Source organism: Pseudoalteromonas sp. 10-33 (assembly GCF_001469195.1).
GTDB lineage: Bacteria > Pseudomonadota > Gammaproteobacteria > Enterobacterales > Alteromonadaceae > Pseudoalteromonas.
Map to the genome: position 1 here is coordinate 1 of NZ_LOFI01000028.1, position 57,671 is coordinate 57,671.

Annotated in this window: 44 protein-coding genes and 2 tRNA genes (1 of these 46 running past the window's edge); 30 read left to right on the plus strand and 16 right to left on the minus strand. The window is 38.2% G+C overall.

Features of this window, described 5'->3' with window-relative positions:
* Positions 1-223: IS3 family transposase (locus tag ATS76_RS17435; protein ID WP_058551672.1), on the minus strand; the 223-nt coding region annotated here is incomplete at its 3' end.
* 704 nt (positions 224-927) lie between these two features.
* On the opposite strand from ATS76_RS17435, the gene ATS76_RS17445 reads away from it, so the two are divergent.
* The 3 genes from ATS76_RS17445 to ATS76_RS17455 are packed head-to-tail and all read left to right on the plus strand — an operon-like array spanning position 928 to position 4,546.
* A complete protein-coding gene (locus ATS76_RS17445) occupies positions 928-3,123 on the plus strand; it encodes an LruC domain-containing protein (RefSeq protein ID WP_058553104.1) in 2,196 nt (731 codons plus the stop codon).
* Positions 3,123-3,578, plus strand: a complete 456-nt coding sequence (locus ATS76_RS17450; protein ID WP_058553105.1) for a hypothetical protein — start codon at positions 3,123-3,125, stop codon at positions 3,576-3,578. Before ATS76_RS17445 ends, ATS76_RS17450 begins: the two co-directional genes overlap by 1 nt.
* A 20-nt stretch (positions 3,579-3,598) precedes the next feature.
* Positions 3,599-4,546, plus strand: coding sequence for an endonuclease/exonuclease/phosphatase family protein (locus ATS76_RS17455; RefSeq protein WP_058553106.1), 948 nt, complete (start codon positions 3,599-3,601; stop codon positions 4,544-4,546).
* Between the two features lie 66 nt (positions 4,547-4,612).
* On the opposite strand, the gene ATS76_RS17460 is transcribed toward ATS76_RS17455, so the two are convergent.
* Entirely contained in the window at positions 4,613-5,527 is a 915-nt protein-coding gene (locus ATS76_RS17460) for a glycosyltransferase family 2 protein (protein WP_058553107.1), read from the minus strand.
* Positions 5,528-5,733: 206 nt separating this feature from the next.
* Here ATS76_RS17460 and ATS76_RS17465 point away from each other — a divergent pair, with 206 nt between their 5' ends.
* From ATS76_RS17465 to ATS76_RS17530, 14 genes are all read left to right on the plus strand, one after another.
* Positions 5,734-6,885, plus strand: coding sequence for a glycosyltransferase (locus ATS76_RS17465; protein WP_058553108.1), 1,152 nt, complete (start codon positions 5,734-5,736; stop codon positions 6,883-6,885).
* An 8-nt stretch (positions 6,886-6,893) separates the two neighbouring features.
* Positions 6,894-8,306, plus strand: coding sequence for a lipopolysaccharide biosynthesis protein (locus ATS76_RS17470; protein ID WP_058553109.1), 1,413 nt, complete (start codon positions 6,894-6,896; stop codon positions 8,304-8,306).
* Positions 8,299-9,651 (plus strand): O-antigen ligase family protein, encoded by a 1,353-nt coding sequence (locus tag ATS76_RS17475; protein ID WP_058553110.1) that lies wholly within the window; start codon positions 8,299-8,301, stop codon positions 9,649-9,651. Before ATS76_RS17470 ends, ATS76_RS17475 begins: the two co-directional genes overlap by 8 nt.
* Positions 9,652-9,655: 4 nt before the next feature.
* On the plus strand, positions 9,656-10,363 hold the full coding sequence (locus ATS76_RS17480) for an acyltransferase (RefSeq protein WP_058553111.1): 708 nt from the start codon (positions 9,656-9,658) through the stop codon (positions 10,361-10,363).
* 1 nt (position 10,364) lies between these two features.
* Entirely contained in the window at positions 10,365-11,498 is a 1,134-nt protein-coding gene (locus ATS76_RS17485; RefSeq protein ID WP_058553112.1) for a glycosyltransferase, read from the plus strand.
* Positions 11,499-11,947: 449 nt separating this feature from the next.
* Entirely contained in the window at positions 11,948-13,441 is a 1,494-nt protein-coding gene (locus tag ATS76_RS17490) for a GumC family protein (RefSeq protein WP_058553113.1), read from the plus strand.
* Between the two features lies 1 nt (position 13,442).
* Entirely contained in the window at positions 13,443-14,519 is a 1,077-nt protein-coding gene (locus tag ATS76_RS17495) for a glycosyltransferase (protein ID WP_058553114.1), read from the plus strand.
* 10 nt (positions 14,520-14,529) lie between these two features.
* Positions 14,530-16,335 carry a sugar transferase gene (locus ATS76_RS17500; RefSeq protein WP_058553115.1) on the plus strand — a complete coding sequence of 602 codons (1,806 nt, stop codon included), beginning with the start codon at positions 14,530-14,532 and terminating at the stop codon, positions 16,333-16,335.
* Positions 16,336-16,503: 168 nt separating this feature from the next.
* Positions 16,504-16,812, plus strand: a complete 309-nt coding sequence (locus ATS76_RS17505; protein ID WP_006792900.1) for an STAS domain-containing protein — start codon at positions 16,504-16,506, stop codon at positions 16,810-16,812.
* 18 nt (positions 16,813-16,830) lie between these two features.
* Positions 16,831-17,685, plus strand: a complete 855-nt coding sequence (locus tag ATS76_RS17510; protein ID WP_058553116.1) for an OmpA family protein — start codon at positions 16,831-16,833, stop codon at positions 17,683-17,685.
* A gap of 3 nt (positions 17,686-17,688) precedes the next feature.
* Complete coding sequence (locus tag ATS76_RS17515; protein WP_058553117.1) at positions 17,689-19,767, plus strand: SLBB domain-containing protein; 2,079 nt, start codon at positions 17,689-17,691, stop codon at positions 19,765-19,767.
* Positions 19,764-20,468: an AAA family ATPase gene (locus ATS76_RS17520; RefSeq protein ID WP_008131314.1), complete on the plus strand. Its 705-nt coding sequence runs from the start codon at positions 19,764-19,766 to the stop codon at positions 20,466-20,468. The genes ATS76_RS17515 and ATS76_RS17520 overlap by 4 nt, the downstream gene beginning before the upstream one ends.
* 7 nt (positions 20,469-20,475) lie before the next feature.
* Positions 20,476-21,936, plus strand: a complete 1,461-nt coding sequence (locus ATS76_RS17525; protein ID WP_058553118.1) for a SpoIIE family protein phosphatase — start codon at positions 20,476-20,478, stop codon at positions 21,934-21,936.
* A gap of 89 nt (positions 21,937-22,025) precedes the next feature.
* Positions 22,026-23,429, plus strand: coding sequence for a sigma-54-dependent transcriptional regulator (locus tag ATS76_RS17530; RefSeq protein WP_058553119.1), 1,404 nt, complete (start codon positions 22,026-22,028; stop codon positions 23,427-23,429).
* A gap of 2 nt (positions 23,430-23,431) precedes the next feature.
* Here the strand turns inward: ATS76_RS17530 and ATS76_RS17535 are convergent, their stop codons facing one another.
* Positions 23,432-24,445, minus strand: a complete 1,014-nt coding sequence (locus ATS76_RS17535; RefSeq protein ID WP_058553120.1) for a glycosyltransferase family 4 protein — start codon at positions 24,443-24,445, stop codon at positions 23,432-23,434.
* A 21-nt stretch (positions 24,446-24,466) separates the two neighbouring features.
* Between ATS76_RS17535 and ATS76_RS17540 the strand changes: the two genes are divergently transcribed.
* Positions 24,467-24,799, plus strand: coding sequence for an Hpt domain-containing protein (locus ATS76_RS17540; RefSeq protein ID WP_058553121.1), 333 nt, complete (start codon positions 24,467-24,469; stop codon positions 24,797-24,799).
* Here the strand turns inward: ATS76_RS17540 and ATS76_RS17545 are convergent.
* The gene (locus tag ATS76_RS17545; protein WP_058553122.1) at positions 24,796-25,668 is read right to left on the minus strand and encodes a gluconeogenesis factor YvcK family protein; all 873 of its coding nucleotides are present in this window, start codon (positions 25,666-25,668) and stop codon (positions 24,796-24,798) included. The genes ATS76_RS17540 and ATS76_RS17545 overlap by 4 nt on opposite strands.
* Positions 25,669-25,844: 176 nt before the next feature.
* Here ATS76_RS17545 and ATS76_RS17550 point away from each other — a divergent pair, with 176 nt between their 5' ends.
* Together ATS76_RS17550 and ATS76_RS17555 are read left to right on the plus strand one after the other, a co-directional pair.
* The gene (locus tag ATS76_RS17550; protein ID WP_235590949.1) at positions 25,845-27,860 is read left to right on the plus strand and encodes a response regulator; all 2,016 of its coding nucleotides are present in this window, start codon (positions 25,845-25,847) and stop codon (positions 27,858-27,860) included.
* Between the two features lie 153 nt (positions 27,861-28,013).
* Positions 28,014-28,826 carry a ThuA domain-containing protein gene (locus ATS76_RS17555; protein ID WP_058553124.1) on the plus strand — a complete coding sequence of 271 codons (813 nt, stop codon included), beginning with the start codon at positions 28,014-28,016 and terminating at the stop codon, positions 28,824-28,826.
* Positions 28,827-29,251: 425 nt separating this feature from the next.
* Here the strand turns inward: ATS76_RS17555 and xylA are convergent, their stop codons facing one another.
* Entirely contained in the window at positions 29,252-30,571 is a 1,320-nt protein-coding gene (gene xylA, locus ATS76_RS17560; protein ID WP_058553125.1) for a xylose isomerase, read from the minus strand.
* Positions 30,572-30,601: 30 nt separating this feature from the next.
* Entirely contained in the window at positions 30,602-32,059 is a 1,458-nt protein-coding gene (gene xylB / locus ATS76_RS17565) for a xylulokinase (protein WP_058553126.1), read from the minus strand.
* A 455-nt stretch (positions 32,060-32,514) separates the two neighbouring features.
* Between xylB and ATS76_RS17570 the strand changes: the two genes are divergently transcribed.
* Complete coding sequence (locus tag ATS76_RS17570; protein ID WP_058553127.1) at positions 32,515-33,561, plus strand: LacI family DNA-binding transcriptional regulator; 1,047 nt, start codon at positions 32,515-32,517, stop codon at positions 33,559-33,561.
* A gap of 165 nt (positions 33,562-33,726) precedes the next feature.
* Here ATS76_RS17570 and ATS76_RS17575 read toward each other — a convergent pair whose 3' ends face one another.
* Together ATS76_RS17575 and ATS76_RS17580 are read right to left on the minus strand one after the other, a co-directional pair.
* A complete protein-coding gene (locus ATS76_RS17575) occupies positions 33,727-35,169 on the minus strand; it encodes a sugar porter family MFS transporter (RefSeq protein WP_058553128.1) in 1,443 nt (480 codons plus the stop codon).
* 26 nt (positions 35,170-35,195) lie between these two features.
* Positions 35,196-37,808 carry a glycoside hydrolase family 3 C-terminal domain-containing protein gene (locus ATS76_RS17580; protein WP_058553129.1) on the minus strand — a complete coding sequence of 871 codons (2,613 nt, stop codon included), beginning with the start codon at positions 37,806-37,808 and terminating at the stop codon, positions 35,196-35,198.
* 412 nt (positions 37,809-38,220) lie between these two features.
* On the opposite strand from ATS76_RS17580, the gene ATS76_RS17585 reads away from it, so the two are divergent.
* On the plus strand, positions 38,221-41,226 hold the full coding sequence (locus ATS76_RS17585; RefSeq protein WP_082664374.1) for a TonB-dependent receptor: 3,006 nt from the start codon (positions 38,221-38,223) through the stop codon (positions 41,224-41,226).
* A 63-nt stretch (positions 41,227-41,289) separates the two neighbouring features.
* Complete coding sequence (locus ATS76_RS17590) at positions 41,290-42,807, plus strand: tryptophan halogenase family protein (RefSeq protein WP_058553130.1); 1,518 nt, start codon at positions 41,290-41,292, stop codon at positions 42,805-42,807.
* Here the strand turns inward: ATS76_RS17590 and ATS76_RS17595 are convergent.
* Complete coding sequence (locus tag ATS76_RS17595) at positions 42,804-43,988, minus strand: helix-turn-helix domain-containing protein (protein ID WP_058553131.1); 1,185 nt, start codon at positions 43,986-43,988, stop codon at positions 42,804-42,806. The two genes, ATS76_RS17590 and ATS76_RS17595, sit on opposite strands and share 4 nt — an antisense overlap.
* A gap of 217 nt (positions 43,989-44,205) precedes the next feature.
* On the opposite strand from ATS76_RS17595, the gene ATS76_RS17600 reads away from it, so the two are divergent.
* The gene (locus tag ATS76_RS17600; RefSeq protein WP_058553132.1) at positions 44,206-46,719 is read left to right on the plus strand and encodes a glycoside hydrolase family 3 protein; all 2,514 of its coding nucleotides are present in this window, start codon (positions 44,206-44,208) and stop codon (positions 46,717-46,719) included.
* 81 nt (positions 46,720-46,800) lie between these two features.
* Positions 46,801-48,525 (plus strand): glycoside hydrolase family 9 protein, encoded by a 1,725-nt coding sequence (locus ATS76_RS17605; protein ID WP_058553133.1) that lies wholly within the window; start codon positions 46,801-46,803, stop codon positions 48,523-48,525.
* A gap of 31 nt (positions 48,526-48,556) precedes the next feature.
* On the opposite strand, the gene ATS76_RS17610 is transcribed toward ATS76_RS17605, so the two are convergent.
* From ATS76_RS17610 to ATS76_RS17625, 4 genes are all read right to left on the minus strand, one after another.
* Positions 48,557-48,633: transfer RNA gene (locus ATS76_RS17610), tRNA-Val, on the minus strand.
* 214 nt (positions 48,634-48,847) lie between these two features.
* Positions 48,848-48,924 (minus strand) — tRNA-Val (locus ATS76_RS17615).
* A gap of 114 nt (positions 48,925-49,038) precedes the next feature.
* The gene (locus ATS76_RS17620; protein ID WP_058553134.1) at positions 49,039-50,100 is read right to left on the minus strand and encodes a DUF3080 family protein; all 1,062 of its coding nucleotides are present in this window, start codon (positions 50,098-50,100) and stop codon (positions 49,039-49,041) included.
* Positions 50,081-51,433, minus strand: coding sequence for an MATE family efflux transporter (locus ATS76_RS17625; RefSeq protein WP_058553135.1), 1,353 nt, complete (start codon positions 51,431-51,433; stop codon positions 50,081-50,083). The genes ATS76_RS17620 and ATS76_RS17625 overlap by 20 nt, the downstream gene beginning before the upstream one ends.
* Before the next feature lie 128 nt (positions 51,434-51,561).
* Here ATS76_RS17625 and ATS76_RS17630 point away from each other — a divergent pair, with 128 nt between their 5' ends.
* Positions 51,562-52,188 (plus strand): riboflavin synthase, encoded by a 627-nt coding sequence (locus ATS76_RS17630; protein ID WP_058553136.1) that lies wholly within the window; start codon positions 51,562-51,564, stop codon positions 52,186-52,188.
* On the opposite strand, the gene ATS76_RS17635 is transcribed toward ATS76_RS17630, so the two are convergent.
* Both ATS76_RS17635 and ATS76_RS17640 read right to left on the minus strand, forming a co-directional pair.
* Positions 52,185-52,388 (minus strand): CPXCG motif-containing cysteine-rich protein, encoded by a 204-nt coding sequence (locus ATS76_RS17635; RefSeq protein WP_058553137.1) that lies wholly within the window; start codon positions 52,386-52,388, stop codon positions 52,185-52,187. The two genes, ATS76_RS17630 and ATS76_RS17635, sit on opposite strands and share 4 nt — an antisense overlap.
* Positions 52,389-52,524: 136 nt before the next feature.
* Entirely contained in the window at positions 52,525-53,385 is an 861-nt protein-coding gene (locus ATS76_RS17640) for a fructosamine kinase family protein (RefSeq protein WP_058553138.1), read from the minus strand.
* Between the two features lie 124 nt (positions 53,386-53,509).
* Here ATS76_RS17640 and ATS76_RS17645 point away from each other — a divergent pair, with 124 nt between their 5' ends.
* Positions 53,510-54,202, plus strand: coding sequence for a hypothetical protein (locus ATS76_RS17645; RefSeq protein ID WP_058553139.1), 693 nt, complete (start codon positions 53,510-53,512; stop codon positions 54,200-54,202).
* A gap of 68 nt (positions 54,203-54,270) precedes the next feature.
* Here the strand turns inward: ATS76_RS17645 and ATS76_RS17650 are convergent, their stop codons facing one another.
* Positions 54,271-54,633 (minus strand): DUF3718 domain-containing protein, encoded by a 363-nt coding sequence (locus ATS76_RS17650; RefSeq protein ID WP_058553140.1) that lies wholly within the window; start codon positions 54,631-54,633, stop codon positions 54,271-54,273.
* 250 nt (positions 54,634-54,883) lie between these two features.
* On the opposite strand from ATS76_RS17650, the gene ATS76_RS17655 reads away from it, so the two are divergent.
* The 3 genes from ATS76_RS17655 to ATS76_RS17665 form a co-directional block, all read left to right on the plus strand.
* Positions 54,884-55,669, plus strand: a complete 786-nt coding sequence (locus tag ATS76_RS17655) for a hypothetical protein (RefSeq protein WP_058405492.1) — start codon at positions 54,884-54,886, stop codon at positions 55,667-55,669.
* Between the two features lie 100 nt (positions 55,670-55,769).
* The gene (locus ATS76_RS17660) at positions 55,770-57,152 is read left to right on the plus strand and encodes an amidohydrolase (protein ID WP_058553141.1); all 1,383 of its coding nucleotides are present in this window, start codon (positions 55,770-55,772) and stop codon (positions 57,150-57,152) included.
* Positions 57,153-57,164: 12 nt separating this feature from the next.
* Positions 57,165-57,671, plus strand: the 5' end (the start) of a protein-coding gene (locus ATS76_RS17665) for an amidohydrolase family protein (protein WP_058553142.1). 735 nt of this gene lie beyond the right edge of the window; 507 of the gene's 1,242 nt are visible here — the first part of the coding sequence; its start codon is at positions 57,165-57,167; the stop codon falls past the right edge of the window.

The window sequence follows — 57,671 nt, forward strand, 5'->3', positions numbered from 1 at the left end:
TAGCTTCAAGCTCCTGAATTTTAAGCTGTTCAGGAGTAAGAGCTTTAGAGTTTGGTGTTGTGCCACCACGCTCATCTTGTAATTGTTTAACCCAGCGACGAAGAGCTGTTTCACCGACTTCTAGTGAGCGAGCAGCTTCAGGGAATGAGTATCCTTCATCAAGGACTAATTTTGCTGAATCAAGTTTAAACTCTTGAGAAAAAGAGCGACGTTGTTTTGTCATAGAACACCTCAGTTTGAGTGGTAATAATACCACCTAAATTGGTGTCCGGTTTCATTGAATCACAACAAGCACACATTACATGAGTGATAAGAACCCAAATTAGGGCTAGTGATTACAGATTTTATCAGTAAGTTATTGATTATTTATATAGACAAAAAGAGTAATCAAAGCTAAATGAAAACTAACGCCCAGAATAATAATTGGTATGACTTTATTTGACTTACCTTTTTTAAAACTAGCAAAATCCTTAAATTGCATTTTATAACTACCAAAAGTGACTCCCTTTAGCACGAGGCAGCCGGTTGAATAAAATAAAAAACCAAAGGCCGTATCAATTATTAGCCATAAAAACATATCGAACATAATGCTCATATTAATTCCTTATATCACGTTGAGTTTTAGATTAAATCGCAAAGACCAACACACCCCAGTTAGTTGTTTTAGTCTTAAAAATAGTTGTCACTGCTTTCAATATAATCATTTTATTAAAGCATATTCATTAAACAAAGCCAGAGCATGAAGTATAAGTAAACATAAAAACCTCTCTTCTACACGCGCTTGTGTATTTTGCAAAATGCAACTGAATCTATTGCAAGATGCATGAATCTTAAGTTGTTTATATTTTACATATTGATTTTCAATAGCTTAAGTCTTGGAACGGACCCTGCAATGGTTTAAACACTAAATTCATTAGGGGCTAAATTATGAAACTAAACAAATTTGCAACCGCGTGCTTACTTGCATTTCCGTGCGCTGTGCTTAGTCAACCATTCGAATCGTGTCCTAGCCAAGCATTTTTAATGCAAGACTCAAACGCGCAACTTTACGGAATAGATTTAGTTTCAGCTAAACCTACCGTTTTAGCATCGCAGCTAACATTTACTGATGAGTTAAATACTAACAGTGTTAATGCGGTTGGTTTTAATTATAAAGATCAATACATGTACGGTTTCAGTAAGCAAACGCTGGGTAGCGTAGTGCAGCTTGGCAGCAACTATGAAATGAAGCGGTTAAACGTAATAGGTTTGCCAGTCACAAATTTTTATGTCGGTGATATACAAGTTACGGGTGAAGGTAACGATCAACGGGCTACTTATTATGTTTACCATCCCACCTTTGGTGTATTTGGTATTAATTTAGACGGTGACCTAGATGCACCTATAACGGCAAGTTTATTACCTAATACAAATACATGGAAATTGTCTATCTATGATTTTGCTTTTCACCCTGATAGCAACCTTTTGTACGCTGTAGAACCAAACGGAAATTTATATGAAATAGATATTGCAGCAAATACCCATACGTTAATTACTCAGGTTGATGTAGGCGATGATACTGGTGCATTTGGGGCGGCGTATTTTGATGTGAAGGGCCAGTTTTATTTTAGTAACAACAAAAGCGGTAAAATCCACAAAATAGATTTAAGTGTTAGCCCAGTTGTAGGTTATACGCCCGTTGCCAATGTGTTTACATCGGGGCCTAAATCAAGCCAAAACGACGGTGCGCGCTGCGCCATTGCCGAGGTAAAAGTAACTGACAGCTCAATTGATTTTGGCGACGCGCCAGCTCCTTACAACACAAGCCTTGAGCAAAGTGGCGCAAGGCATTTATTTGATCCTGATAGTACAGGAGCCGATTTAATTTATTTAGGAAGCTCGGTTGATGGCGAAAACATTAATATCGACGCTGATTTACTCTTGTCTCCTGTTGATGAGTCAGACGATGGGGTGAGCTTTGTAACGGCTATTTCGGCAGGGCAAGATTCCCAAATTATTGTAAACGCGTCTACCTCTAGCTTTTTATATGCGTGGTTTGATTGGGATCAAAATGGCCGTTTTACTGAAGACGAAAGAATGGTGACTAAGCTAGCTATTAACGAAGGTGACAACAGTATTTTAATTACGGTGCCAAGCAACACTAAATCGGGCCAAACATGGGCTCGATTTAGAGTCACTGATGGCACAGAAGCGTCGCTCATTACCGCAACAGGGGGCGTATTAGGTGGCGAAGTAGAAGATTACGAAATTACCACTTATGCGAGCACCGTATACCCAGGTGAAAACGATTGGGTAACACTTGCTTATGAAGATAGGTGGCCGTTTTCAGGTGATTACGACTTTAATGATTTAGTACTTAATTACAGAACTACACAGCTTATGGAAGGCAGTAATGTGGTTGGCTATAAAATAGATGGCCAATTAATTGGGATTGGAGCCACATACCATAATGGCTTTGCGGTGAGATTAAAGGAAACCGTTAATAGCAGCACACGCACAATCATGCGAAACGAAGTCGATGAAGATGCGATTAGCTTTATTATTGACGGGCAACTGCAAACAGGCAGTTTTCTTGAAGCAGATAGAAACGAAGCCATTCTTATTTTTATGCAAGACACTTGGGGGCATGTTTCAAAAGAGTCGGGCTGTAGCTACTTTAGAACAGAAGATAATTGCGATGAAAACGTAAAAGTTACCTTCAGTATGAGCATTCCCCTAAAAGAGCCAAAGGCCAAAAGTGCGTCACCTGGTACGCTACTTGACCCGTTTATTTTTGCAACAGATGGTTTTTATCACGGTGATTTTTTAGTCGGTAAAAACGCGCGTGGCTGGGAAGTGCATATTAAAAACCAAGCACCGACAGAAGCGTTTGATACTTCACTTTACAGCGTTACAAACGCAGACGATGCCAGTGTGCAAGGCAATGGTTTGTATTTTCTTAACGAAAATGGCTTACCTTGGGCAATGGAGGTCGGTATGCAATGGCTTCATCCACTCGAAGGTATAGATATAACCGATGCCTACGGCAGCTTTGCTGAATTTGCTCAATCATCGGGCAAACAAAAGCCAACGTGGTTTAACGATTACAGTATCAGTAATGTTGTTGTGAAAGGGGAACAGTAATGAAAAAGTCACTATTAATTTTATCACTTTCAATAGGGTTAACAGCTTGTGGCGGCGGTGGTTCAGAAGAGACAAAAGCACCGGCCGTCGCTACGGTATCTACGACCTCTACACCAGCAAGTAATCCAACAGGAATTAACGCAATCACTGTTGATAACGAATTTAATTTATCTACTAAGTATTCACTTGATGTTGATGTAAACCTAGGCATGGGCGATATAAGAGCCTACTTAAATGTGTGCCAAAAAAAGGAGGGAGCTCAACGAGCAGATTACAATAACTGTATTTATAGAGGTCCTCTTAGTAATACCGCACTCGATACGCAGTTAGTGTTAAGCAATCAAGATATTGAATTAATTGCTGAAATTTGGTTTTACGATGAGTCGACTGAACCGCTTTTATTCACTTGGCAGTACGAATCTGATAAAGCACAGCAGCAGTTTGTTATTCGATAAAGCGTATTCTAGGAAAATATATGTTTAAAGCCTCTGCAAATAATAACCCGCAAAATTCATTTTTGCGGGTTATTTTTATATGTGTAGCAACCGTGTGCATTGCACTTGCGTTTAACCCATTTACTCACTTTTATGCCGATGTATTAGCCTCTTTAAAAATACAAATTTTATGTATTGCTGTTGGGTGCGGGTGTGTTCTTTTACTACTGAAGCTCTACAAACTAGGGGCCGCGACGATTATTATATGCGCATTAGGATTGGGTCCTGTTTTAATTACCTTACCTATAACCGATTCGGTGCAAGCGCGTGTTTTGTCTATTAAGCAAATAAACGTAAATTACAGTAATAAGTATCTTACTGCCCATTTATCAAGGTTACGTGACGAAAAGTGGGATGTGCTAATTTTACAAGAATTCAGCGATAAAAATCGCGACCTATTAAGTCAGTTTGTAACTTCAACCGATATGTTTGGGTATGAAGAGGTGGAGGGAATACCTTACGGTATGGTTGTTTTATCGCGTATACCCATGGTGTATAAGCAACAAGTTAAATTAGATGGCGATAAGTTAGGGTATTTAAAACTAAAATTTATATACGGCGATAGGCTATTAACTGCATTTGTTGCGCATCCACCTTCACCACGCACACAGTTAAATTGGCAAAATAGAAACGCTTTGCTCGCAGCTTTAAACAAAGCAACACAGCAAGAACAGGGTTTATGGATAGTGGCTGGCGATTTAAATATAGTCCCGTGGTCGTCATATTTTGAGTGGGAGCAAAAACAAACATGCTTTGGGCACTCCCGTTATACGAGTTTTATGCCTTTTGAAAAAGGGCGTTTTATTTTAATGGGTTTACCTATCGATCATTGTGTTATGAGCGAGCAAGTTTTATTGCAAAGCCTTGCGGTTACCGATTTTAAAGGCAGCGATCATAAAATGTTAAGTTATAAAATAAGTATAAAATAAGTATAAAATAAAAGGCGCTTAATAAAATAGGCGCCTTTTAATGATGTATTTAGATGCACTTTAAACTTACTTAATAGTCTGTTTAATATCGTGCATTAAGTGTTGAAGATTTCGCCTATGAGGAAACAATATAAAGGCGGCAGTGGCCAAGCAAAAAGCTTTAAATTTGAAACCTATTTCTCGGTAGTATTCGCTATAACATTCGAGCATTCTGGCTTTTGCTTTAAAGCGAGATACCACGCCAATATCGTTTTTACAGCGATCTATAATTGTTTGCATCGCATTTAAGCGGTTTTGTCTGTTAGCAGTGATAGAGCCTGTTCTCATTAAATAACCCATCGATACCTGATTCGAAAAAGCCACATTACCAATACGCGCTAACTTAAGCCAACAATCCCAATCGCTTGCACTTTTGAGTGATTGATCAAACTTACCTATATAACAAATGGCTGATTTTTTCACCACAACAGACGAGGTACCTATAACGTTTGCAAACAGCAGTAAATCCATTGGTGATTTAAGGTTTTGATAGCCTTCAACATTCCAATTTATAAATTTTGCGAACTCAGGCCAATAGGAAAAACAGTCAACAATGGGTTCGTACTGTTCATTAACATGCATGTAATTAGTGAAGCTCAGTACACAATCACGATTATTTTGCATGTAGGTAACTTGATTAAATAATTTATCATCAGTCCAGTAGTCATCAGCATCTAAAAAAGCAATGTAGTCGCCTTTAGCGAGTTCAATGGCTTTGTTTCTGGCACTGACAACCCCGCTGTTTTGCTGTTTTATAACACGCAAGTCAGGAAGTGATTGTTGTAACTTATTTAACCATTCAACGCTGCCATCCGTTGACCCATCATCAATAACGAGTATTTCACACTCAATATTATGCTGCCTAACAACACTTGATATAGCCTTAGCTAAATACTGCTTACAGTTGAAGTTAGGAATAATAACGCTTACCTGAATACTCATAGTACTCACCTTTTGTGTATTTCATTAACCTTAACTACGCAAGATAAGCGCCAACCATTTATGGGCTTTTCAAGGGTGTTTTTTGTTTATTGATTTGCAAATTGCGATAAACCTTCGCAAATTGACTTTTTATAGGGGCTTTTTAAGGTTTTAAGCCGGGCATGGTTTTTGCGATGTAACGAGTAAGTTTATTCGGAGTTTTAACTATGAAACATATTGGCATTGTTGTCCCTAGCTTCCACATACCTTCAGAAACGTTTGTTGTAACTGAAATTAACGCGTTGGTAAATGCAGGTCATAGAGTGACCGTACTGACATTCGAGAATTTAAATTACTGCGTGCATTTAAACAAAAATGTGCAAGTGATTGTTATTAAAAAATCAACGCCATCGGCAGTTAGCACATTACTTAAAAACCCACTAACGGCATTAAAAGGCGGTGTTATTGCAAGTCGCTTTAAGTCTATTTCGGTAATGTCTTTAATGGGCTATGGATTAAATATTGCTGAAATTATTCGTGCAAAAAAAATCTCTCATATCCATTGCCATTTTATGCATGCACCACTGGCTTACTCCATTATTGCTAGCAAAATATCTGGCGTGAGTGTGTCATCTATTGGCCACGGTCACGATGTTTATGTGAATGATGATGATTTAAAGCTTAAATTATCGTTGTGCGATTTTTCGGTTGCCGTATGTAAAGATATGGCTGTAAAGCTCAGTAAATACAGTGCAGGAAAAATACAGCTACTGCATTGTGGGATTGATTTGAGTTTATTTAATAATAAACCAAGTCGGTTAACTGAATCGGTTAATCTTATTTTTGTTGGTCGGTTAATTGAAAAAAAGGGATTACAGTTTTTACTCCCAGCCATTAAAAAAATCAGCAAAAAGCACGCAATCACACTAGATATAGTTGGCGATGGGCCTTTACTAAATGACCTAAAATATTTTTGTGAGCAGCTGGGTATAACAAATGAAGTTAATTTTTTAGGCTCAAAAAGTCCACAGTGGTTAGCAATAAACACTAGCAATTACTCGGCTTTAATTGCGCCATTTTGTGTATCTAAAAATGGCGATCGCGACACGGGCCCAGTTGTACTTAAAGAGGCAATGGCCAGCGGTATCCCTGTTTTAACTACTGAGCTAATGGGTGCAAAAGAAATTGTAAATGATGAGGTTGGTGCTAAATGTGCGCCTTCGAGCATTGCTGGCATTGAGCAAATGCTTGTTGATTTTTGTGAACTAACGCCTTACCAGCGCTACGAAAAAGGGTTAAATGCAAAAAGGTTAGCGACAAAAAGGTTTAATGCAAATTCGCAAGCTAAAAAGTTATCTCATTGGGTTCAAGGGATATAGGTGCTGCTATGAATGGGATTAAGCAAATTGCATACTTTGGTATATCTACTTTATTTCTTAAAGTGTTAGGGTTTGCTTTATTACCTATTACTACGCGTATTTTAAGCCAAGCAGAATTTGGTGAGCTAAATTTTTTGGTGTCTATTTCAGCGGTTGTGTCGTTGTTATTATGCTTAGGCTTACCCGATTTACTGTTTAAACAACAGATGACAAATCCCCAGCATAAACGTGCCTTATTCAGAGATGCATTAGTAGTGTGTGCCATTGTTAGCAGTGTGTTTGTGTGCGTGGTTTTTTATTGTATTGAATATCTAAGCGCATTATTACCTGTATCGTTAAATATCCTGGATATTAAACTGTTAGCTATTAATTTAGCGCTCTCGTCTCTACTTTCAATTTTATTTTGTTACTTTCGATATTACGAAAAGGCTAAAGAATTTTGTATTTTGGCTGTACTTCAAGGCATGGGGCAAACAGTTCTCACCGTTGTTTTACTTTATTTTGGCCATGGTGTTACTGGAGTAATGGCATCGGGTGTGGCATCGAGCGCATTGGTGTTATGTATTGCTTTAACTAGGGTAATGAAGCCGTTGGGGATCAGTTTTAAACGTATAACATGGAGAATAAGTTACAAAAACGGACTGTTTTTAATCAGTATAGTTATCTCGTCTTTATTTGTGTATGCGAATAATGGTGCCGAAAATTGGTTTATAGTCGCTAGTGAAGGCAAAGAAAAGCTTGCGCAATACTATGTCGCCTTGCAGTTTGCTGTTATGACCTCGTTCACTTTTGAACCCATTAGAATGTGGTGGTTTTCACGTCGTTTTGATGAATTGGCTAAAAACCGTGAGCGTTATATAGACTTGTGTTCACTGTGTTTAGATTCGGCCATTTTACTCTGCGCGTTAATGCTTATTATAACCCCGTCTATTTTTAGTTTAGTGTTACCACAAAATTACCAATTACATACGTGGTTGTTGCCAAGTCTTATTTTTATTGTGGTTATTAAGCATCATAGTGATTTACTCAATGTAGGGTGTTACATCCATTACAATGGTGCGTTTGTTACTGTGGTTAATGCAGTTAGCGCGTTAGCTGTGCTGGCTTTATTAGCTGTTTTGGTCCCTCGTTATAACGTATACGGCGTGGTTGTTTCACTATGCATTGCGCAGTTAATTAAAACCTGTTTACTTATTATTATTAGCCAGAAATTAGAGAACTTAACGTTTAGTGTTAAGCGTTTGCTGCCAAGCTGGGCATGCTTTTTAGTGATCTACCTTTTAAGCATTACCCAAACTACCTATTTTGAGCTTGTTCAATGCATTGTTTTTATCTGCTTTTTAATTGCTTTGTTTTATAAATACAAACCCGAAATTTTAACACTGACTCAGCAAACGACGCGGGGTAAGGTGTATGATTAGTTGGTATAAAAAATATTGTTTAATGATCAACGGTTTATTTGTAATGACATTAATTTTAATGCTTTACATGCGCTTTGGTCCTATTGCGGCTTTTGCATTGTTACTGCTGCCTTTTGCGGGGTTTTTAGCGGTAAAAATAAGCACGGTATTTATTATTCTTTTTATTCTGTTTAGTTACTTTAGGCTACATGAAGTCTTTATTGTATTAATGCCCCTTAAAATTCCTAAAATGTTGGCCTTAGCATCGTTACTGGCTATTGCATGGCATTTATTCATTTCAAAATCGTTAAAGCCTCATTGGAGCTCAACACACTTGGTGTTTGTAATATGGTTTGTGTGGCTTACCGTTTGTGTATTTAGTGCCTCAAATAAAGGCATGGCCATAGAGTATTGGACTGGTGTGCTCGTGAAGGTTTTCATTATGGTATTTGCCATTAGCTGGTGGTTAACCCGATTTTCGCATTTTAGTTTAGTGCGAATGGGCATAATGATTTCGGGTATTTTGGTTGCTGTGGTTGCGTTAAGTAACAAAGTGAATGGCATTGGTTTGGTTGAGGGTACACGTGTCACTATTTCTCGTGAGTATCGCTCGCAATTAGGAGACCCTAACGATCTATCGTTAGTGTTGATGTTTCCGGTGTCTTTTTTGGCAGCAGAACTGTTTGATAAAGGTGCGAATAAATATCGTCGTATATTTGCAGCCGTGGGATTGTTGTTAGCTATTTCTGGTGTGATAGCCACACAGAGCCGAGGCGGCTTACTGGGTATTGCCGCTATTTTAAGTTTCTTTTTATATCAAAAGGTAAAAAACCCAATCGTAGTAGGACTATGTGCAGCCGTTGCTATGCTCGCAATGATGATTTTTGCGGGTATTGGTGATAGGCAAAGTGGCGGCGCAGCCGAAGATGGAGTTGATGCATCTGCAATGGGTCGAATTTACGCATGGCAAGCTGCCATTAACATGGCGCTTTCTAACCCGCTTACCGGTGTAGGAGTCGATAACTTTTACGTAAATTATTATTTTTACAGTCCGCATTGGGATGGCAAGAATCATGCAGTACACAGTACATGGTTTCAAGTGTTAGGCGAAACAGGCTTTGTAGGAATTGGTATTTTTGTATTATTAATTGCCAGTATTTATCGCAGCCTATCACGTGTTTATTGCATTAATGCACTTAACCATAACGACCAAGTTGCTGTTAATGCAAATGCCTTAAAAGCAGGTTTAATAGGCTTTATGGTTGCAGGCACTTTTCTAACGCAAGCATTTACATGGCCGCTTTATATTATTTTAGCGCTGACAATCGCGCTCGAAAAAATCACTGTTGAGAGCAATAAGGAATAAAACTATGATCGTACATGTTAAACATTGGCTTAAATGTAGCCCTCATCCTTTTGCAAAATCACTTTTTCAATTTGCAAAAACTATTCGCAATCCACAAATGATTGTGATCCCGTTTTTTCATTCATCGCTTTATTTTGTTCATCAATTTTTAAAACAATTTATACACGAATTTTTACGTATCACTTATTTTACGCCCCTTTTCAAAAGCCAAATAAAAGGCAGTAAAAAACAGCTTTTTTTATATTCGGGTATGCCGCAGGTATTGGGTCAACTTAATATTATGTGTAAAGACAACGTGAGAATGTCGGGCGTTTCTACCTTTTGCGGGCGCGTGGGGGGAAAAACAACACCGACCTTAAATATTGGCAGTAATGTTGATATTGGTTGGCAAAATGCCTTTTCGGTAGGGCGTAATATAACGCTTGAAGACGACGTGCGTTTAGCTGGTCGGGTTTTTTTAGCCGGTTTTCCTGGGCATCCGGTTGATTGTGAGCGAAGAGCGCAAGGGCAAAGTGATGACGAAAACCAAATTGGCGATATTATTATCAAACGCGGAGCATGGCTTGGCACCGGAGTGACTGTGCTTGGGGGCGTTACTATAGGTGAAGGGGCGATTGTTGGGGCGGGCAGTGTTGTGACTAAAAACATACCCGCCTTTAGTATTGCAGCAGGTAATCCCGCAAAAGTAGTGAAGTACATAAAGGAATCTTAATATGAAATTTATTGTTTTTGCAGAGGACTGGGCAAGCCACCCTAGCAGCACACAGCATCTATTTACTGAACTGGCTAAAAATCATGAAATACACTGGGTTAATTCAATTGGTATGCGAAAGCCAAGTTTAAAAATAAACGATTTAAAACGTGTAGTGAGTAAATTCAAACAGTTGTTTAGTAAATCAAGTCATGCCGCAATTAACACACCAAAAGCATTGCGTGTATATAAACTACCGGTATTGCCTTGGCACGATAATGCATTAATAAAGCGCTTTAATAAGTGGGTGTATTCTCAATACTTTAAAAATATTTCTGATGAGCCTGTTATGTATTGGTTGAGTGTGCCAACAGCCGAGTATTTAATTACAAAACAAAAACGCGATAAGTTGATTTATTACTGCGGTGACGATTTTAGTGCATTGGCGGGCGTTGATGCGACACTTGTTGCGCCTTTTGAAAAAAACTTGATACAAAGAGCCGATTTAATCTACGTCATCAGCGCGTTTTTAATGAATAAAATGCCTAGCCAAAAAACGCAAATGTTGAGCCATGGGGTAAGCTACGATTTGTTTACTTCACAATGTGAAATAGCACCAGAGATAAGTCACTTAAATGGACCCATTATTGGTTTTTATGGCAGTATTAATGCCTGGTTAGATATTGCATTACTTACTGCATTAGTAGCGCAGCGGCCAAGTTATCAGTTAGTACTTGTTGGTGATATTGTGGGGCCTACTGCACAATTGCTGCAATTTAAAAATGTAACGCATATTCCTGCCGTAGAACATGCTCGGTTAGCGAGTTTTTCAGCGCATTGGAATGTGTCTGTTTTGCCATTTGTAAATAACGAACAAATTAGAGCGTGTGATCCATTAAAGCTCAAAGAATATTTAGCGGTTGGCACGCCTATTGTTGCAACCGATTTTCCGGCAGTAAAACAATATCAAACAGACATTCTTATTGGCAAAACGCATGAACAATTTATTAATAAAATTGATGAAGCCGTTTGTTTAAACAACATTCAACGTAACTCCCTTAAATTAACGCAACAACAATTAGCCAAAGATCACAGTTGGGGATCCAAAGCGCTAACAGTGCAACAAGACTTATTTATTTTAAATCACGCTGTGTAGCGTAATTTTTATACCAAAACCTCCTAAGGCCTGTTTAGTTTTACGGATTAAAATTTGTTCAAGCTAGGGGCTATTTAATTGCGTCGCGATGTTTGTAACCTAGTGGGATCGATAACTGCTCCTGCTTAGTAATGTTTCGCCATCGTCCACTTATGGGAAGTGACCACACAGTATAGGCTCTGCCTTGCCAAAATACCAAGCAGGCTGCTGTAAATTTAACCTTGAAAAGTCAACAAGCCATAACATTTCATACATTTAATTTGGCCTTGAGAGCTGAGTTCTGAAAAAGTAATACCCCTTAATAACCTGCTTATTTTTATTTAATTCACACCAGTTGGCGCACCCTGTGCAATACCCTATATATAGCGCGTTATTTGCAGCTTAAATTATTAATTTGCAAACAAACGCCACATTTCGCATAGCAATATGCAAATAAATAGGTAGGGATTATGTTAGTTAGAGAGCAAATAAAACGATTACTTTATTTAACCTTGTACGCTGTATATACACGTGCAAAGTTATTTGTGATCCCACTTTTAGTGGTGCCTTTTGTCATTATATTGCTCACGGTGACGGCGCAAAAAAAATATATTAACCATGCCACAATTTTAATTGAGGAATCAGCGTTACTTAACCCGTATCTTGACGATTTATCTTTCTCGTTTGATTTATCTAATCGGATGGCAGCACTTCGTACACTGGTTATAAGTAGGAAGGTACTTATTGCGGTTGCAAAAGAAACGCAACTAGTGCCAGAAAATGCGACACCTGCGCAAATAGAAAAAATTCACCAAGAGCTATCTCAGGCATTGTCTTTGTCGTTAGTAGGAGATGAGCTGGTGCGGGTTAATTTTATATGGCATGAGCAAAGTAAAATGAAACTCGTGCTAGAGAAAGTCGTCGAGAAGTTTATAGAGCGTTTATTAGCGCCTACTCGGGCTTCGCTTGATAGTTCGGAGCAATTTTTTTACCAGCAATTGAATAGTATTCGTGATGAGCTTGAGTTATCTGAAGAGTCACTCGCGGCCTTCAAATCATCAAACAGCAATACACTGCCAGCTGTGTTGCACAGTAACCGTCAAACATTTGATAAGTTATTGAGCGATCAACAACAAAAAACAATTGTCTTATCGGGTGCACAAGCAAAGTTAAAAGCACTGGCTACTAAAATGGGTCAAGCGAACCCAATTTTAGGGCGCATTGAAGAAAAAATTATTGTTGCGGAGTCAGAGTTAAGTTTTTTAAAAACTCGGTATACCGAAAAACACAGCAAGGTTATTTCAAAAAAGCGAGAGCTTCAAAGTATACGTAATCGCCAGCAGTCATTATTAGAAAGTGCAGAAGACTTAGATCCCACCAACATTGAACAGCTATGGCAAATGGCAAACACACTGCCCAGTGGCAAAGACAATGAAAGTAGTGTGCTGGTTTCGCAAATTCTAAAATTAGAAGAAGCAAAAAATGAAGTTGCTCAACACCAACAAGAGTACGACATGCTAGAGCAGCAAGTAAAACTGGTTGGTGAAAGGCTGCTAGTAACCAGTGATGTTGAAAAGCAGTTAAGAAAACTAGAGCGAGATTACGATGTGAAACAATCGCTTTATAAAGACATGTTAAGTCGTTACGAAATGGCAAAAGTGACAGGCAAATTGGTTAAGTATGAAGGGCCAGATAAAGTAAAAACCATAGAGCGCGCTTACAGCCCTACGCAACCAATTAATACGTCGTTAGTTGCATCCATTATTGTGGGTCTTGTTTTAGGTGTGTTTACAAGTAGCACAATTGTGTTTGTGGCCACCTTATTTGATAGCCATTTAAAAGATATTCAAACCATAGAAAAACTATCTGCGTTAGAGGTAGTTGCCATATTACCTATTGTAAAAAATACACCTGTAGATTTGGTGTTTAGCTCTGCAAGTAACTCTATTGAACAGGGGAAATAACATGAACGTATTACATTTAGTTCAGCACTTTAAAATAGGTGGCCTTGAAAAAATGGCCGTCACGCTAATGCAAAAAAGCCAATTTGCTAATTCAAGTGTGGTTGTATCACTTGAAGGGACTCTAAGTGAGGCTGTTGAAGGTTGGCCGCAATTAGCCTCGTTTGAAGGGCGGTTAATTTGTTTAAATAAGCCTGCAAAGTTTAATATGAACACGGTAAGTAAACTGACTGAAGTTATTAAACAATTTAATATTGATGTGATACACAGCCATCACATAGGGCCAATGCTCTACGCTAGTATGGCGTGCCTACGAAATCGGCACGTGAAGCATGTATCGACTATTCATGATGCGTGGTATTTAAAAAGTTTTAAGCAGCGTTTAATTACTAAAGTGCTTAATAAATTGACAAAAATAAATTGGGTTGCTGACGCGCAGGTAGTCGCTAACGATTTTTATAATGAAACAGCCATTCAAACCGATAAAACAATACTTAATGGTATTGATTTTAACAAGTTTGTTTGTGGGGATGAATCAAACGCACGTAAGGAACTGCACTTACCACAAGATATCAACTTAATTGGCTGCTCGGCTCGCTTAGAGCCAGGTAAAGGGCATTTTGCGTTATTAAGAATTCTCAATTCATTACCCATTTATACCGAGCTTGTATTTGCTGGTAGCGGTAGCTTACACACAGAATTAGTGAATTATGCCACAAAGCTTGGCATTAAAGAGCGCGTTCATTTTTTGGGAAATGTGCAAAATATGCCGTTATTTTATTCAGCAATTAATGTGATGTGTCTTTATTCACAGCGCGAAGGGTTACCGCTATCTATTTTGGAGTCAATGGCGTGCGGAAAAAGCATTGTTGCTACCGATGTTGGCGGGATTAAAGAGGTTCTAACCAGCGAGCAAGGCGTGCTCGTAAAACCCGGTGATGAGGTTGGATTAAAAAAAGCGCTGATAGAAGCTATTTATATTAAACATGGCCACTGTATTCGTGAACATGCTTTATCAATCGCCAGTGCATCAAAAATGAGCGCAGAGTACGACCATTTTTACAACGGTATTACATCGTGAGGAAAATATAATGACTTATTTATTAATAGTGTTAGCGGTGTTAATTTCGCTTGTTGTTTACCACCATGTAGGCTATTTAGCAATTTTAAGGGTGTTTAGCAAAGGTAAAAATAAGCCGGTAGTATTTAAACAAAACCCTAAAGCAACCAACCATTTTGGTATTTTGATTTGTGCTTACAATGAACAAGATCACATTAAAGAGAAACTACATAATTTAGGTGCCATGCTTTACGACACCGACAAGTTTGCGATTCATGTTTATTTAGATGGTTGTACAGATAATACATACAATGAGGCTATGCTTGCTCAGTCGCATTTAGCCAAACAAAATGTCGAATGCCATTTGCATTTTAATAAAATCAACCGTGGTAAAGCGCATGGTATCAATGAGTTAATTAAGCTAACTAAAACAACGTACGACGTTTTACTGTTTACCGATGTAAGTGCGCTATTAAGTATAGATGTACTTGGCAATATAGATGCTGATTTTAAAGATCAAAACATTAATGTGATTACCGGAGTTTATGTTTTGGACGAACAAGCCACACAGGAGCAAAAACACTATTGGCAGTATCAAAATAACGTTAAAAGTATGGAATCGTCTTTAGGAGCAGTGATTGGTGTGCCAGGTGCGATGTTTGCAATTCGCTCACAGTACACAGATTTACTGGATGAAGGTGCCATTAACGATGATTTTATTCTATCAATGAATGCATTAAAAAATGGCGGTAAAGCAATTGTAGATAAAAATATTAATATTGTTGAAAGAGAGTGTGATGAACAAAGCCACGATTATGCAAGACGCATAAGGTTGGGAGCAGGAAACTGGCAGCAAATAAAAGTACTGTTAACGCTATTTAACCCCAAGTTAGGCTGGGTGAGTTTTAACTTTATTTCGCACAAAGTACTACGGGGTATTATGCCGTTGTTGCTCGCTTTGATTTATGTTTTAATTTTTTCAATAGCGCTATTTTCAAATGTTTTTTTAGCAAAATTGGGCTGTGGGGCTATTGCGTTATTTCATGGTATTGAACTGACTAAAAAGGTATTTAATATCACCACTAAAATACCTGTTATAGATAAGGTTAACTATATTTTAAATGCCTATTTTTTAGCGTTATGGGGCATTATTAAATATGAAAAAGGCGATTACAAAAGCCACTGGCAGCGAGTTCATACAACCAATAGCGAGCAAAACGGTACAATTAAGTGTATTAAACGCGGTATTGATATAATTGGTTCTGCATTGGGTTTAATTGTGTTGTCTCCTGTTATGTTATTGGTTGCATTAACAATAAAGCTAACTTCACGTGGGCCGGTGTTATTCAATCAGCTAAGAGTAGGCGAAAGTAGTGACAGCTTTGTTGCATTGTTTAATGTGCTTAAATTTCGCTCTATGGTTGTCGATGCTGAAGTAAAAAGCGGTGCGGTATGGGCTTCTAAAGACGATCCTAGAATAACACCAGTGGGAAGGTTTATTCGTAAAACACGGTTAGATGAATTACCGCAACTGTGGAATGTGTTAGTAGGTGATATGTCATTGATTGGGCCGCGTCCAGAACGCCCCGTATTTTACTCAAAACTTGAAAAGCATATTCCTTACTTTTCACAGCGTACTTATGGCATAAAACCAGGTATTTCAGGGCTTGCTCAAGTGATGAATGGTTACGATGAAAGCATTGATGATGCAAGAAACAAAATAGGCTGGGACTATGCCTACATGTTAAGTACTTCATCACCACGCAGCTGGTGCTACATGGAACTGACTATATTGGTCAAAACGCTGGTTGTTATATTTACAGGTAAAGGCCAATAACCATGCATTGCATAATGCAATAAGGCGCCCCAGTCTTAATTGCATTATGCTTTAAACCCCTCCTTAAGTTGAACTTCATAATTTATAACTCTTAAATATCAACAGCTTAAAGTTGGTTCGTTTCTTGTATTAGTAATAGAGAACTTTACTATTTAATAGGTAACTACCATGACTAATTTAGCCAACTCACAAGAACAAACCGTAATTTCGCTTCCTGCTGATTTTTCAGGCTTTACCGTAGACGGATTTAAAGATGAATTTGAAGGGTTAGTGGGGACAGACACTAATTTTATTATTTTAGATTTTTCAAAAACAGAGTTTATAGATTCATCTGGTATTGGTGCAATTGTGTTTTTATACAAACGCATTGAAAAGAAAAATCATCAACTTTCTTTACTTAATGTAACCGGTCAGCCTTTCAAATTAATGAATTTGTTAAGAGTAGATAAAACAATTCCATTTATTGATTCAATCTAACAGCGTAAGGAGAGGGATATGAAAGCACACATTTTTATTATTATTACTTTATTTTTAAGTGGGTGTGCTTCTTGGCCTGATGAAGGACAAGGAGGTTGGGCAGAAAAGTACCAAAACTACCCATTAGATGATGAGCAACAAGATTTAAATTACACACAGCCTGAAGAAGTGGTTCGCAGTGAGTTTGAGCATTTAGTGCTAAAACTTGAGTTATTAAAGTCTCAAGATATTAAAGCGTGTATGCCTGCTCAGTTATTAAAGGCTCAAATATACGAAAACCGTATTCGTAGGCTTATTGCGGCTCAAATGTGGGAAGATGCAGAGCATGATTTACTTATTCATTATCATGGGCTTAATCAATTAACGCAGCATTTTGATACTGTTCAACAGTTAACCCAATGCGCGGTGGTTAAAGAGAAGAAACCGGCTTTATTTAGCGTTAAAAAGCAAATTACCGATTTACTCAATAGTGATAACCAATTTGCGTTTAAGGCGTTTGAGATCACACCTAAATATGCAGTAAGGCTTGCTCAAGCCGCTGACTTGGTAAAGGAGCTAGAAAGCATTTCTATATTGCTAGTAGGTCATACTGACTCAATGGGAGAGATGGCCAGCAATTATGAACTTGCTTTAAAACGCGCTGAAACGGTTAAGCATTGGTTAGTGGTTTATGGTGTGCCAGTACAAAGCATTACAACACTTACGCAAGGCAGTTTAAAACCTTATAGCGACCAACCACAAACAGACACAGTACGCCATTCAGACCGCCGCGTAGAGGCTATTGTACTTGACGCAAACACTAATAATTTACAGGACAATAAAGCTAAATCGTTAGTCAGTTGGACCAAAATTATTAAAAGTAAGCAGGAGTAAGTTATGAGATATTTATTAACAATCGCATTATTACTTTTCACGTTTAATGCTTACTCAGTCACTAAAGTTGATGAAACGGTACAAGTTGGCAACAAACTTTTTTTGTATATTCCTGGTGAAGTCGATTTTGATAAGGCCTTTGAAGTTGACAACAAAGGGCAAATTAATTTACCCGAGGTTGGGCAGTTTGTAGTAGCAGACAAAACACTCTCGCAAATTGAGCAAGAACTTGCACCGGTATTGGGTGGTTTATTTGTTGCCATGGATGATTTTTATATAGAAATACACAGCAGAGATATTTTTATCAATGTTATGGGGTATGTTAATACGCCCTCTCAAGTGAGTATTCCAGATAATGGGAATATTCAAATGGTTATTTCAAAAGCAGACGGTTTAAAACCAGGCGCTCAGTTAGACAGGTTACAAATAAGACGTGGTGAAGAGGTTATTGAGTTTGATTACAAAGCCTATTTAGACTCTGGCAATATTAGCTTATTACCTGCACTTAAAAGCAAAGATACGGTATTTGTGCCGGTTTCACCTTTGTTGGGTAATGTACAAATAGACTTTGATGCCCAAACACTCAGTGCAACGGGTGATGCGAATGACGGTAATGCAGTCACTATTTTAGGCGAGGTACATAACCCGGGAAGCTTTTCATACAAAGAAGAAATGACCATTTTGGATGCGCTTATGCGCGCTGAAGGGGTCACGCGTTATGCCGATGTGACTAAAATTAGAGTTATTGTAGATAAATCGCCGGTTATTTTTGATTTAAAGGCTTATTTAGATAAACCATCAAGTAGCACTATGCAGTTATTGCAGCCGGGTTCGACAGTGTATGTGCCTATTATGGTTGATGATGTAAACACGACCTCTCGTACTGTTTATATTATGGGTGAGGTTCAAAAGCCAGGAGCTTATGAAGCGGCAGACAGTACTAACTTTTTGGATATTTTAGCGAATGCGGGTGGCCCAACTCGATTTGCTGAAACCCGCCATATAAAAATACTTACCCCAGAGGGTGAAAGCATTTTATTTGACTTACAAGGCTACAGTGAAGGCACGGTAACCACAAAAGTACCTGACTTAAACCCAGGCGATGTTATTTTTGTTCCAGAAAAAACAGACGTAAATGAAAAAAGCTGGCTTAAAATTCCGACCAAACGCGCCATTAAAATAATTGGTGCCATTACTTCTCCGGGTAGGTATGAGTGGAGTGATGAAATGGACTTTACCGATTTACTTGCACACGCTGGTGGGCCTACCAAAGGCGCTAATATTAACGATATAAAAATACTTAGAAACGGCGATGTAACCCAGCGTTTCGACCTTGAAAAATACACCATTACAGACGGTGAAACACCGTTACCAAATTTAGTCGCTGGAGACACCGTCATTGTAGAGGAGCTCCCCGTTGATCCTGCTGATAATAAGTCGCAGTGGATACGTCAAGAGTCAAGTAAGTCTATTTATATTATGGGGCAGGTTGGTTCACCAGGGCGCTATTCGTTCAATGAAAACATGCACTTTATCGATATTTTAGCGGCCGCTGATGGCCCAACGGGCACAGCCGATATTCGTAATATTAGAGTGACTCACAGAAACGGTAATCGAGCTAAAGTGAGTAAGTTAGATTTAGCAATGTACTTTGAAACCGGTGACGAAACATTATTTCCTAATGTTTTACCAGGAGACACTATTTTTGTCCCAGAAAAAAATAAAGACTGGCTACGCACACCCAAAGAACGCGTAGTACGCATTATGGGCGCGGTGCAAAAGCCTGGTAGATATAACTTTGACGACACAATGAGCATTTTAGATGTGTTAGCTGAGGCAGGCGGCCCTTCAAACTCAGCACTTATTGATAAAATAGTCGTGGTTAATCATTCGTGTTGTAAAGAGCAATCGAGAGTGTTTGATTTAGAGGCTTTTATTAAATCGCCAAACTCAGCAAATATCCCCGTACTAAGAGCAGGAGATACCTTGTATGTTCCTGATAAAGGGCAAGATTTATTAAGTCAGTTTAAAGATAATTTCCTGGATGTAATTACCATACTTGCGTTAGTGGTGGGCTTATGAAATTAATACCAAGTCAATATCACGAGTTAGAAGTGATATGTAATACCATGATTGATAATGATGCACGGTGCGTTACGTTTATATCGCTTTGTGGCTCAGAGGGGGCATCTACCGCGTGTGTGAGTGTTGCAAAGCGTTTACAAAGCCAAAATAAGTCGGTGCTTATAATTGATTTAAACCCAATTAATACATTTAATTCAGATGATAAGTTACCCGATACCTGCAGCCCATGGCGTTTTGATGATATTTCGTGCCAGTTAGGAGTGACAAATTATCAAGAGGTAAACTTACTCACTATTAAACACTTAACAGCCATTGAGCCTGCTAAAAACAAACATGTGTTAAATGACGCGATTGCTCGCTTAAAACAAGAGTATGACTATATTTTAATAGATATGTCGCCGGCATTAAAACTAAACAGAAACAATGTACCGCTTCATTCACTCAGTTTGTGCAGCGAATTAACCTTTGTCGCTGTGGCGCTTGGTGTTAATGATGAAGAGTCGTTATGTAAAGGCATAAAAGAGCTAAAGCAAGCTGGTCATAGTAATATTAAGTTACTAATAAGCCAGCATAATTTTGCTCCGCTGGGTGAACGTATAATTAGTGTTTTAAATAAACATAAAAACAAATGGCCTAAATTGTGTAATAACCTTAAGTCAAAAATTAATAAACAAAGGTGGTTGTTTGAACACCACTGAGGGCAATATGGATATTTTATTTGAAAGACGTTTTGAATTACTTTGGCCAACGCTCAGCGAAATTCGATTGGTACTTAAACATGTTTTAAGAGCACTTAATGTAAAAAAAGATGAAGTAGATGCCGCTGGTTTAGTGGCAACCGAATATTTAACTAATTTGATAAGGCACAACGAAGGATCAGAACAGCATATATTTTTACGGATCAGCCAAGCTGATAACGATGGTTATACCCTCACATTTATAGATGAGCTTACGCCTTACAATTTATTTGAAAAAAATAACTCTCAATGGAAACTCGGTTCAGGGACTTTGGTTGAAGGGGGTATGGGGGTTGAGCTTATTCGCCACTATTTTAAGACCGCACAGTATGTTTCAGAAGATGGTAAAAACTATTTTACTTTCCCACTGGAGCACTTAGATAAACGACCCACGGTTATATACGTTGACGATGATATTACTCAACTCGCTTTAATGAGTGCCTATTTAAAAGATCACTTTCAAGTAGTGCCTTGTGAAAGTATTGAGGCCGGTTGGCAAGCAATTTTAACCGCCGATGCACGAATATTGCTGCTTGACCATAAGCTAAAAAACGGTACATGCGAGCCACTTTTAGAAAAACTCAACCAATCTAATTTAAAGTCGCAGTTATCGGTTGTTATGCTAACAGGTGACGATAGCGAAGAAGTGATAAGTAAAATTAATCGGTTAGGTGTAGACGACTATTTAATTAAACCCGTTAAAAAAAATAAACTGCTACAGAGTATTGAACGAGTAACACACCGTTTTGCCTACTTATCCTATCAAACAACATTCGAATCTACGCCTTCTAAAATTCATTTACAAAATAATAAAAGTGCGCATCTTTTTGGCTCTATTAGCTTGGGGAATGGGGGGGACTTTTTTATGCCCATTAACGATGAGTGCAGTGCATTTGTACTTGGCGATATGATGGGACATGGTTTACAAGCGCTTAAAGAAAGCTTTGCAATTAAAGGTTTTATAAGTGGTTTTTTGGCCACAGGCTTACCTTATCAAAATATGTTAGCGGCGCTTAATAATGCGCTTTACAAGCAACAGCTTTGTAAGTCTAGCTTAGTCACGCTTGTTATTTGTTTTATACAACACAATAAATTATTTTGGTTAAATGCCGGCCATCCTCCGCCAGTTGTAATACTCAATAATGGCAAAGTACGCCAATTGACAGGGACTGGTCCATTGTTGGGGCTTTCAAAGGAGCATAATTACGCAATATACGAAGCAGGGCTTGACGATGTTGAACATATTTTGTTTTACACCGATGGCTGGACTGAAAACCGCTTCACCGATAAAGATGAGATAGGTGAACTCACTAAAATTATTCCTCAAGGTTGTCAAACGTCTGAGGAATTTGCACATTGTTTATGGAAAAACTCACAAGTTACCCTTTCTAAAGAAATTGATGACGCCTCATTAATTATAATTAACTGAATTTGCATTACGTGACACTTTATAGCTATATTATAGGCATACATTCTATCTGATTGAATTAACGGCTACTTGCCAACTGAGACGTCTTTATGCCACCCACAGTTTTAATCGTTGAAGATACGCAGTCTTTAGCAATGATGTACCAATCTTATTTACTACCAACCGGTGTTAACACCCTTGTGGCAAGTGACGGCAAAACGGCCATAGACATAATAAATAAAGTGCACCCAGACCTTATAGTGCTGGATGTTATGCTGCCAGATATGAATGGGCTTGATATTTTAGCGACGTTAGAACCCGATAATTCGCCTCAAGTTGTTGTATTAACTGGGCATGCAACAAAAGAAATGGCCATTCAGGCAATAAAACTAGGCGCGAGCGACTTTTTAGAAAAACCAATAGAAGCAGACCGCTTTAGAATAACGGTTAACAACGCACTAAAAATTAAAAACTTAAAGCAAACCGTTACACAATATAAAAACAAATACGAAAACGGGAAATACTTTGATTTGATTGGCAGCTCAAAGCAAATGCAGTCTGTTTATCAAATTATAAGCTCGGCGTCTGCCAGCAAGGCCACTGTTTTCATAACAGGTGAAAGTGGTACGGGTAAAGAGTTGTGTGCACGGGCTGTTCACCAAGCGTCTAATCGAGCTAATCAACCCTTTGTCGCCTTAAACTGTGCCGCAATACCAAAGGATTTAATTGAAAGTGAAATTTTTGGGCATCTAAAGGGAGCGTTTACTGGCGCAATAGCCAATAGAATGGGTGCTGCAGGGCAGGCCAATGGGGGAACGCTGTTTTTAGATGAACTGTGTGAGATGGATATTAATCTGCAAAGTAAACTTCTTCGATTTATACAAACAGGGAGCTACCAGCAAGTTGGCAGTGAAAAAGAAGTCAAAGTTGACGTTAGATTTGTTTGTGCAACTAATAAAGATCCGCTTATTGAAGTAGAAAACGGCCGTTTTAGAGAAGATTTATACTACCGACTTCATGTTATTCCTATAGAGCTGCCACCACTTAGAGAACGCGGAGCCGATATTATCGAGATTGCCGAAGCCTTGTTTGTAAAACTCGCATTGGAAGAAAATCATCCTTATAAGAGTATTTCAGAGGGGGTAAAGCAGCTGCTTATGCAGTACAGTTGGCCAGGTAATGTAAGGCAGCTCGAAAATGTGATCCGTAATGTATTGGTACTCCACCCTGAGCAATATATTAATACTGATATGATACCCGCATTACCGGTTAGCTCAAAAAGTCAGACGCAACAAACGCCAATCACCAACGCGCAATCGGTAAATACTGAAACAGCAGCGTTTGATATGGCAACATCTCAAAGCGAAGTTAAGCCGCTATGGCTTGCAGAAAAAGAATATATTGAGCACGTTATAAAAATATGTGTATCTAATGTGCCTAAAGCGGCATCACTGCTCGATGTGAGCCCTTCAACATTGTACAGAAAAATTAAAAGCTGGGATGAACTCGAATAAACTTATGTCCCAGTATACGCTTGCTTGAGTAGTTTAAATTGCTGTTTACCTGAAAAACGTTTCTCCAGCGTGCTGTACGCGTTATTGATAATAGTATTGGTGTGATCTTCGGATTGTGCGAGCAGTTTTTCTACCTGTTGCTCAAAGTGTTGTGCATTTGTTTCTTGTATTAAAAACCCTGTAATTCCGTGTTTTATAATGCTGGGGATAGCACCTACTGCGCTGCTAATTATAAACTTTTTTTCTGATATGGCTTCTAGTAGTGCCATTGGTAGCCCTTCTTCTCTTGAGCAAATAAGTAATACATCAATTTTTTTCCATATGGTATTACGCTCAACTAATCCGTGGTATTCAAGGTTATGTAAGTTTGGTAGTTCGCCTTTTAAGGGGCCATCACCAAAAATGTGAAACTTAACGTTTAAATGTTGCTGCATATTTCCAGCTAACCTACAAAATATATCAGGTCCTTTTTCAAATGATAACCGACCAACAAAACCAATGTTAATGCCTGTTTTAAATTTGTTACTATTACTTTGGGATTTATTAATAGCGATAAAGTTTTCGAGTAACTGTGCATTTTTAATTGAATGCTTTATTTGTTTAGAGACGGCGAAGTTTATTGATAAAGGGGAAAGTAGTTTATCTAACGTGTTGTAAAGTTTTAGTTTACCTGTACCCGCTTCGCCAGCATGGTAGGTGCTAATACAGCGATGCCTAGTTATTTTACATACTAAACGGCCTAATATTCCGGCCTTATAACCATGAGTATGAATAACGGTGTTTGAATCGAAGCTTTTTAATTGTTTAAGTAGGCTACTTAGGTTTCCTTTTAAAAATTCATACCTTATATTTTCTTGGTTAAGCAAATTATAAAATGCTTGATTTTTGTGATCCTGGTAAAACATAATGTAGCTGCTAATGTGGTTGTTAGTGAGTAGCTTTGACAGTTCAACTAGGTGTGTTTCTATTCCACCAAGCATCGAAGAGTCTACAAATAAAACAACGTTGAATTTCATAACTAACCCCAAAAGATATTTATGATTAATTGCTCAACAATTGAACAGCTTAAAAATGATGTTGGTAACGAGCTAGCAGTAGAGCTGCTAAAAACGTTTATTAACGAGTCAAAAAAAACAGTTGAAATCTTGGTTAATACACAAGATGTCAGTGAAATAGAAATAAGCGCACATAGCCTTAAAAGCAGTGCCTATAGCTTTGGTGCTATCAGCTTGGGAGATACCTGTAACTCAATAGAGTCACTCTTAAAATTTGAACATACTCCACAACAGCTCGATTTATTATTAACAACAGCAGAACAACAAAGCACAGAAACCTTTAAAGAACTAGAAGCTGTTATCCAAAACATTTAAAAATGATTACTTAATTGTATGGGCATTTTAAGCAACCCAGAAAACACATTGTTTAGCTCATCTATGTCGTGTAAATGGGCTCTGTTTTTTAGGATAGTTTTACTACCCTGTAATATTTCTTCAATTGCAGAGGGTGGAATACTTAAATCATATAATTTAAAACCTAGTTGTTCTGTAAGCCAATCAACACCCGGTGTTGAGGTGTTTTTCATGACGCTTTTTTCTATTTTTGAGTTTTCGATAAAAATACGACATGCCGATGTTTTTTGAATAGCAGCCGCTATTTCATCCACTAAAAACGCAGGTAAAATACTCGTAATAATACTCCCTGGGCCAATAATGATTAAATCGGCTTCTAAAATGGCGTTTACACAGCCCGGGCCTGCAGGGACATTTTTAGATAGTGATACACTTTTAGGCAAAGAGGTTAGTGAATCAATTTCACATTCGCCAATTACTTTTTCATTATTGTTTAGTTCAGCGACAAGGTCGGTGGGTACTTCTGTCATGGGTAAAACGGTTTCTGAATTACCGAGCAGAATATTAAAATGCGCAATCGCTTTTGTTGCAGAGCCGGTCAATTCCATTAAACCAAGCAGTGTTAAATTACCTAAACAATGTTCAGCAAGTTGTCCTTGTGTGAATCTGTGCTCGTAAATTGCGTTAAACGTAGATTTTTTACCAGCAAGTTGCAGACAGCAACGACGTATGTCTCCAAGCGCAATAGTTTCTTGTGAAGATCTAATTTTACCTGTGCTACCACCATTGTCTGTGGTTGCGACAATAGCGGTTATGTGACTACTCATCGGCTTAATAGCGCTTAAAACCTGTGCTAATCCGTGTCCGCCTCCAATACACACTATTTTCATTTTTGAGCCTTTGTGTTTTTGTTTATTTCACATGTGATTTGCATTTATTATTCCAAAAGTTTTATAACAATTAACATGATGATTTATATTGTTTTTTAATCTATATTTAATTGAGCAAGGCCAGTTTTAAAATTACTTTTTGCAAAACGCGATGCATATTGATGAGGAAAATGAGTGTGAAAAAAACAGAACATCTGTGTGTATCTGATTTACAAAAACATTTAATAGATTTAGCTAATTGTGAACACGGTGCTGCTTTGTTGGATTTGCTTAGAACGGTATTTGAGTCACGGCTTAAATATACTGACTGTATTATCATCAATAGGTATAAATATAGATATTACGAGACGATAGCGACGACTAATGATCAATTTAGTGACAAAATGTGGTCCGAGTGTTCTTTGTTTACACAAACCGCTGAACAAGGTTATGCCATATGCCAATACCCTCAACAAATTGAAGAACTCGAATTTTCGATTACATATTCAATTCAAACCTTAAAACTAAAAAACTCTTTATTATTTAGTGTGAACACACACTTTGATAAAGGTATATTTATTTTTACAAATGTAGATGCACAGCAATGTGAGCAATTTATTAGTTCAGACACTATTAAAATATTGTTACAGCAGGCGTTTTGTACATTAATTAATCACGTTAAGTTAGCCAAACAAACTAACAAAGCTTTATCGCTGACACATAGATTTACGACACTCTCTAGCCTATTTAAAGAGTATGGGTCAGAGTGGTTTTGGCGATTAAACCCGCTAATGGTATTTGAAAGTATTAATAATATTGAAACTATAGGGAATGTTTACGATCAGCTTTTTATTGGTCATAAAATTGAACACATCATCACAGATAATGAAAAGCAAAATACAGAAAAATGGCAGCAATTTAACCAGCTAATTGATGACCGTAACGATTTTCATAATTTTGAATTTGAGGTTGAAGCCGACAAAAATTTTTGGGTCATTTTAAGTGGTAAACCTCTTTATAATAAGTTAGGACACTTTTTGGGTTACATGGGGCTTGCTAAAAATATTACGACGTCTAAACAGCGAGAGTTTGCTCTTCAGGCACAAACATTGAGGGCTGAAGAGGCAAGCCAAACAAAATCAAAATTTTTGAGTGTGATGTCTCATGAAATTAGAACGCCTATTCATGCCGTTATGGGTATGATTGAGTTACTACTTGATACAGAGCTCACCCCCGAGCAACAGCAACTTGTTAAATATGCTAACTCAAGCACTGAGATTTTATACGGTTTAATAACCGATGTGCTCGATTTTTCAAAAATTGAGTCAGGCACGGTTTCATGTATAAAAAAACCATTTGATATAAAGCTGTTAACTGAAAATATAGTAGGGCAGTTAAATATTGTTGAAAAGTCAGATGACATTCTTTTTACCACCCACATCGATAAACAAATTCCCCAATATGTTGTTGGTGACGAATACAGATTAGGCCAAGTATTATTTAATGTAATTAGTAACGCGTTTAAGTACACAACAAATGGTCAAATAAATTTAAACGTAGTAATACAAAATGAACAACTTGTTTTTGAGGTAAAAGACTCGGGTATTGGTATAGCTAAAAAGCATTTAGATTTAATCTTTAAGCCATTTAGTCAGGTAAATGACAGTATAAACCGTAAAAGTGAAGGGGTTGGATTAGGATTAAGTATTTCAAAAAACTTATTAGGCATAATGGGAGGAGACATAACAGTAGATACCCAACTGGGTTTAGGCAGTACGTTTACCATTTCAATACCATTTGAAGAGGCCCATGTTACTGATATTATTGATAATGTAATACATAAACAATCGGCGCTAACAATTTTGGTGGCCGAGGATAACAAAACGAATCAAGTACTGATCAAGGCATATTTAGAAAAGCTGAATCATAAAGTCACTTTGGCTAATCATGGGCACGAGGCTATTGACTTATTTTCGCGTAAAAAGTTTGATTTAGTATTAATGGATATCATGATGCCTGAAATGGATGGTTTAACTGCTGCAGAATATATAAGAGATGAATTAGTCAGCGATGTACCAATTTACGCATTAACCGCTAATGCAGAAAAAGACAATAAAGCATCGTGCTTTAAGGTGGGTATGAACAAAGTACTCACAAAGCCGATTAAATTTCAAGAACTCGAAGCCGCCTTGAAAGGGCTATTCCCACATTGAAATAACATAACAATCATTTAGGAACTTTAAAAATAAAGCATAGGATAAATTAAATTTTACAGATAAAAATAAATTGTATGGTTAGCTAAAGTGCAGCACACTATTTAATCGATTCTTAACTTGCTGTTTACCACTAAATGTATAAGGAATATTATGTTTTATGTCTTTTATAGGGTTTTGACTTTAAGTTTTTTTATATTAGGTATTTTCATATTAACTGTAACCAAAAGCTATGGGACAGGGTTTGAAACGCTTCCTAAAAAACAATTCAATGTGCTTTTATTTACAAAAAATGAAGGGTGGCATCATAAGTCTAAAACTAACGCTGTTAAAGCAATCGAAGATTTAGCTAACAAACATTTTTTTAATTTAGTTTGGCACGAAGAAAGCCATTATTTTAATGACAAGTATTTAGCTGATGTTGATGTCGTTGTGTTTTTACTCACCACGGGAGATATTCTAAATGTTGAAGAGCAAAAAGCTTTTGAGCGATTTATAAAAGCAGGAAAGGGCTTTGTAGGAGTGCATAGCGCATCAGATACCGAGTATGATTGGCCTTGGTATCAAAAGCTAGTAGGGCGCACGTTTAGTATTCATCCAGTAATTCAAACTGCGATTTTAAGTAAGGTGGACAATACTCGTTTTATTGGTATAAATCATATGCCACAGCAAATGCTATGGACTGACGAATGGTATGAATTTGGTCCAGAGCTTAGTAACTTAAACTATTTATTAACGGTGGATGAGCAAAGTTATAACCCACATGTTGACTGGGGGAATAACAGAAAAGGCAACGGTATGGGAGCGTTTCACCCCATTTCGTGGTACCAAAACTATGACGGTGGCCGCTCATTCTATACAGCTCTTGGTCACACTAGTGCAGTTTATAACAGTGAGTTTTTAACCGAGCATATATATGGCGGTATTTACTGGGCTGCAACGGGGAATGGATTAGAAAAGAAGTAGTCAACTCGCATGTTAAAGGATAAAAATCCTTGTCTCTCGTATATTCTCATAACAGCGTGGTGGATTTGCATGTTTGGGGCGTTTAATGTGTATACGGTTTTTGAAATACTAGCGTATTATCATGAAACGATCGTTTACGTTTTCACCTTATGTTTTGCCGTTGTATGAAAGCGCGCTTAGAAGTCTTAGGGCTATTTTTAGTATTTTTTAACTCAAGCTCATTGTTTGAATTTACAGCAAGATTATTACAAACGGCTTCAACGTCATTATCTGCTTTTTTGGTTTTCAATTGAGTATTAATAATAAACTAATTAGCCAGTTACGGGCTTTATCCGCCCTAAATTCCTAGTTTTGGAAGCTATTGTGAATAATTTGGGTTTGTTAATAGTGATGTTCGCCTCGGCTTAAAAACCGAGGCGATGTCTTTACACGTAGCGGTTAACAATATTTTCAAGCAGTTCTTGGCGACCAGAAACTTGCTTAGGGTCAATGTTGTTTTCGTGCACTAGCTCAGCCAAACTTTCAAGTGATTGCTCACCATTTATAATGCTTTGGCCTAAGTCTTCTTTCCAACCAGCGTAACGTTTTTCAACAAAGTCAGACAGCTCGCCGCCTTCAACCATGGCTGCTGCATTGAGTAATGCTTTAGCCATTGTATCCATACCACCAATGTGACCGATGAATAAGTCATCGCGTTCACACGATTGACGACGAAGCTTAGTATCAAAGTTAAAGCCACCTGTTTTAAAACCGCCATTTTTTAAAATTTCGTACATAACGAGTGTGCATTCGGCGACATCGTTAGGGAATTGGTCTGTATCCCACCCGTTTTGCATGTCACCACGGTTAGCATCAATACTGCCCATAATGCCTTCTGCGCAAGCAACCGCAATTTCGTGATGAAAGCTGTGACCTGCAAGTGTTGCGTGGTTTGCTTCAATGTTTACTTTAATTTCGTCTTGCAGGCCGTGTTTGTGTAAAAAGCCTGCAACAGTTGCTGTATCATAATCGTATTGGTGCTTAGTTGGCTCTTGAGGTTTTGGCTCAATAAGTAACGTACCTTTAAAGCCAATTTTTTTCTTGTGCTCGACAACCATTTTTAAAAAACGTGCATACTGTTCGCTTTCTTGCGCAAGGTCTGTATTTAGTAGCGTATCGTAACCTTCACGTCCCCCCCAAAGCACGTAGTTCTCGCCGCCTAAACGATGCGTTATTTCCATTGCATGTTTAACTTGTGCTGCTGCGTATGCATACGTGTTTGGATTAGGGTTTGTTGCACCACCGGCGCAAAAACGTTTGTTTGAGAATAAGTTAGCAGTACCCCACAGTAGCTTTACACCTGTGCGCTGCATTTCTTTTTCGATAATGTTTGCTATGTGCTTTACGTTATCATGGCTTTCTTGTAGTGTTTTACCTTCAGGGGCAATATCAACATCATGAAAACAAAAGTAGGGTACGCCTAATTTTTCAAAAAACTCAAAGGCAACTTTTACTTTTTGTTCTGCAAGTTCTAATTGGTTGCCGACAGGTTGGATCCACGGACGGTCAAATGTGCCTTCACCAAAAATATCAAATCCTGTAGAACAAAAGTTATGCCAGTAGCAGGCTGCAAAACGAAGGTGTTCTTTCATTGTTTTACCAAGTACGATTTGGTTTTCGTCGTAATAACGAAATGCAAATGGGTTTTTAGAGTTTTCACCCTCAAATTTAATTTTTTCAACGTTTGTAAAAAATTGCTCGCTCATTATGTGCTCCATGAAAATTATAATAGTGTATTAAAAATATGTTTTTAGGCTTTGATAAAGTGCTTTGTACGCTTTGTATTGCTGTGCGTAAAAGTTTTGCATAGTTGGGTTTGGCTCAATGGAATGTGTGACTGTGCCGTTAACACACACTTGTTGTGCAGAAAGTTCTTCTACTCCTATTCGGGCAAGCCTTGCGGCGCCAAATGCAGGGCCAACTTCTGAGCCTTCTCGGTATATAAGGGGGCGGTTAAGTACACTTGCAAGGATTTCTCCCCACAATGGGCTTTTAGCGCCACCACCAATAACGGTGACATCGTCAATTTGTGCGCCAGCATCAAGGAGAACTTGTTGGCCATCGGCAAAAGCAAAGGCAACGCCTTCGAGGACTGCACGGCCAAGAATTGCTGCGTCGGTGGCGCTGTCTAAACCAAAAAATACGCCTTTGGCATCGGGGTTATTATGCGGCGTACGCTCGCCAGTTAAATAAGGTAAAAATATCACTGAGCTTGGTTTGCTAAAATCGCATTTCTTAACTTGTTCAAGCAGCGCACCTTCGTTTTCAAAACCGGTTAATTGAGTCACCCAGGTTAAACAGCTTGCTGCGCTTAACACCACTGACATTTGGTGCCAGGTGTTTTCAATGCAATGACAAAAGGTATGGACTGCACCTTCAGGGTTTGGCAGGTATTTTTCGTTGGCAACAAAGTAAACGCCCGAAGTGCCTAACGATAAAAAGGCTTGTTTTGGTTTTACTACACCTACACCGGCAGCGCCCGCTGCGTTATCGCCACCGCCAGCAACAACGGGGACTTGATTCATTCCCCATTTAGCAGCCACTTCAGCGGTTAATTTTCCTGTGATTTGTGTGCCTTCATAAAGAGTAGGCATGTGGCTAGTAGTCAAGTCGCAGGCGGCCAACATTCCTTGTGACCATACTCTTTTTTCTACGTCCAGCCATAATGTGCCTGCAGAGTCGGACATGTCTGATGCAAAATCGCCAGTCATTAAAAAACGTAAGTAGTCTTTTGGTAACAATACTTTGGCTACTTTTGCAAAGTTTTCAGGTTCGTGCTGCTTAACCCACACTAATTTAGGTGCAGTAAATCCGGGCATGGCTATGTTGCCGGTAATATGACGAGAATTTGGTTCGCGTTTTTCAAGCTCTATACATTGCGCTGCACTGCGCCCGTCATTCCACAAAATGGCGGGGCGAATAATATTATTGTTTTTATCAAGCAGTGTTGCGCCATGCATTTGTCCAGACAGACCCACCGCTTTTACTGACTTTAGTAATGCTGGGTGAGCTTTTTTTAGCTCCTCAATGGCAGAGCATGTAGCAAGCCACCAATCTGTTGGGTTTTGTTCAGAATGAAGGGGAGCCGGGCGTAACACGCTTAATGGAGCGCTTGCTTGAGCAAGTAATGTGTCGTGCTCGTCTAAAACTATAACTTTTACACCTGAGGTGCCTAAATCTATACCAAGGTACATAAATGTGATGCTTAATATCTTGAGTGTTAGCGCTAACATTAATGGTTGGGTGTTGGTAAGTCAAGCTAGTTTTAACTATGCTTAATTCGTTTCAAGCTTATTGCTTAGTTAGTAATGCGTTGTTAGTTTTTTATAGAGGCAAGAAACATATTGATAAAACAGGCATTAATTTATTGGCTAAAACCATGTTTTAGGGGCAGTTCCTTAGAGTATTAATGATTTAATCAAAATTAAGTGTATTATCTAATATTAGCCTGTGCGCTCACAGATTTATGTAATGACCCTAAATATTCTATTCAGCAATTTGTTAGCGCTAACATTTTTCTTTTTATGCGGTTTTATTAATAGCAATCATTTAAAACACAATGTAAACAATATTAGGCATCGTCATTATGTATAATGGAAAAATAAACGTTAATTATAATAGTCGATTGATTGTGAGTAGGTAATAAGAAATGGCCGACCTTAAAAGAGCAAGAATACAAGATGTAGCCGAACAGGCGGGCGTATCAATGATGACCGTTTCACGCGTGCTCAACCAAGACAAAAAAGTAAGCGACAAAACACGCGAAAAAGTATTGTTGATAGTTGAGCAATTAAATTACAGGCCAAATGTGTCTGCTAGGCGCCTTGCAAGTACTAAGTCATTCTTTTTAGGATTGTTGTACGATAACCCTAGTGATTCTTACATAAGCCAGTTTTTATTGGCTGCGCTTAAAAAATGCCGTGCACTGGGTTACCACCTTGTTGTTGACGAAGCGCACACCGATATTGACAAAACAATTGAGTCGGTAAAGCAACTTATTGACGTTACACAGGTTGATGGCATGATCCTACTGCCCCCTATGTGCGACAATGAACCGGTTTTAGATTTACTTACTAACGCACAAGTTCCATTTGTGAGAATAACGCCAGATACAAAATTAAATCGCTCCCCTTATATTTGCATGGACGATTATCAAGCGGCGTTTGAGGTTACAGAGCATTTAATAAATCAAGGGCATACTAAAATTGCGCATATTATTGGCGACACTAAACAAGGTGTAAGCCGTTTGCGATACCAAGGTTATTTAGATGCCTTGCGCTCTAATAAAATAATAACGCCACCTGAGTACATAGAGCAGGGCAGCTTTACCTATCAATCGGGTATGGAAGCGGCAAAAAAATTACTTTCGCTTGATGATAAACCCACAGCTATTTTTGCAGCTAATGATGATATGGCAGCCGCTGTAATCTCAATAGCTCAAAAACAAGGTATTAATATTCCGAGTGATTTGTCGGTTGTTGGTTTTGATGACACGCAACTTGCGACCATAGTTTGGCCAAATATTTCTACGGTGAAACAGCCCATTAATGAAATGGCTGAACTTGCCATTACTTTACTAGCATCAGGCCAATACAACGATTTGAGTAATTTAAAAAGCTTAGACTTAAGACATATTTTAGATTTTGAATTAATAGAAAGAGAATCAAGCTCAACCAATAAAAAATTAAATAAGTGATTGTCTAGTCATATGTAAACGATGCAGGAGGTTTACTTAAAATAGGTATTTATACTTTTGTTTTTATGTGATTTTTAAATCTGAATTAAGGTAACGTGCTTAAATAAGTAAAAGACTATGCATAGAAGGTTATCGTCCTAAATTAAATAATTCAGGACGATAAAATTACACGTTCTCCAGTTTTGTTCCCTTGGTTTCTTTTACTAGGTAAATAACAAAAAGTACCGATACAAAAGCAAAAAAAGCATAGAGCGAGTACGCCAGTGCCAGTCCTCCGCCGGTTAGTAAAATTGGGAAGGTCATGGTGACCAAAAAATTAGCCAACCATTGAGCAAGCCCTGCAACCCCCAAGCCTAATCCTCTTATCTTATTTGGAAATATCTCTCCAAGCATTACCCACATTACAGGGCCCCATGAAAGATTAAAAAAGAAAACATATAAGTTGGCTTGTACAAGTGCAATTAAACCCCAGTCGCCAAGTTGTAACTGCCCCTGAGGATCTAAAGATCCGTTAGAAAATGAGACAACTAACCCAATGAGCGAGAGAGTCATACCTATTGAACCGATTAATAAAAATGGCTTTCGGCCTAATTTATCAATAAGGGATAAGGTAATAAAGCAGGCTAATAAGCTAATCACGCCACTAATAATATTAATTAAAAGTGCATCTGACTCTGAAAAGCCAACGGCTTGCCATAAAACGGCACCATAATAAAATACAACGTTAATACCGACCAACTGCTGCAATATCGCCAGTCCAATTGCAACATACATGACTGGCTTGAGCTTTAATGTATTAGCTTGAAGTAAGTTAGTTAATTTTGCTTTTTCATTGTTACCCAATGACAATTTTATTTCGTCCCACATTGATAGGGCGTTTTTAGTACCAAATAATTGCGATAGCGTTTTTATGCCTTCTTGTTGTCTATTTTTCATTGCTAAATAGCGCGGGCTTTCTGGAATGAACAACAAAGTAAGTAGAAAGAAAATTGCGGGGATCAATTCTATCCAAAACATCCATCGCCACGTATCAAAGCCAGACCAAAGTACTTCGGTTGAGTGCCCAGATATTTGTACTAAAGAATAGTTACTTAAAAAAGAGCAAAATAATCCTAAAATAATAGCAATTTGCTGAATAGAGGTAAGCATGCCACGTAAACGCGCCGGCGCAATTTCACTTATATAAGCTGGCGTAAGTATAGATGCAGCTCCGACCGCTAAGCCGCCAATTAAGCGATAAACGATAAACTCTCCCGACGAATTTGCAATACCAGAGCCCCAAGCACTTATAATAAAAAGAACAGCGGTCGCAAGTAATACCTTTTTGCGACCAAATAAATCGGCACTTTTACCGGCTATTAATGCACCAATAGCGCAACCTAGCAGCATACTTGCCACATTAAAGCCCGTTACTACGCTATCAGAGTTAAAGGCACCTTTAAGTCCATCAACGGTGCCATTAATTACACCGCTATCAAAACCAAATAAAAACCCACCAATTGCAGCTACGCATGCAATAAAAAATATACGTAGTAAGTTCTCGCTTTCGTTATTCTCTAGCTGAAGTGATGCACCACTGTGCGTGGGATCGGTTGCTGTATTTTCCATTATATAATTCCTAGATTTTATTATTTTTATAAAACAATGTTCGATACGGTAAATTTATCTTTAGGTATTTTGATACCTTGTCCAGCTCCAACAGTGACTATTAAACGGCCTTTATAAGCAACAGCATCTCCTTGATCATTGATATAAGTAAGTTTATTTTTAGGAATTATAAATTTAATATCTTTTTCTGCTTCGTTTTTAAGGGTGATATGCCTAAAACCCACTAATTGTTTATTAGGTGTTTTTACAGGCGCCTCGGGCATAGAAATATAAACTTGGACAACCTCGTCAGCTGTAAAACTGCTTTGGTTAGCGATTGTTGTTGTTAGGTTTAAATCGCCAGAGTTTACGTTTATTGAATAACGTGTGTTTTTGTATTTAAAGTCTGCATAACTTAAACCGTAACCAAATGGGTACAATACTTCACCTTCATAATACTTATAGGTACGATTTTCCATTGAGTAATTTTTAAAATCAGGTAAGTCAGATACTGATTTGTAAAAGGTAATGGGTAATTTACCTGATGGGCTAAAGTCGCCGTAAAGTAAACTTGCTAGTGCGCTTCCTGCTGCTTCACCAGGGTAAAAACCCTGTATTATGGCTTCTATGTTTTCGTTCTCCCAATTTAATGCCATTGCACTACCGCTCATATTTACCAGTACGATAGGTTTACCTGTTTGTTTAAGCTTTTTAAGTAAATTAAGCTGACTTTTAGGTAAATTAATATTGGTTCGATCGCCATGAGAAAACCCTTCTATTTGCAGTGGCATTTCTTCACCTTCAAGATTGGCACTAATACCGCCTACAAATACAATGACATCAGCTTTGTTTGCGTTATCTAACGCTTCTTTCATTAAGTGTTGAGGGTTTTTTAACCACTTTAAACTTGCTGTTGGATTGATCACATTGCTGTGCCAAAAATGGTTAAATTTAGCCTCAGCGTTTAGCCCATAAGTTTTATTTTTATCAAGTGTTATAGTGCCATCAACGCGTTGACCATTAAGTGTAAAGTCCACATTGTTTGATTTAAAAGAATACTCAGCGGTTTCTTGCGGTTTAATTATGCCGGTCCATTTTACTGCAAATTCCTGTTCTACAGAGTCATCAATAGGGGAACGCTCCCAGCTAAAATCTAGGTTTTTTTCTATTTGACGCTTAACGGGTTGGCGGTCAAAATTACTTGAAGGATAGTATTGAGCAATTAACCCAGGTTGTAATTTATTATCATGGTCCAAATGGAAAAAGTGCTCGGCTGAAATAGGTGTGTAATGGGTATAAACTTCACCGGTAATACTTGAACCAGGTGAGTATGTAATTTTATTTTTACCCAAACGTTGTTCAAGTGCTAGTTTTGGTGTTATTGGAACTATTGGCATACCATTATAGTTGCCTAATAAAATAGCTTGGTTATCAGCATTGGGACCTATTAGGGCTATTTTTTCATTTCCCTTTAATGGTAACAGTTGCTCATTTTTTAAAAGTACTAATGATTTTTTAGCTGCCTCTTGTGTTAGAGCTAAGTGTTTTTTAGAGCCTACTATGTCAATAGAAGTGTTCGAATAAGGCACATTTTCGGGTTTATTAAACATGCCAAGTTTAAAGCGTGCATACATTAAACGTTTTAAGGCTTTATCAACGTCTTCTTCTGCTACTAATCCTTCTTGTACTGCCTGAGTTAAATAACTGTATGTATTGCCATGGTGGTCACCGCAATTTAAGTCAGTACCTGTTTTAAGCGCCATCGCCGCTGCTTTGGCCTCAGTATTTACGATGTTATGTGACTTTACATCGTAAAAGTCTGCAATAGCACCACAGTCCGATACAATATAGCCATCAAAATTAAATTCATCTCTTAGTTTATTTTGAATTAGCTCATTGTTTCCACATGCTGGCGTACCATTTACGCTATTATAAGCACACATTACAGATGCAACGTTTGTTTGTGCTATTACATCTTTGAATGCAGGAAGGTAGGTTTCAGCTAAATCTTTACTTGAAGCCGTGTAATCATCGCTGTGTCTTGAGACTTCAGGACCGCTATGTACTGCATAATGTTTAAGTGTTGCAACTGATTTTAAGTATTGAGCGTTATCACCCTGTAAGCCATTTATAAAATTAACGGCAATACGCGTTGTTAAGTATGGATCCTCACCGTAGGTTTCTTGACCGCGCCCCCAGCGAGGGTCTCTAAAAATATTAATATTTGGCGACCAATATGTTAGCCCTGTGTACATAGAACGGTTATTTTCTTCTAAAAAAGCATGATGTTTAGCTCTGCCCTCATCAGAAATTGCGGTGCCGACTCTCAGCATTAAGTTTTCATCAAATGTAGCCGCTAGGCCAATTGCTTGCGGAAAAACAGTTGCTTTCCCCGCTCGTGCAACACCGTGGAGTGCTTCGTTCCACCAATTGTATTCTGGTATGTTTAAACGCTCAATTGCTGGAGACTTATCAAATAGCTGCGCAACTTTTTCTTCTAAGGTAAGACGTGTTACTAGATCATCTACACGTTTATCAATGGAAACTGATTCGTTTAAATAGAGCGGGGTTGTTTGTGTCGATTGTTCATCACTAGCGCAACCTACTAATGAAGCAAGTGTAGTAAGCACAAAAAGGCTTTTTATATTTATGTTAATCATTGTTATCAACTCTTTATTGGTGTGTGATAAAAATAAATTAACAAAGGAAATTATTAACGTCGTCTAAGTGAGAGTTAAATATGAATTTGAACGTACAGATACCTGTATCGACATCTATTTATACATTCATTAAAGATAAAAACAGTTAATTTTGTTAATATGTTGTTTGCTTTTGGTTTGTTTTTTAATCTATTGATTTATATGGTTATATATTCAAAAGTTAGCTTTTAGACATGAGCGTCATGTAAAGAAATAATTAATTTTGGCGTTCAAATAGATGTATTTGTAGTTAGTTAGGCGATTTTTCCCACTGTTTATCTGATTGTACTCATGAACGACAACCACACACAAAAAAGGTTGAAATTTAAAAAGTGACGACAGTGCTTTTTTAATTTCAATGAGGGAAATTAAAATGATAAAAAAACAGAACAGTGCATTTAAGCTGTCTATAATTGCATCTGCAATTATTGCAACGTCTTTATCTGGCAATCTATACGCAGCTCAAGAAAAAGACAAATCAAAAGAACAAGATGAAGACATTGAGGTAGTGATAGTTCAGGGAACACGATCAAACTTAATTAATGCGCAAAATATGAAACGTGAAGCTGAAACTGTTCTTGATGCTATTTCTGCAAAAGATATTGGCTCATTACCTGATAGAAGTGTTCTTGAAGCAATAGTGCGTTTACCGGGCGTTTCTATTGAACGTTTTGCTGCTGCAAACGACCCAGATCATTACGGTGTTGAAGGGAGTGGTGTTGTTGTTAGGGGATTAACACATACACGAAGCGAGTTTAATGGTCGTGATACTTTTACTGCTGATTCAGGGCGAGGGTTGAGCTTTCAGGATGTACCGCCTGAGCTAATGGGCTCTGTTGAACTTTTTAAAAACCAATCTGCGGATATGATTGAAGGTGGAATTGCAGGCACGGTTAATCTAGTGACACGAAAACCCTTTGATGCTGAAGGACGAGTCGTTGCTTTTACATTAGATGCTAGTTATAGCGAATTTGCAGACGAAACCACCCCCTCATTTTCTGGCTTATACAGCGATATATTTGATTTAGATGCTGGCAGATTCGGCGTCCTCGTTAATTACTCTAACTCCGAGTTAAAAGCGCGATCAGATGGCGCCCAAATAGGTCGGTACGAGCTTCAAAACGAGCTGGTTAATGGACAGGCAGTGTTTGTTCCTCGCACAACGCGTTTGACACGAAAAGAAGATGATAGAAAAAGGGAAGGTTTTGCTGGTGCGCTTCAATTTGAGAACGAAAGCAAAACCCTCTTGGCCACTGCTCAATTTATTCGTTCTGATTCATCGTTAGCATGGACTGAGCATGCGATTGAAATGGCAGATGATGCTGTTATTAATGACTTAGTTGCTCTAGAAGGCACTGAGTTTGAGGTAACAGATCAAGGCTTATTTGAATCAGGTTTTATTACATCAAATGCAGGTTGGCGCGGAAATGATGCGCAGCGACAACCATCGGGAGAGTTTGGTGCACAGCACGCCATGGTTACGCGTTTTAGAGAACAAGATAATTTGGTAGACGATTACGGTTTTAATCTTAAATATCGACCAAACGATACATGGTCGTTCAATTTTGACGCCCAATATGTTGAGTCTACCTCTGAAATTTTTGATTTTTCGATTATGGGAGCAACAAGAGCTGTAGTCGGTATAGAGCAAAACGGTGATGATTTACCCAATATTACATTATTAGACCCAGCCAATAGCGGCGACACTGGCTTTTTCACTGATCCAAATAATTATTTTTGGCGCAGTGCTATGGATCATATATCTGATAATGAAGGTGACGAAGTTGCTTTTGCCGCTGACACACAATATACATTTGATAGCGGCTTTTTCACTAGTGTTAAAGTAGGCGCTCGTTATGCTAAACGTGACCAAACAACACGCCAGTCTACTTATAATTGGGGCTGGTTATCGGAAGCATGGGCAGGCAATGGTAATGCTTGGTTTGATGCTGAAGGTGATGAGCTTGGTGCAAGCTTAAACAATAGCTATGAGCAATTTACATTTGATAATTTTGCAAGAGGGGGTGTACTCAATGTTGCATCTGAGGGCGCTTTTTTGTTTCCTAGCGAATCATTAGTTAGAGATTACGCTAATGCTGAATCAGCGTTTGCATCTTTGTCGCCAAATTGGCAGCGTTTATCAAGTCGCGGGGACGCAATCGGTAATTTTTTAAATAATGAAATTAATGAAACCTCTGAAATAAATAATGCTTTTTACATCAAGGGTAACTTTGAAGGCGAATTAGGCAGCCTATTTTACAGCGGTAACGTAGGGCTTCGTTATGTAAAAATTAAAAATGAAACTGATGGCTTTTTAACATTTCCAGATACAGTGGGTGACGTTAACGACCCATCAGATCCAGAAAACTTTTTACCATCTGAACAAGCTGCATTTGGTAATGCAGGATTTACTGAACAAACAGCAAGCAGTGAATACACAAATATTTTGCCAAGTTTAAACGTTAAACTTAATTTAAAAGACGATTTAATTTTGCGTTTTGGTTTTTCTGAAGCAATCGCATTACCTGATTTAGGAAACTTAAGAAACTTTGTAAGCATAACACCAGAAGATTTAGTCATTACTTACGATGAAAGCTCAGATGATCGACAAATTATAGACGCACGATACTCTCGCTATACGGCAAATTCAGGCAATCCTTTTTTGAAACCAATGGAGTCCTATAATTACGATTTAGCACTTGAATGGTATTTTTCTGAGGGAGTGGGATCACTTACAACATCATTCTTTTATAAAGACATGAGTAACTACTTTATTAATGGCTCAGTGGATAGAGAGTTTACAAATAATGGTGCTACTCAGGTTGTACAAGTAAACGGTGCTACAAATGGTGATGAAGGCTCTGTGCAAGGAGTTGAACTGGCTTACCAGCAGTTTTATGACTTTTTACCTGGCGCTTTTAGTGGTTTGGGAATGCAGTTTAACTACACCTACATTGAAGAGGAGGGCTCACCAAATTCGAGCTTAGCGCCAGATCAGCCAGATTCAACTCAGGCAGACAATGTTGCTTTTGAGGATTTACCATTAGAGGGGTTATCAAAAGACAACATAAATTTAGTCGCTATGTATGAGAAGCACGGTGTTAATGCACGTTTAGCGTACAACTGGCGTTCTGAATACTTATTGACAAGTAAAGACGTTATAACGCAGCTTCCCATTTATAATGAGGCTGGCGGTCAACTCGATGGTTCTGTATTTTATAACATCACTGACTCATTCCAAATGGGCCTACAAGCAACAAACCTAACTAATGAAGTAGCGCGTACCTCAATGCAAATAGACGGTGATAACAATCGGATTTCTCGTTCTTGGTTTGCAAATGAACGTAGGTTTAGCATTATTTTTAAAGGTAATTTTTAACCCTGTTAATAAGAGCACGTGTTATTTAATTTCGCGTGCTTTGTTTTTTATAGGCAGTACATTATGAATGATGTAAATAATATAAAGTCGATTGTTATTGTAGGTGGCGGATCTGCTGGCTGGATGACCGCTTCTGCATTGGCAAAGGTAATTGGTTGTGATAATTGTCAAATTACCTTAGTTGAGTCTGAAGACATAGGGACTGTGTCGGTAGGTGAGGCTACAATTCCACAAATTCAATTGTTTAATACCATACTTGATATAGATGAATCTGAGTTTATACGTTTTACTAATGCAACGTTTAAATTGGGTATAGAGTTTATAGATTGGAAAGAAAAGGGACATCGCTATTTTCATCCGTTTGGTAATTATGGTACCAACATGGAAGCACTGCCTTTTCATCATTTTTGGTTAAAAATGCAAGATGAGCCAGCGTTTTCAAACTTATCTAATTTCTCACTTGCGTCGGTTGGTGCGTATGCAAATAAGTTTATGCATCCGTCAACTCAGCAAAATAGCCCATTGGCAGGTATTAATTATGCCTACCATTTTGACGCAACGCTTTATGCTAAATTTTTAAGGAATTATTCTACAAGTAGGGGAGTTAGTCGTATTGAGGGTAAAGTTGACGAGGTGATGCTCAATCCTGTTTCAGGAATGATTGAGTCGTTAATACTTAACGATAATACAGTATTAAATGGCGATTTATTTATCGACTGCTCTGGTTTTAAGGGCTTATTAATTGAGCAGGCTTTGAAAACTGGCTACGAAGATTGGACTCATTTATTACCGTGTAATAAAGCTATAGCAATGCCTTGTTTATCAAAAAAAACACTTAACCCTTATACTCAATCTACAGCACAAAGCGTTGGTTGGACGTGGCGAATACCACTGCAAAACCGAGTAGGTAATGGCTATGTATATTCAAGTGAATTTATGAGCGATGATAAAGCACACGCTTTACTTTTTAATAAACTTGAGTCTGACCCTTTAGCCGATATTAATCAGTTGCAATGGGTTACAGGTATGCGAAAAAAGAGCTGGAATAAAAACTGTATTGCGATTGGCCTATCGGCAGGGTTTGTAGAGCCGCTAGAATCAACTGGTCTGCATTTAATTCAATCAGCGATAGCAAAACTGATGACATTATTTCCTAGTAAAGATTTTGCGCAGTGCGATATCGATTTATTTAATCAGCAAACTGAGACTGAATATCATCGCATACGTGATTTTATTATTTTACATTATAAACTTACAAATAGAGATGATAGTGAGTTTTGGCGCTATTGCAAAAACATAGACATGCCAGATTCGTTAAAACAAAAAATAGCGATGTTTAGTGAAAACGGACGTATTTTTAGACATGATAACGAGCTGTTTAACGAAACATCTTGGCTTGCGGTTATGCACGGACAAGGGATAAAGCCTAAAAGTTATCACCCATTAGTTGATAGGCTAAACCCAGATGAAATAAAGCGAAGACTTAAAAATATAGAGTCGGTGATAAGCCGTTCAGCTGATGTCATGCCAGATCATGAGGCGTATATTTTAAAAAACTACACGCCAAATGACACGTTTTAGTGGGGGGAACTTGCATTTTTGTTTTCCCAATATTCTTTTCTAAATTGAGTGGGTGTTATGCCCACTAGTTTTTTAAAAAATGTATTAAACGTTGCTTTGCTGTTAAACCCTGCCTTATCCATAATGTCTAACATAGTCACTGTTTTATTTTCTTCTAGAAGTAACAGTCGTTTACTTTCTTCAACTCTGTAATAATTTATAAACTCAAAAAAGTTTTTACCAAAGTGTCTATTAATTATAGATGACAGGTTTCTCGACCCCATACTTAACTGACTCGCTAAATTATCAAGTGTAAGTAAGTGGTTTAAATAAGGCTTGTTTTGTAGCAAATAGGTTTCAATTTTTTGTATTTTTTCGGGCTCAAAAACCTCAATTGATTTATCTTGTTCGGATATGAGGGTATCGTCAATACCTTGAAATATTTTTGAGTGACCAGCGCTAAAGAATATTAAACTTGTTATTAACAGCAGCACTGCGTAGTTAGAGGTAAGGCCTAATAGTTCGTGATCGACAATTATGCCTATGTCATAAGACATAATAATCCCAAGTGAGACAAATATTGCATTTAAATGCACAGCTAAAAAGCCAATAACCAGAACTTTTAACCACGTTAAGTCAACGCTTTCTAGCTCAGCAAATTCATTTTTAATATTATTTTGATATTTTTGCAGTTCTAGAAAACACAAAACACTAATAGAAAACCGAAAGCATTCTCTAAAAAAGTAAATACTGCGATCAATTAATGGTGTGGTTTCAATGTTATTTTGTTTAAGTGCGGCTAATTTAATACTGTTTTCTGCCATAAGCCAATCAACAGTGAAGTAAGTTGCATAAAAAACAAACGGTATAAACAATAACGTATCAAGCTTTTGAAGTTGATAGTTTTTATTTACTAGCGATTTAATGTAAAGCAAAAGTAACGGTACTTCTAACCAGAAGGCCAACCCAAAAGTGTAAAATAGGTTAGGTGATAAGTTTAACGCAAATGGCCTAAATGCTTCGCCAAAGTTTATGAGATTATCTAAGGGAATAGCTGCTTGAGTTAATAAAAAGCAAGCAAGTAGGCAGTTACTTAACTTATTCCCTTTTTTTAAGGTAATTAAAAATACGCTAAACGATAAGCATATAAACATGGTAAAAATCAAAGCGAGATCGTGAGTGTTAAAAAGTACTTCTTTCACAATTTAATACACCTTTATTAAAATTTTTGTTTGGTACGTTTGTATTCTTCGTGCTGCTGTATGTTAACTAATAATCTCTAACATTTGAAATTAGCTGGCGTTCAAATAGAGTAAATTACGTGCATTAATACGCTTAAAACATCTATTTGAACGACTTTACGCTGTATTTATTATAAAACTGCTTGCCACACTAACAAAGTATCAGGTTATTAAATTAATGAAATTAACTTATTCTTCATTTGTACTTAGCTCTTTTATAGGTCTTTGGTCTGTTAATGCAGTCGCTAAAAACGATATAACACTTTGGCCAACACTTGAACCAGCAATAAAAACAAATACGGAGTTGGAAACTCGCATTACTCACTTAATAAGTCAAATGTCACTAGAGCAAAAAGTGGGTCAAATGGTTCAAGCAGAGATAACCTGGGTGACACCACACGATGTTAAAAAATATCATTTGGGCTCAGTTTTGAATGGCGGTGGAACATTTTTACACAATAACCGTAATGCGAGCGTATCTGATTGGGTGTCTTTTATGGACGAGCTTTACTTAGCATCAATGGATACATCAGAAGGTGGTTTGGCTATTCCTGTTACGTATGGCATTGATGCAGTACACGGCAATAACAAATTTATTGGTGCTACTTTATATCCACATAACATTGGATTAGGGGCAACCCGTAATCCAGATTTAATTTATAAAATTGGAGAAGCAACAGCAAAAGAAGTCTTACTTGCAGGGATTGACTGGACATTTGCCCCAACACTTGCCGTTGCAAGGGATGATCGATGGGGGCGAACTTACGAAAGCTATTCTGAAGACCCTGAAATAGTTGCCAGCTATGCAAAAGAGATGATTGAAGGGCTTCAGGGAAAAGCAAATACAGCTAACTTTTTAGACGACGATCATATTTACTCTACCGCAAAGCATTGGGTTGGTGATGGCGGTACCTATCAAGGGATTGATCAGGGCGACAACCAAGAGACCGAAAGCGATTTAGTTAAAAATCATGCGGCGGCTTATTTGCCAGCTCTTAAAGCGGGTGTGCAAAGTATTATGGCTTCTCATAACATGTGGAATGGTTTGCGCCTTCACGGCAGCAAATATTTACTTAGCGATGTATTAAAAACTCGGCTTGGCTTTGATGGCTTTATAGTGGGTGATTGGAATTCGCACAGTAAAATACCTGGGTGTACTAACGATAGCTGTCCGCAGGCTGTAAATGCCGGGCTAGATATGTTTATGGTTGTAGAAGATTGGAAAGCGTTTATAGAAAATACGGTAGGGCAGGTTAAAGATGGAATTATTCCTATGGAACGAATTGACGATGCGGTTAGGCGTATTTTACGCGTAAAAATGCGTTCAGGGCTATTCTCTAAAGGGCTGCCGTCAAAGCGTAAATATGCTAATCAAAAACAATTGTTAGGTGCTCCTGAGCACAAAGCGATTGCAAGACAAGCCGTTAGAGAATCGTTAGTACTGTTAAAAAATAATAATAACCTTTTACCACTTAACCCAAATAGTAAAGTATTGGTGGCTGGTGACGGCGCTGAAAATATGAGTAAGCAAACTGGGGGGTGGACAATTAACTGGACAGGCGAAGGGAATGTGAAATCTGATTTTCCTGGAGGGACGTCAATATTCGATGGTATTAAGCAGCTAGTTAACAAAGCAGGTGGCAAGGCTGTGCTAAGTCCCGATGGTCGTTTTGATGAAAAGCCAGATGTTGCCATTGTTATTTTTGGTGAAAATCCGTATGCAGAGTGGATTGGCGATTTAAAATCGATTGCTTATCAGGCTCATTCTCACCGTGACGCTAAATTAATTGAGTCATTAAAATCACAAGGCATAAAAGTGGTTTCGGTTTTTTTATCGGGCAGGCCTTTGTGGGTAAACAGAGAAATAAATGCATCAGATTCCTTTGTGGCTGCGTGGCTACCTGGTAGTGAAGGTGTGGGTGTGGCTGATGTTTTGTTTAGAGATAATGAGGGTAATATTAATTTTGACTTTAAAGGTAAGCTTTCTTTCTCATGGCCTAAATATGCTTCGCAAGTTGTATTGAATCGTTACGATGAAAGCTATGTGCCACTTTTTGCTTATGGGTTTGGATTAACCTACAAAGACAATGTGATGCTTGATAAGTTAAGCATAGAAAATGACTTTATTTTTGAAACGCCTACCAATACGCCTTATCAAATTATGCAAGGGAGAGCGAAAGGAGATTGGAATTATCAATTGCAAACGCTTGGTGATACAAAAGACATCCACACGCCATCAGGAAATATTAAAGGCTTATCTATGATTGAGGCTGATAAAAACATTCAAGGTGATGCAAAAGAGTTTACTTGGAGTGGCGCTAATAACGCTTCAGTTTTAATAAGTTCATCATGGTATCGAGAAGATCTATCGCAATATTTGATCAATAAAAGCGCATTAACATTTGATGTGCGTGTAGAAACCTACCCAGAAAAAGCGATAAATGTTCAAATGGGCTGTGGTAAAAGCAAGTGTGGTTCGTTTGATATAGCGCCAACTCTTAAAGAATTTAAATTAAATGCATGGCAAAAAGTATCGATAGACCTATTGTGTTTTGCTAATAAAGGAGTTGAATTTGAACGCTCGAGTGCGCCGTTTGTTTTAACAAGCGAAGGAGCGGCTAAAATACGTATTGCTGATGTTAAATTTGAGCCACAAGCACAAAAGGTAGCCACTATTAAGTGCAGTGAATGATTACTAAGAGCACTGATTATAATTTTATAGTTAGTGCTCTTACTTCTTTTTGCTTAAATATAGTTTATACGTAAGGGCCATATGAAACATTTTATTTTATCATTACTGTTACTAAGTGTGCTTGCACTGACCTCTTGCTCGGTATTAGTAAAAAATAACCTTAGTAAATTAAGCCAGTTAACTTCAAACCAATCAATAGCAATTAACCAATTAGGTTATCTGAATCAAGGTGATAAATTTGCAACAATACCTAACGTTACGGCCAGCCGATTTGATTTAATTGATGCGAAAACAAATAAGGTAGTTTATACCGCTCAGTTGAGTGGCGTTAAAATTTGGGCGCTCTCTGGTAATGATACGTTCAAGCTTGCTAATTTTTCGGAATTTGTCACTTCGGGTCACTATTTTTTGCGTGTAAACGGCGTAGCAGATTCTCCATTGTTTTCAATTGGTGATAATGTTTATGATTCACTTAGCACTGCGGCTTTAAAGTATTATTATTTAAACCGTTCTGGTATTGATATTGAAGAAAAGTACGCGGGAATTTATGCCAGGCCAATGGGTCATAAAGATAACAATGTTGGTTACCATTCCTCTGCTGAGGCAAGTGATAATTATAAAGCTCAAAGAACGAAGGCAAACAAAGGGTGGTATGATGCAGGCGACTATGGCAAGTATGTTGTTAACTCAGGCATTAGTACCTATACACTACTTGCAGCGTTCGAACATTACCCTGATGTTTATAAAAAACAAAATTTAAACATACCTGAATCTGAAGATAGCGTTCCTGACATACTGAACGAAGCGCTATGGAATTTAGAATGGCTAATCTCTATGCAAAGCGATGATGGCGGTGTATACCACAAATTAACAACACGCGATTGGCCAGGTTATGAAATGCCACATGAGGATCAACGCTTGCGCTTAATGATAGGGAAATCAACTGCAGCAAGTTTGAACTTTGCAGCTACGCTTTCCATGGCCAGCCGAGTGATTGCACCTTACTACCCAAAAAAGAGTGAGCAATATTTAAAGGCAGCCATAAAAGCATGGCAATGGGCGCTTGAAAATCAAACGCAATATTATGAGCAACCAGGCGATGTTAAAAGTGGTGAGTATGGAGATAAGTACTTAAAGGATGAATTTGCTTGGGCCGCTGCAGAGTTATTCATAACAACTAAAGACAAAGGTTTTTATACTATTTATAAAGAGATAAATATTAATTACGTGACTCCTGCATGGAGAAATGTAGCGACTCTTTCTTTAAGTAGTTTGCTGTTTGAGGCGAAAGAGTTATTAACTGAATCAGAATATAGCGAACTTAAATTAAAGCAAAAGCACTTAGCTGATATGTATTTAGAGCAACATAAAAGCAGCCCATATAATGTTGCGATGGAAAAGTCTGATTTCGTATGGGGAAGCAACTCAGTTGCGCTAAACAAAGCGATGGTTTTGCTGCAAGCCGCGCAGGTAAATAAAAATAACGAATATAAAAATGCAGCTCATGGACTGATTGATTATGTATTAGGGCGTAATCCCACAGGTTATTCTTTTGTTACAGGATTTGGTACTAAAACGCCTTTGTATCCACACCATCGTATTTCACATCGTGATGGGGTTGTTGCCCCTATTCCAGGAATGCTTGTAGGTGGTCCTCATTCAGGGCTGCAAGATAACTGTAACTACTCATCTAATGAGCCGGCAAAATCATATATTGACGATTGGTGTAGTTTTTCAACAAACGAGGTTGCAATTAATTGGAATGCGCCACTTGTCTATGTAATTGCTGCGTTTGTAAGCAGGTAGTATTTTATATTTGGGTTTTTATTAATTGAAGTGGTACGACTGAGTGGATTCGAACCACCGACCCCTACCATGTCAAGGTAGTGCTCTAACCAACTGAGCTACAGTCGTACAATTTTTTTAGGATTCTTAAATGTTGGTAACACTGAGTGGACTCGAGTTACTGGCTCTTGTGCCGGGTGGCCAAGAGTAGGTAGTGCTCTTTCCTTCAATTATACGTTTCATCAATGTTGGTACGACTGAGTGGATTTGAGTTACTGACCCTTGGACCGGGTGGTCAAGAGTAGGTAGTGCTCTTTCCTTCAATTGTATTTTTCATTAATGTTGGTACGACTGAGTGGATTCGAACCACCGACCCCTACCATGTCAAGGTAGTGCTCTAACCAACTGAGCTACAGTCGTATTTTACATTTAATAAGCTTATGAAAATAATCACCAGCGGTCGCTAATATATAGCGTGGGGGAGGTCGAATCAAGCACGTTTCGTATTTTTAAGTTTATTTGCCGTTTTTTTATTCATATTGGGCTGATTTCACACGTTTTATAAAATTCTTGCCACCAAATAACATGCTGTTTGGCTGAGCTTTTTAACTGATTTAATAAATTTGTTTTAGAGTGGGGTGCAAGTAACTCATTAATAGCATCTGTTGTTACTGGCTCCTTATACCAAACCTGGTTTAATAAAGGCTGAAGTACTTCAAGAAAACCAATAAGTTGTGCCTGATATGGCTGTATTTGCGACAAATAATATTTTTGAAAAATATTATTCATAATTTTCGCTTTATTTTTGTTTTTATTTTTAGGGCAAAGAGTATTTAGATCTATATTTTCAACTAAATTAGTGGCAGATTGATTTAGTCGAATTTGTTGCCTTACAGATTTGATTAAGGACTGATTAAACCTGTATTTGTTAAGCGTTTCGAGTGCTTGATATATTGCATCTGCGTTTATTTCGTCAAATTGAGACTGTGCTAATTGAGCTTTAATAGCAGTCAGTTTTTGCATAGCCTCTATTGTATCGCTAAAGCCTGCGGGTTCTTTACTTAACTCGGAAGCGGTTAGCGACCATATGCGGTTTAGCTCTGGTTCCTCTATCAGAGCTGCATTAAAGTAATGTAGTAAATTAGCTTGCTTTTGATTTTTTGCTTCACGAATTTTTTTATACGTTGCTGAGGATTTTTCGAGCGAGGCTAAGCAGCTGTTGGCGTGTTGTATAAAGTCTATTTGATATTTTAAACGCCCTGCAGCGGTTGCTGTTTTACCTAGTTGATTATTGTGCTCACTTATCACCACATTTAGGTTACAACTGCTTATCCCTGCAAGCTCAACTATACCCAGTGTTATTTTATTGTTTTTGAGTTCGGACAGAGGATTTAATTTCATTGACTTAAGCACTGGCAGGTCTTCAGATTTTTTATCGGTTATATTTTCAAGGCGTTCTATGTAAGTGTTATTTATATTACTAGGAGCTTCTGTACAAGCGCTCAGCACAGTGGTGGCTAGTATCAGTAATATGCATACTGATACTAACTGCTTTGTATAATGTAAATTAAGTGTGTTAGCTAATAAATGGTTCATGTTTAAAGCGCTTACTAACGGTTAGCATTAAGAGTATGGCTGCGACGGTGAGCCCGACAATTATACCAATCCAAAACCCGTGCGGCCCCATGGCTGGTACTATGATGTCTGTTCTTGCCAATACGTAGCCTAAGCTAAAGCCGATTAACCAATACGAAATAAACGTGATGTAAGAAATAGGGGCCGTGTGTTTTAACCCTCTTAAAATGCCATTTGCTGCAACTTGCAGGGCATCGGGCAATTGGTAAATACAGGCTAAAACCATAATTGAAGTGGCAAGGGCAATAACAGCAGGGCTGTCTGTGTATAGCTCACTGATTACATCACGGCCTATAAACGTTATAAACGCCAAAAACAGAGCGATTAATACAGCCAGTAGATAACTTGTCGATACAGCTATTTTTAACTGTTCATACTTGTTTTGGCCGTACAAGTTACCAATCCGAATACTAATGGCAATAGAAAGGCTCAGCGGCATCATAAACAGTAACGCGGTAACACTCGCTGCAATTTGATGCCCTGAAACAGCAACCGCGCCTAAATGAGCAATAAATAGTGGAATACACGCAAAGAGTGTGACTTCAAAAAAAGTAGCCAAAGAAATAGGAATACCTAATTTTGTAATAGTGGCGATAGTCGTTATATTTGGTTTTTCAAACGGTGTGAGCAGCCCTTTGGCATCTATTTTTTTACTCATTTGGCAATAAGTGACCTGTGCGAATGCCATTACCGTTAAAACAATGGCGGTTGCTATACCGCAGCCAGCCCCCCCATAGACAGGAAGGCCAAATAAACCATTTATAAAAATGTAGTTAGCAGGAATATTAACGGCTAATCCGAGTAAGCTAATATAAAAGGCCGGTTTTGTCATACCCATGCCTTCGGTCATATTTCTGTAGGTGGTAAAGAATAAAAATCCAAATACCCCCCATTTAACAAAATGAATATAGTCGTAGGCTAAGTTAGCAATAGCTGGGCTTGTATCTAGCTGTAATATAATAATGTTGGCCAAGTAGGCAATACTAAAGCCTGCAATGCACAGTAAAACAGTTAGGTATAAGGCTTGTTGAAAATAGTGGCTTATGCCTTTTTTGTCATTCGCGCCGGCAAACTGCGCAATAATGCCAGTAAGTGCTAATAAAATACCTTGCAGCGCTAAAAGTAGCGGGTTCCAAATACCTGTCGCAATAGACAGCGCGGCCAGATCGGTAGGGCTGACTTGACCCGCCATTATAGTGTCGACGACCGACATCAATATAAGGGTAACTTGTGCTAAAAAAACAGGTAACGCGAGAGAAAGTAAACGCTTCGCTTCCCAATTACAAAAGGTCATAAAAACAGTTATTTAATGAGTAAGACTGTAATTGTAATCTATTGTCTTTGAAATAAAAATCTCAGGAGTGAATGATTTTATAATTCGATACGTTAAACTATTACTTTGTCATAATTTAACGAGATTTTATGTTTACAGGTATAGTGCAAACTCAGGCTACTGTGGTGTCTAAAACCCATAATGAAGGAGTGCTACGTTTAGTAGTGTCGGTGAGCGATGATTACGTTAAGCACTTAGATTTAGGAGCCAGTATTGCTATTAATGGGTGTTGTTTAACGGTTGTAAAAGTTGAGCTAAGTAATCAAGATGTGGTGGCGCAAGTTCACTTTGATGTGATTGACGAAACACTTAAATTAACTAACCTAGGGCTTCTTGAACTAGGTAGTTTAGTGAATTACGAGCGCTCTGTTACTTTTGGCACTGAGCTGGGTGGGCATATTGTATCGGGACATATTCACTGTGCGGCTAAAATAAATCAAATAATTAATACCCAAAGTAACTGCAAAATTCAGATAAGCTTACCTGTAAAGTGGCAAAAATATGTACTGTATAAAGGCTTTGTCGCCATTAATGGTGCCAGCTTAACAGTAGGCGAGATTGACGAGCAGGGCTTTTGGTTGCACCTAATCCCAGAAACACTGGCCATTACAAATTTAGGTAAAGCGCAAGTGGGTGATGAGCTAAATATAGAGGTGGATCAGCAAACTTACACTATTGTTAACACTGTAGAAAACTACCTGCGTCATCAGGGTTAAAAAATTTGTTCGTCGTCACTGTCTACGTGTAGCTCTAATTTATTATTTGCATAATCTATATGCATATTTAAATGAATTGGGTTACAACAGGCAGTGCAGTCTTCAATGTAGTCCTGATCGCCCATGCTTGCATCTAAGTCTAAATGAATGTGGTGTCCGCAAAACGGGCAGCTGATACGTTGTGATAAAAAGTCTTTCATAATCACTCCAAATACAAATAACTTAAGCAGAGCTTGGAATGTTTTTATTCTAAGCACGGCTTAATGACGTAAAACTCAACTCCTTAGATCCCTTTAAATATAGTCTGTTTGGCGTGTTATGACAGTTTATTTACATTTATTGTATAAGCTTATTTATATGTTGTTTAGCTTCAGTAAGATAGTGGCCAGCATATATGTTTGCATGGTTTAAAATAGGATATAGCTGGTAAATGAGTTTACGTTTTTGGTAGCTTGGCAAAAGTGGGTATTGCGTATTGTAGGCAACATAAAATTCGTCGGGTAGTGGGGCAAATAGCTCGCTCATGGCGATATCCACTTCCCGATCACCATAATAACAAGCTGGGTTAAACACCGTTGGCTGCTCTTTTAAAAACCCTAAGTTACCTCGCCAAAAATCACCATGTAACAAAGATGGGCTCACAATATGACTATGCAGTTGCGCTTTAACTTCATGAATTATGTGTTCAGGATCAGCAAATTGAATGCCTTTTTCAGCTAATAGTTGTAATTGCCAGCCAATGCGTTCTTCGGCGTAAAATACGTCCCATTTTTTATGCCAACGATTAGGTTGAACGGTTGTGGCTAAGTGATTATCTATATCAAAACCAAACATTGCTTGATCATGCTTTTGATGCATTTGAGCAAGTTGGCTGCCCATTTTTTGCCATTGATTATGGGGTTGCTTATCAAGAACTAACCACGAAAGTACAATAAATGAGTACTCAATGTTAGCACCTGTTGTAATGCAGTGAGGCACTGTAAAAAAGCTATTATTAGCGAGCAACTCTAAGCCTCTTGATTCACTCTCTAGCCGCTCAAACTCACTTTTTAATGCAATTTTAACAAAGTAGCTTTGCGTGCCATTGCCTATATGAAAATATTTATCGGATGTAGTGCTTTGCAGTTGTCGCTTTTGTGTGTGTTTAAAGTCAGTATTTGTAGCTTGGCTAATGTGCTCGTTAATTACTTTCCACATAATAGTTGCTCGTATTTTATACAGACACTTAAACTATGGCAAAAAGGGATTAATTTAACAAACTAAACGTTGTAAAATTAGTGAATGTGTCGCACAAAGTGACGCTAACTGTAATGGAGTAAAAATGAACAAAAGTTTTATAACCAATTTACTAGCAAGTATTTGTGTAGCTGCAGGATTGATGTTTGATCAGCCAGTAGTTTTGTCGGTGGGGTTATTTGCACTTTCTGGCGCAGTGACCAATTTATTGGCTATTCATATGCTATTTGAAAAGGTGCCGTTTTTATATGGGTCTGGCGTTATTGCGCTCAAGTTTGAGAGCTTTAAAGTTGCTATACGGAACCTGATACTTACAGAGTTTTTCTCCGAGCAAAAAATTAATAATTTACTTAATAAGGCGCAGCCTAATATCGACTTTGAACCGATAATTAGCCATGTTGATTTAAACCCCGCGTTCGATAATTTACTCGAGGTTATAGAGCAATCGCAATTTGGCAGCATGCTGGGTATGTTTGGAGGCACCGCTGCAATAGAGCCAATGCGTGAAAAGTTTATAGAAAAAATGCAACTTTCGTTGGTACAAATTTCTCAAACAGAGGACTTTAAAGCGTTAGTAACGCAAACGCTTTCACAAGGTAATAGTGCTCAAGGCTTGCACAGTACAGTACTTAAACTTGTTGATGAACGCCTTGATGAATTAACGCCTAAAATGGTGAAAGAAATCATTCAAACAATGATACGCGAGCACTTAGGTTGGTTAGTTGTTTGGGGTGGAGTATTTGGCGGTTTATTTGGTTTAATTGCGGGTGTTCTTTAAGCAATAAAGTTAAAAATAAAACTAAGCAGGTTATAGTTATGCCTGCTTAGCTATAACGTTTAAACATGTTATTGCGGAGACGAAATAACAACGACTTCAGGTGACGACACCTTTGCTAAATCTTTAATTGAAGTACGTGTATTGCTTTCAATATTTAAATAGTTAGCACTTTTATCTAAATTATAACGCGCTACAAAATCACCCATTGGCAGGTTGTTGCATGTTAGTTTATTGCTAATGATACTTTTTTTAACGTTCAGCGATTGCTGCGCTTTGCGAAGTACATACGCTTTGTTAGACGCTACAGCCATACAAATTTGCGTACCTGGCGTTGAGTCGGCTGCTACAAATTGTGCAGCTGATACAGGTGCTGCTAACGCTGCACTGCCAATAACAAGTGTTGTACATAATGCCTTTTTAACTGTGTTCATTTTACTTTCCTCATTGTTTGCGGTTGCAAGCTAATTATTAACTAACTAATTAAAAAAGCTGTTAATCAAACGCAACAAGCTGTAAGCAAGTATGTGTAATGTACATACTTATATTTAGGCTCATGAAAACACATGTTTTTAAGTGTGTTTTTTGACACACTTTATAAAAATTATTTTATTGATACTGACATATTCTTTAAGGCTGGTATTATCGCCTCATAAATAAACGTGAAGATTTTTAGGATAAACAGTGAGTAAAGCGTTAGCCAGTTATTACCAGCAAGCCTATGCATGCGAACAACAACATTTTAACCAGTGTTTTTATTGTGGCTGCGAAGCAACTGAGCGAGATCATTGTCCACCTCTTCACATGTTGCAAAGTATTATTGACTTAGGCGAGGATGCCGACTTTATTTCAATTCCTGCTTGTTATGAGTGCTATGCGTTGTTACATAACGAACGACTTATGTCTATTGATGAGCGCTTTACAAAAATTAAAAAAAAGTTGTCTAATAAATACGCTAAAGCACTGCGTGTTTACAATATGTGGGAAGAAAACGAATTAAGTGACATGAGTGATGAATTTGCCCACAGTATTCAGGCCGGAATGAAATTAGGAAAAGAAGCCGCTGAGCGATTAGCGTTTACAGGTTTTAGTTACGCCACTGAAGAGGCACGTGTCACAGTACGCGAAAAAACCAAAGAGTTTGATGTAGAAGGAAAGGTGTTTTCAGATTTTAAAGACGCACTGAATTACTGCATTACTGTTTTAAACGTGCAAAAAAGTGACTTTTATAAAATTTTAGTTGAAGACTACAACGGCGATTTTAACAAAGCCCTTAGTCAGTACCGTCACCGCCACGACAAAGTAACCGCGGCTAAAGATGGAAATACCCTTATAAAAGATTTTTCTAAATTGCATAAGCAAAATTCAGATTTTGTAACCCGCACGGTTAAGCACTTTATCAGCAAAGATCCGTCACTCACCACGCAGGGCGCGCTAGAAAAGCTCTATAACAATTATATAAAAAAATAATCACGTAAATTCATCTTAATTTACCGCGTTTTCACCTGTTTTTTTAGCTTTATGCCCAAGCATTCGCTAAAGTATTAAAAAAACAGGAGAACCCAAAAACATGAATAAATTTGCTCCCTCTTTATTAGCCGTTGGCCTAGCCGCTGCACTTGTAGGCTGCCAAGAAAATGGCCCGCAAGATGATAAGATTACAATCAATAAAAATCCTTACCCAAGCACTTACACGCCAATTTCAACATCAAGTACACTCATTACAAACGCGACTGTTCTGACCGGGACTGGCGAACGTTTAGATGACGCTGATGTATTATTAGTTGATGGTAAAGTGCAACAAGTGGGTAAAGACTTAGCTGTAAAAGCAGACTCAACGATTGACGCAAAAGGTAAATGGGTAACACCAGGTATTATTGATGTACATTCTCATTTAGGTGCGTATCCAAATCCATCAGTAGAATCACACCAAGATGGTAACGAAATGACCAGCCCAAATACAGCTGAAGTGTGGGTAGAGCATTCTGTTTGGCCACAAGACCCAGGATTTAACCGTGCACGTGAAGGCGGTATTACGTCACTTCAAATTTTACCGGGCTCTGCTAATTTATTTGGCGGACGTGGTGTAACACTTAAAAACGTGCCTGCGCATACAATGCAAGGAATGAAATTTCCTGATGCACCGTATGGACTAAAAATGGCATGTGGTGAAAACCCAAAACGCGTATACGGCCGTCAAGGTGTATTGCCTTCAACACGTATGGGTAATATGGCTGGTTACCGTTCGGCTTGGATTGGTGCTCAAGAATATAAGCGAGCCTGGGATAAGTACGATGCAGAATATGCCGCAGGTAAAAATCCAGAAGTACCTAATCGCGATATAAAGTACGATACATTACGTGGCGTACTTGAAGGCGAAGTGATGATACACAATCACTGCTACAAAGCTGAAGAAATGGCAATGATGATTGACCTTTCAAAAGAATTTAACTACCACGCAGGTACTTTTCATCACGGTATTGAAGCATACAAAATTGCCGATTTATTAGCTGATAATGGCTCGTGTGCTGCATTGTGGCCAGACTGGTGGGGCTTTAAAATGGAAGCTTACGACATGGTTCAAGAAAACGTTGCCATTGTGGATGCGGTTAAAAACTCGTGTGCCGTTGTTCACTCAGATTCAGACACAACCATTCAACGCTTAAATCAAGAAGCGGCTAAAGTGATGTATCGTGCAAATGAAAATGGTTTTGATATTTCAGAAGAACATGCAATTAAGTGGATCACCACTAACGCAGCAAAATCATTAGGTATTGACGATAAAACAGGCTCGCTTGAAGCAGGTAAACAAGGCGATGTGGTTATTTGGAACCAAAGCCCGTTTAGCGTTTACGCAAAAGCTGAGCAAGTGTTTGTTGATGGTGCAAAGGTTTACGATAGAAACGATAGCACTTATCAAGCAACCAGTGATTTCATGTTAGGTCAAAAATAAGGAGCACCCAGAATGAAAAATTTATCACGTTCGTTTTCGCTATCTCTGGTTGCTGCCGGATTATTCGCCTCTGGTGCTGTAAATGCTCAGTCACTGGCAATTATTAATGCAACTATTCATACATCAACAGAGCAAGGCGTATTAGAAGGCGCAAGCATTGTTATGGACAACGGTAAAATTACTGCTATTAACCCAGCACAAGTAAACGCCGATGAAATTATTGATGCGAATGGCAAAATTGTTACCCCTGGATTCATTGCAAGCAACAACCAACTAGGCTTAGTTGAAGTAGGTGCGGTTGCAGGCTCTCGCGATGCGGGTGACGACAAAGCCGGTATAGATTTTGATGTAAGCCTTGCTTACAACGCACATTCAAGCTTAATACCTTATGCACGCAAAGGTGGCGTTACACGAGATGTAATTACCCCTTATGGCGGTGATAGTATTTTTGCTGGTTTGGCAAGTGTGGTTGATTTGAGTGGTAGCCTTGAAAGTAACATTCAAAAACAAGCAGCGTTA

Excerpts from the sequence above, each read along its gene's own strand:
- ATS76_RS17530 (WP_058553119.1), top strand. The coding sequence starts at position 22,026 with ATGCCACCCACAGTTTTAATCGTTGAAGATACGCAGTCTTTAGCAATG.
- ATS76_RS17635 (WP_058553137.1), bottom strand. The coding sequence starts at position 52,388 with ATGAAAGACTTTTTATCACAACGTATCAGCTGCCCGTTTTGCGGACAC.
- ATS76_RS17450 (WP_058553105.1), top strand. The coding sequence starts at position 3,123 with ATGAAAAAGTCACTATTAATTTTATCACTTTCAATAGGGTTAACAGCT.
- ATS76_RS17495 (WP_058553114.1), top strand. The coding sequence starts at position 13,443 with ATGAACGTATTACATTTAGTTCAGCACTTTAAAATAGGTGGCCTTGAA.
- xylB (WP_058553126.1), bottom strand. The coding sequence starts at position 32,059 with ATGTACCTTGGTATAGATTTAGGCACCTCAGGTGTAAAAGTTATAGTT.
- ATS76_RS17445 (WP_058553104.1), top strand. The coding sequence starts at position 928 with ATGAAACTAAACAAATTTGCAACCGCGTGCTTACTTGCATTTCCGTGC.
- ATS76_RS17640 (WP_058553138.1), bottom strand. The coding sequence starts at position 53,385 with ATGTGGAAAGTAATTAACGAGCACATTAGCCAAGCTACAAATACTGAC.
- ATS76_RS17600 (WP_058553132.1), top strand. The coding sequence starts at position 44,206 with ATGAAATTAACTTATTCTTCATTTGTACTTAGCTCTTTTATAGGTCTT.
- ATS76_RS17590 (WP_058553130.1), top strand. The coding sequence starts at position 41,290 with ATGAATGATGTAAATAATATAAAGTCGATTGTTATTGTAGGTGGCGGA.
- ATS76_RS17485 (WP_058553112.1), top strand. The coding sequence starts at position 10,365 with ATGAAATTTATTGTTTTTGCAGAGGACTGGGCAAGCCACCCTAGCAGC.
- ATS76_RS17645 (WP_058553139.1), top strand. The coding sequence starts at position 53,510 with ATGAACAAAAGTTTTATAACCAATTTACTAGCAAGTATTTGTGTAGCT.
- ATS76_RS17650 (WP_058553140.1), bottom strand. The coding sequence starts at position 54,633 with ATGAACACAGTTAAAAAGGCATTATGTACAACACTTGTTATTGGCAGT.
- ATS76_RS17490 (WP_058553113.1), top strand. The coding sequence starts at position 11,948 with ATGTTAGTTAGAGAGCAAATAAAACGATTACTTTATTTAACCTTGTAC.
- xylA (WP_058553125.1), bottom strand. The coding sequence starts at position 30,571 with ATGAGCGAGCAATTTTTTACAAACGTTGAAAAAATTAAATTTGAGGGT.
- ATS76_RS17520 (WP_008131314.1), top strand. The coding sequence starts at position 19,764 with ATGAAATTAATACCAAGTCAATATCACGAGTTAGAAGTGATATGTAAT.
- ATS76_RS17475 (WP_058553110.1), top strand. The coding sequence starts at position 8,299 with ATGATTAGTTGGTATAAAAAATATTGTTTAATGATCAACGGTTTATTT.
- ATS76_RS17515 (WP_058553117.1), top strand. The coding sequence starts at position 17,689 with ATGAGATATTTATTAACAATCGCATTATTACTTTTCACGTTTAATGCT.
- ATS76_RS17500 (WP_058553115.1), top strand. The coding sequence starts at position 14,530 with ATGACTTATTTATTAATAGTGTTAGCGGTGTTAATTTCGCTTGTTGTT.
- ATS76_RS17480 (WP_058553111.1), top strand. The coding sequence starts at position 9,656 with ATGATCGTACATGTTAAACATTGGCTTAAATGTAGCCCTCATCCTTTT.
- ATS76_RS17510 (WP_058553116.1), top strand. The coding sequence starts at position 16,831 with ATGAAAGCACACATTTTTATTATTATTACTTTATTTTTAAGTGGGTGT.
- ATS76_RS17455 (WP_058553106.1), top strand. The coding sequence starts at position 3,599 with ATGTTTAAAGCCTCTGCAAATAATAACCCGCAAAATTCATTTTTGCGG.
- ATS76_RS17660 (WP_058553141.1), top strand. The coding sequence starts at position 55,770 with ATGAATAAATTTGCTCCCTCTTTATTAGCCGTTGGCCTAGCCGCTGCA.
- ATS76_RS17470 (WP_058553109.1), top strand. The coding sequence starts at position 6,894 with ATGAATGGGATTAAGCAAATTGCATACTTTGGTATATCTACTTTATTT.
- ATS76_RS17585 (WP_082664374.1), top strand. The coding sequence starts at position 38,221 with ATGATAAAAAAACAGAACAGTGCATTTAAGCTGTCTATAATTGCATCT.
- ATS76_RS17505 (WP_006792900.1), top strand. The coding sequence starts at position 16,504 with ATGACTAATTTAGCCAACTCACAAGAACAAACCGTAATTTCGCTTCCT.
- ATS76_RS17620 (WP_058553134.1), bottom strand. The coding sequence starts at position 50,100 with ATGAACCATTTATTAGCTAACACACTTAATTTACATTATACAAAGCAG.
- ATS76_RS17540 (WP_058553121.1), top strand. The coding sequence starts at position 24,467 with ATGATTAATTGCTCAACAATTGAACAGCTTAAAAATGATGTTGGTAAC.
- ATS76_RS17625 (WP_058553135.1), bottom strand. The coding sequence starts at position 51,433 with ATGACCTTTTGTAATTGGGAAGCGAAGCGTTTACTTTCTCTCGCGTTA.
- ATS76_RS17460 (WP_058553107.1), bottom strand. The coding sequence starts at position 5,527 with ATGAGTATTCAGGTAAGCGTTATTATTCCTAACTTCAACTGTAAGCAG.
- ATS76_RS17525 (WP_058553118.1), top strand. The coding sequence starts at position 20,476 with ATGGATATTTTATTTGAAAGACGTTTTGAATTACTTTGGCCAACGCTC.
- ATS76_RS17575 (WP_058553128.1), bottom strand. The coding sequence starts at position 35,169 with ATGGAAAATACAGCAACCGATCCCACGCACAGTGGTGCATCACTTCAG.
- ATS76_RS17570 (WP_058553127.1), top strand. The coding sequence starts at position 32,515 with ATGGCCGACCTTAAAAGAGCAAGAATACAAGATGTAGCCGAACAGGCG.
- ATS76_RS17580 (WP_058553129.1), bottom strand. The coding sequence starts at position 37,808 with ATGATTAACATAAATATAAAAAGCCTTTTTGTGCTTACTACACTTGCT.
- ATS76_RS17630 (WP_058553136.1), top strand. The coding sequence starts at position 51,562 with ATGTTTACAGGTATAGTGCAAACTCAGGCTACTGTGGTGTCTAAAACC.
- ATS76_RS17465 (WP_058553108.1), top strand. The coding sequence starts at position 5,734 with ATGAAACATATTGGCATTGTTGTCCCTAGCTTCCACATACCTTCAGAA.
- ATS76_RS17545 (WP_058553122.1), bottom strand. The coding sequence starts at position 25,668 with ATGAAAATAGTGTGTATTGGAGGCGGACACGGATTAGCACAGGTTTTA.
- ATS76_RS17535 (WP_058553120.1), bottom strand. The coding sequence starts at position 24,445 with ATGAAATTCAACGTTGTTTTATTTGTAGACTCTTCGATGCTTGGTGGA.
- ATS76_RS17605 (WP_058553133.1), top strand. The coding sequence starts at position 46,801 with ATGAAACATTTTATTTTATCATTACTGTTACTAAGTGTGCTTGCACTG.
- ATS76_RS17555 (WP_058553124.1), top strand. The coding sequence starts at position 28,014 with ATGTTTTATGTCTTTTATAGGGTTTTGACTTTAAGTTTTTTTATATTA.